Source organism: Acidovorax sp. sic0104 (assembly GCF_019219095.1).
Taxonomy (GTDB): Bacteria; Pseudomonadota; Gammaproteobacteria; order Burkholderiales; family Burkholderiaceae_C; genus Acidovorax.
In genome coordinates this window covers 1-56,084 of sequence record NZ_JAHUWH010000017.1, presented here as the reverse complement: position 1 = coordinate 56,084, position 56,084 = coordinate 1, and the positions used below count along the sequence as shown (strand labels likewise).

The 56,084-nt window shown below is 65.6% G+C and carries 51 protein-coding genes, 1 tRNA gene and 2 pseudogenes (1 of these 54 running past the window's edge); 29 read left to right on the top strand and 25 right to left on the bottom strand.

Translation table 11 applies throughout. From position 1 onward, the window contains the following. Positions 1-362: the 3' portion of a DUF47 domain-containing protein gene (locus KW835_RS21915; protein WP_218386361.1), read on the top strand. Its footprint begins 286 nt before the window's first position; the window shows 362 of its 648 coding nt (coding positions 287-648); the start codon falls outside the window, past its left edge; it ends in the stop codon at positions 360-362. Between the two features lie 19 nt (positions 363-381). After that, positions 382-1,392, top strand: a complete 1,011-nt coding sequence (locus tag KW835_RS21910) for an inorganic phosphate transporter (protein WP_218386359.1) — start codon at positions 382-384, stop codon at positions 1,390-1,392. Between the two features lie 144 nt (positions 1,393-1,536). Here KW835_RS21910 and KW835_RS21905 read toward each other — a convergent pair whose 3' ends face one another. Next, positions 1,537-1,983, bottom strand: a complete 447-nt coding sequence (locus KW835_RS21905; RefSeq protein ID WP_218386357.1) for a TM2 domain-containing protein — start codon at positions 1,981-1,983, stop codon at positions 1,537-1,539. A gap of 11 nt (positions 1,984-1,994) precedes the next feature. Beyond that, entirely contained in the window at positions 1,995-2,519 is a 525-nt protein-coding gene (locus tag KW835_RS21900; protein ID WP_218386356.1) for a GNAT family N-acetyltransferase, read from the bottom strand. Positions 2,520-2,663: 144 nt separating this feature from the next. Between KW835_RS21900 and rpsP the strand changes: the two genes are divergently transcribed. The 6 genes from rpsP (at position 2,664) to KW835_RS21870 (ending at position 6,874) form a co-directional block, all read left to right on the top strand. Continuing rightward, on the top strand, positions 2,664-2,915 hold the full coding sequence (gene rpsP / locus KW835_RS21895; protein WP_069105077.1) for a 30S ribosomal protein S16: 252 nt from the start codon (positions 2,664-2,666) through the stop codon (positions 2,913-2,915). 74 nt (positions 2,916-2,989) lie between these two features. Beyond that, complete coding sequence (rimM, locus tag KW835_RS21890; protein ID WP_218386355.1) at positions 2,990-3,559, top strand: ribosome maturation factor RimM; 570 nt, start codon at positions 2,990-2,992, stop codon at positions 3,557-3,559. A 31-nt stretch (positions 3,560-3,590) separates the two neighbouring features. Further along, entirely contained in the window at positions 3,591-4,349 is a 759-nt protein-coding gene (gene trmD, locus KW835_RS21885) for a tRNA (guanosine(37)-N1)-methyltransferase TrmD (RefSeq protein WP_218386353.1), read from the top strand. 129 nt (positions 4,350-4,478) lie between these two features. After that, complete coding sequence (gene rplS / locus KW835_RS21880) at positions 4,479-4,874, top strand: 50S ribosomal protein L19 (protein WP_056416077.1); 396 nt, start codon at positions 4,479-4,481, stop codon at positions 4,872-4,874. 104 nt (positions 4,875-4,978) lie between these two features. Beyond that, the gene (locus tag KW835_RS21875; protein ID WP_370633672.1) at positions 4,979-5,710 is read left to right on the top strand and encodes a CoA pyrophosphatase; all 732 of its coding nucleotides are present in this window, start codon (positions 4,979-4,981) and stop codon (positions 5,708-5,710) included. A gap of 177 nt (positions 5,711-5,887) precedes the next feature. Beyond that, a complete protein-coding gene (locus KW835_RS21870) occupies positions 5,888-6,874 on the top strand; it encodes a CobD/CbiB family protein (RefSeq protein ID WP_218386351.1) in 987 nt (328 codons plus the stop codon). Between the two features lie 174 nt (positions 6,875-7,048). Here the strand turns inward: KW835_RS21870 and rsgA are convergent, their stop codons facing one another. From rsgA to KW835_RS21855, 3 genes are read right to left on the bottom strand one after another with little or no spacing between them, the layout of a single operon-like run. After that, positions 7,049-7,993, bottom strand: a complete 945-nt coding sequence (gene rsgA / locus KW835_RS21865; protein ID WP_218386350.1) for a ribosome small subunit-dependent GTPase A — start codon at positions 7,991-7,993, stop codon at positions 7,049-7,051. Positions 7,994-8,031: 38 nt separating this feature from the next. Further along, positions 8,032-8,373, bottom strand: coding sequence for a 4a-hydroxytetrahydrobiopterin dehydratase (locus KW835_RS21860; RefSeq protein WP_218386348.1), 342 nt, complete (start codon positions 8,371-8,373; stop codon positions 8,032-8,034). Further along, positions 8,370-9,677, bottom strand: a complete 1,308-nt coding sequence (locus KW835_RS21855; RefSeq protein WP_218386347.1) for a M48 family metallopeptidase — start codon at positions 9,675-9,677, stop codon at positions 8,370-8,372. Before KW835_RS21855 ends, KW835_RS21860 begins: the two co-directional genes overlap by 4 nt. Before the next feature lie 80 nt (positions 9,678-9,757). Here KW835_RS21855 and orn point away from each other — a divergent pair, with 80 nt between their 5' ends. The 3 genes from orn (at position 9,758) to KW835_RS21840 (ending at position 14,216) form a co-directional block, all read left to right on the top strand. Further along, positions 9,758-10,351 (top strand): oligoribonuclease, encoded by a 594-nt coding sequence (gene orn, locus KW835_RS21850; RefSeq protein WP_218386345.1) that lies wholly within the window; start codon positions 9,758-9,760, stop codon positions 10,349-10,351. A gap of 310 nt (positions 10,352-10,661) precedes the next feature. Then, a complete protein-coding gene (locus KW835_RS21845) occupies positions 10,662-12,554 on the top strand; it encodes a DEAD/DEAH box helicase (RefSeq protein ID WP_218386344.1) in 1,893 nt (630 codons plus the stop codon). A 165-nt stretch (positions 12,555-12,719) separates the two neighbouring features. Continuing rightward, the gene (locus tag KW835_RS21840) at positions 12,720-14,216 is read left to right on the top strand and encodes a diguanylate cyclase domain-containing protein (RefSeq protein WP_218386342.1); all 1,497 of its coding nucleotides are present in this window, start codon (positions 12,720-12,722) and stop codon (positions 14,214-14,216) included. Between the two features lie 36 nt (positions 14,217-14,252). On the opposite strand, the gene KW835_RS21835 is transcribed toward KW835_RS21840, so the two are convergent. From KW835_RS21835 to KW835_RS21805, 7 genes are all read right to left on the bottom strand, one after another. Beyond that, entirely contained in the window at positions 14,253-15,485 is a 1,233-nt protein-coding gene (locus KW835_RS21835; protein WP_218386337.1) for a multidrug effflux MFS transporter, read from the bottom strand. A gap of 136 nt (positions 15,486-15,621) precedes the next feature. After that, positions 15,622-16,809, bottom strand: coding sequence for a cellulose synthase complex periplasmic endoglucanase BcsZ (gene bcsZ / locus KW835_RS21830; protein WP_218386336.1), 1,188 nt, complete (start codon positions 16,807-16,809; stop codon positions 15,622-15,624). A 312-nt stretch (positions 16,810-17,121) separates the two neighbouring features. Beyond that, complete coding sequence (locus KW835_RS21825; RefSeq protein ID WP_218386334.1) at positions 17,122-18,069, bottom strand: hypothetical protein; 948 nt, start codon at positions 18,067-18,069, stop codon at positions 17,122-17,124. Beyond that, positions 18,069-19,073, bottom strand: a complete 1,005-nt coding sequence (locus tag KW835_RS21820; protein ID WP_218386333.1) for a hypothetical protein — start codon at positions 19,071-19,073, stop codon at positions 18,069-18,071. Before KW835_RS21820 ends, KW835_RS21825 begins: the two co-directional genes overlap by 1 nt. A 1,208-nt stretch (positions 19,074-20,281) precedes the next feature. After that, positions 20,282-20,899, bottom strand: a complete 618-nt coding sequence (locus KW835_RS21815; protein ID WP_218386332.1) for a hypothetical protein — start codon at positions 20,897-20,899, stop codon at positions 20,282-20,284. Next, on the bottom strand, positions 20,896-21,366 hold the full coding sequence (locus KW835_RS21810) for a helix-turn-helix domain-containing protein (RefSeq protein ID WP_218386330.1): 471 nt from the start codon (positions 21,364-21,366) through the stop codon (positions 20,896-20,898). The genes KW835_RS21815 and KW835_RS21810 overlap by 4 nt, the downstream gene beginning before the upstream one ends. 3 nt (positions 21,367-21,369) lie before the next feature. Next, positions 21,370-21,888, bottom strand: a complete 519-nt coding sequence (locus tag KW835_RS21805) for a hypothetical protein (protein WP_218386328.1) — start codon at positions 21,886-21,888, stop codon at positions 21,370-21,372. 369 nt (positions 21,889-22,257) lie between these two features. On the opposite strand from KW835_RS21805, the pseudogene KW835_RS21800 reads away from it, so the two are divergent. From KW835_RS21800 to KW835_RS21790, 4 genes and pseudogenes are all read left to right on the top strand, one after another. Then, positions 22,258-22,659, top strand: a pseudogene (locus KW835_RS21800) (hypothetical protein); the annotation flags it as partial. Then, positions 22,656-23,291 (top strand): annotated as a pseudogene (locus KW835_RS27185) (phage portal protein); the annotation flags it as partial. The pseudogenes KW835_RS21800 and KW835_RS27185, both read left to right, overlap by 4 nt. Next, positions 23,287-23,721: a site-specific DNA-methyltransferase gene (locus KW835_RS27180; RefSeq protein WP_218386326.1), complete on the top strand. Its 435-nt coding sequence runs from the start codon at positions 23,287-23,289 to the stop codon at positions 23,719-23,721. The pseudogene KW835_RS27185 and the gene KW835_RS27180, both read left to right, overlap by 5 nt. A 388-nt stretch (positions 23,722-24,109) precedes the next feature. Continuing rightward, entirely contained in the window at positions 24,110-24,562 is a 453-nt protein-coding gene (locus KW835_RS21790; RefSeq protein ID WP_218386324.1) for a hypothetical protein, read from the top strand. Between the two features lie 139 nt (positions 24,563-24,701). Here KW835_RS21790 and KW835_RS21785 read toward each other — a convergent pair. Together KW835_RS21785 and KW835_RS21780 are read right to left on the bottom strand one after the other, a co-directional pair. Then, positions 24,702-24,777 (bottom strand) — tRNA-Lys (locus tag KW835_RS21785). Positions 24,778-24,862: 85 nt separating this feature from the next. Then, positions 24,863-25,750: an NAD(P)-dependent oxidoreductase gene (locus tag KW835_RS21780; RefSeq protein WP_218386322.1), complete on the bottom strand. Its 888-nt coding sequence runs from the start codon at positions 25,748-25,750 to the stop codon at positions 24,863-24,865. A 123-nt stretch (positions 25,751-25,873) separates the two neighbouring features. Here KW835_RS21780 and KW835_RS21775 point away from each other — a divergent pair, with 123 nt between their 5' ends. Further along, positions 25,874-26,755, top strand: a complete 882-nt coding sequence (locus tag KW835_RS21775; RefSeq protein WP_218386320.1) for an alpha/beta hydrolase — start codon at positions 25,874-25,876, stop codon at positions 26,753-26,755. 43 nt (positions 26,756-26,798) lie between these two features. Here KW835_RS21775 and KW835_RS21770 read toward each other — a convergent pair whose 3' ends face one another. Next, entirely contained in the window at positions 26,799-27,776 is a 978-nt protein-coding gene (locus KW835_RS21770) for a GMP reductase (protein ID WP_218386318.1), read from the bottom strand. A 257-nt stretch (positions 27,777-28,033) separates the two neighbouring features. Continuing rightward, the gene (locus KW835_RS21765; protein ID WP_218386316.1) at positions 28,034-28,756 is read right to left on the bottom strand and encodes a hypothetical protein; all 723 of its coding nucleotides are present in this window, start codon (positions 28,754-28,756) and stop codon (positions 28,034-28,036) included. Positions 28,757-28,798: 42 nt separating this feature from the next. On the opposite strand from KW835_RS21765, the gene KW835_RS21760 reads away from it, so the two are divergent. Beyond that, complete coding sequence (locus KW835_RS21760; RefSeq protein ID WP_218386314.1) at positions 28,799-31,255, top strand: UvrD-helicase domain-containing protein; 2,457 nt, start codon at positions 28,799-28,801, stop codon at positions 31,253-31,255. Next, a complete protein-coding gene (locus tag KW835_RS21755) occupies positions 31,256-31,798 on the top strand; it encodes an AAA family ATPase (RefSeq protein ID WP_255593798.1) in 543 nt (180 codons plus the stop codon). It begins immediately after the preceding gene. Positions 31,799-31,858: 60 nt separating this feature from the next. Here the strand turns inward: KW835_RS21755 and KW835_RS21750 are convergent, their stop codons facing one another. Next, positions 31,859-32,446 (bottom strand): hypothetical protein, encoded by a 588-nt coding sequence (locus KW835_RS21750; protein WP_255593797.1) that lies wholly within the window; start codon positions 32,444-32,446, stop codon positions 31,859-31,861. A 392-nt stretch (positions 32,447-32,838) separates the two neighbouring features. Between KW835_RS21750 and KW835_RS21745 the strand changes: the two genes are divergently transcribed. From KW835_RS21745 to KW835_RS21705, 9 genes are all read left to right on the top strand, one after another. Next, a complete protein-coding gene (locus KW835_RS21745; protein ID WP_218386312.1) occupies positions 32,839-33,198 on the top strand; it encodes a hypothetical protein in 360 nt (119 codons plus the stop codon). Between the two features lie 88 nt (positions 33,199-33,286). Next, positions 33,287-36,868 (top strand): hypothetical protein, encoded by a 3,582-nt coding sequence (locus KW835_RS21740; protein WP_339385464.1) that lies wholly within the window; start codon positions 33,287-33,289, stop codon positions 36,866-36,868. 58 nt (positions 36,869-36,926) lie between these two features. After that, positions 36,927-37,388 carry a hypothetical protein gene (locus tag KW835_RS21735; RefSeq protein WP_218386311.1) on the top strand — a complete coding sequence of 154 codons (462 nt, stop codon included), beginning with the start codon at positions 36,927-36,929 and terminating at the stop codon, positions 37,386-37,388. A gap of 69 nt (positions 37,389-37,457) precedes the next feature. Next, on the top strand, positions 37,458-38,627 hold the full coding sequence (locus KW835_RS21730) for a CsgG/HfaB family protein (protein ID WP_255593795.1): 1,170 nt from the start codon (positions 37,458-37,460) through the stop codon (positions 38,625-38,627). After that, the gene (locus tag KW835_RS21725; protein WP_255593794.1) at positions 38,624-39,457 is read left to right on the top strand and encodes a sel1 repeat family protein; all 834 of its coding nucleotides are present in this window, start codon (positions 38,624-38,626) and stop codon (positions 39,455-39,457) included. The genes KW835_RS21730 and KW835_RS21725 overlap by 4 nt, the downstream gene beginning before the upstream one ends. 274 nt (positions 39,458-39,731) lie before the next feature. Further along, positions 39,732-40,034, top strand: a complete 303-nt coding sequence (locus KW835_RS21720; RefSeq protein ID WP_218386498.1) for a hypothetical protein — start codon at positions 39,732-39,734, stop codon at positions 40,032-40,034. Between the two features lie 82 nt (positions 40,035-40,116). Beyond that, a complete protein-coding gene (locus tag KW835_RS21715) occupies positions 40,117-40,749 on the top strand; it encodes a hypothetical protein (protein WP_218386309.1) in 633 nt (210 codons plus the stop codon). A gap of 59 nt (positions 40,750-40,808) precedes the next feature. Beyond that, on the top strand, positions 40,809-41,462 hold the full coding sequence (locus KW835_RS21710) for an OmpA family protein (RefSeq protein WP_255593793.1): 654 nt from the start codon (positions 40,809-40,811) through the stop codon (positions 41,460-41,462). Between the two features lie 4 nt (positions 41,463-41,466). Then, complete coding sequence (locus tag KW835_RS21705; protein WP_218386305.1) at positions 41,467-41,721, top strand: zinc ribbon domain-containing protein; 255 nt, start codon at positions 41,467-41,469, stop codon at positions 41,719-41,721. A 154-nt stretch (positions 41,722-41,875) separates the two neighbouring features. On the opposite strand, the gene KW835_RS21700 is transcribed toward KW835_RS21705, so the two are convergent. The 4 genes from KW835_RS21700 to KW835_RS21685 all read right to left on the bottom strand — a co-directional run bounded on the left by KW835_RS21700 (position 41,876) and on the right by KW835_RS21685 (position 46,986). Then, the gene (locus KW835_RS21700; protein WP_218386482.1) at positions 41,876-43,012 is read right to left on the bottom strand and encodes a DUF1513 domain-containing protein; all 1,137 of its coding nucleotides are present in this window, start codon (positions 43,010-43,012) and stop codon (positions 41,876-41,878) included. Between the two features lie 109 nt (positions 43,013-43,121). Continuing rightward, positions 43,122-44,231, bottom strand: coding sequence for an imelysin family protein (locus KW835_RS21695; protein WP_218386303.1), 1,110 nt, complete (start codon positions 44,229-44,231; stop codon positions 43,122-43,124). 83 nt (positions 44,232-44,314) lie between these two features. Next, positions 44,315-45,796 (bottom strand): di-heme oxidoredictase family protein, encoded by a 1,482-nt coding sequence (locus KW835_RS21690; RefSeq protein WP_218386301.1) that lies wholly within the window; start codon positions 45,794-45,796, stop codon positions 44,315-44,317. Positions 45,797-45,798: 2 nt separating this feature from the next. Next, positions 45,799-46,986, bottom strand: coding sequence for an imelysin family protein (locus tag KW835_RS21685; RefSeq protein ID WP_370633674.1), 1,188 nt, complete (start codon positions 46,984-46,986; stop codon positions 45,799-45,801). Between the two features lie 382 nt (positions 46,987-47,368). Between KW835_RS21685 and KW835_RS21680 the strand changes: the two genes are divergently transcribed. After that, positions 47,369-49,552, top strand: a complete 2,184-nt coding sequence (locus tag KW835_RS21680) for a PhoX family phosphatase (RefSeq protein ID WP_218386298.1) — start codon at positions 47,369-47,371, stop codon at positions 49,550-49,552. 85 nt (positions 49,553-49,637) lie between these two features. Here KW835_RS21680 and KW835_RS21675 read toward each other — a convergent pair whose 3' ends face one another. The 4 genes from KW835_RS21675 to KW835_RS21660 form a co-directional block, all read right to left on the bottom strand. Further along, positions 49,638-50,489, bottom strand: a complete 852-nt coding sequence (locus KW835_RS21675; protein ID WP_255593792.1) for a FecR family protein — start codon at positions 50,487-50,489, stop codon at positions 49,638-49,640. Next, the gene (locus tag KW835_RS21670) at positions 50,440-51,288 is read right to left on the bottom strand and encodes a BPSS1780 family membrane protein (protein WP_218386296.1); all 849 of its coding nucleotides are present in this window, start codon (positions 51,286-51,288) and stop codon (positions 50,440-50,442) included. Before KW835_RS21670 ends, KW835_RS21675 begins: the two co-directional genes overlap by 50 nt. Before the next feature lie 218 nt (positions 51,289-51,506). Next, positions 51,507-52,457 (bottom strand): homoserine kinase, encoded by a 951-nt coding sequence (locus KW835_RS21665; RefSeq protein WP_218386294.1) that lies wholly within the window; start codon positions 52,455-52,457, stop codon positions 51,507-51,509. Positions 52,458-52,558: 101 nt separating this feature from the next. Continuing rightward, positions 52,559-52,918, bottom strand: a complete 360-nt coding sequence (locus KW835_RS21660; protein ID WP_218386292.1) for a hypothetical protein — start codon at positions 52,916-52,918, stop codon at positions 52,559-52,561. Positions 52,919-52,972: 54 nt separating this feature from the next. Here KW835_RS21660 and polA point away from each other — a divergent pair, with 54 nt between their 5' ends. After that, entirely contained in the window at positions 52,973-55,804 is a 2,832-nt protein-coding gene (polA, locus tag KW835_RS21655) for a DNA polymerase I (protein ID WP_218386290.1), read from the top strand. Positions 55,805-56,084: the final 280 nt, after the last annotated feature.

Sequence of the window (56,084 nt, the reverse complement as noted above, 5' to 3'; positions counted from 1 at the left end):
TCCAGGACTCCGCCGAGACCATGGCGCTGTATGACGTGCGCCACATGACCGAGGAAATCACGCGCCTCACGGACCTGAGCCTCAAGTGCTGCGAGCGCCTGCGCGATGCCGTGAAGCTCTTGGACAAGATCGCCGACCCGGCCGTGGCCGAGGCCGCGCTCAAGACCTGCGAGGAAATCGACAAGCTCGAATCCGACGCCGACCGCGTGATGCGCAGCGCCATGAGCAAGCTGTTCCGCGAGGAGCCCGATGTCCGCGAAGTGATCAAGCTCAAGGCCATCTACGAGCTGCTCGAGACCATCACCGACAAGTGCGAGGACGTGGCCAACTGCATCGAGGGCATCGTCCTCGAGAACTCCTGATCCGGGCAGGCTGACCAGCATGGAAACCGTACAGACGGCCCTGTGGGTTGTGGTTCTGCTCGTGGCGCTGGCGATCCTGTTCGACTTCATGAACGGGTTTCACGATGCCGCCAACTCGATTGCCACCGTGGTCTCCACGGGCGTGCTCAAGCCCGCGCAGGCGGTGCTGTTCGCGGCGTTCTTCAACTTCATCGCGATCTTCATCTTTCACCTGAGCGTGGCGGCTACCGTGGGCAAGGGCATCGTGCAGCCCGGCATCGTCGACACGCACGTGGTGTTCGGGGCCCTCGTGGGCGCCATCACCTGGAACGTGATCACCTGGTATTACGGCATCCCCAGCAGCTCGTCGCACGCGCTCATCGGCGGCATCGTGGGCGCGGTGATCGCCAAGGCGGGCGCCAGCGCGCTCATCTCCGCGGGCATCCTGAAGACGGTGGCGTTCATCTTCGTGTCGCCGCTTCTGGGTTTTGCGCTCGGCTCGCTCATGATGGTGGGGGTGGCCTGGATCTTCCGGCGCACGCGACCGAGCAAGGTGGACAAGTGGTTCCGCCGGCTGCAGCTCGTATCCGCCGGGGCCTACAGCCTGGGACACGGGGGCAACGACGCCCAAAAGACCATCGGCATCATCTGGCTGCTGTTGATCGCCACCGGGTACTCGTCGGCCAGCGATGCGTCGCCGCCCACCTGGACCATCGTGAGCTGCTACGTGGCCATCGGCCTGGGGACCATGTTCGGCGGCTGGCGCATCGTCAAGACCATGGGCCAGAAGATCACCAAGCTCAAGCCCGTGGGCGGCTTCTGCGCCGAGACGGGCGGGGCGCTCACGCTGTTCCTGGCCACTGCGCTGGGCATCCCCGTGTCCACCACCCACACCATCACCGGCGCCATCGTCGGCGTGGGCTCCACGCAGCGCGCCAGTGCCGTGCGCTGGGGTGTGGCGGGCAACATCATCTGGGCCTGGATCCTGACCATTCCGGCCAGTGCATTCGTGGCTGCCGTGGCGTACTGGATCAGCCTGCAGATATTCTGACCACTCGCGATGATTGCTCCTGAATTGGTAGCAATAGACCCTTGCTGATAAAGTGCAAACGCCCCGTGGGACCAGAGTTTCACGGGGCGTTTCGCGTGGTGCCTGCCTGCGGGCGAAGCGCCCCGCGGTGCCACGCCGGTCAGGTCATTGCGAGATCTTGCGGGCTTCCTCGATCTGGTACTCGAAGTACCGCTGGAAGCTGAACGCCAGGCTGGCCATCAGCACCGCAGTGCCCACCATCAGCGCCACGATGATGGCTCCTATGGTGATCCACTGCGTACGACCCGCCGGAGCGTCGGGTGCGGCGCTGGGGTTGTAGCGCGCGTTCCACACTTCAGGCGTCTTCAGCGCGAACAGGATGGCCTGCAGCGCGCAGCCCGCGATGGTGAAGCCCAGCAGCGGGATCAGCATCCAGCTGGTGTGATCGTCCTGCCCCATCTGCTGCACCCGCTGGATGCCGTAGATGCCCAGCGCGGTGGGGATGGGCAGCAGCCAGCCAATGAGGTCGCCCAGGCCGTGCAGGTAAAAGCGATGCAGGCCGAGGGGACCGCCCAGAAAGGCGAGCCAGGCCGCCGCTGTCTTGTTCTTCATGCGGGCCATTGTCATTCGGGCGACGTGGTGTCGCCCGCGCCCAGGGTCTTTTCCATCAGCACGATGTCCCGCCAGGCACCGAATTTCCAACCCACCGACTTCATGACCCCGACATCGGTGAAGCCCAGCGCCCGGTGCACGCCGATGGAGCCCGCGTTGGCCGAATCGCCGATCACGGCCAGCAATTTGCGCACGCCGGCCGCCTCGGCCTGCGCCGCCAGTTCGGACAGCAACTGCCGGCCCAGGCCCATACCCCGCGCGTCTTCGGCGATGTAGATCGAGTCCTCGGCAGAGAAGCGGTAGGCGGGGCGCGGCTTGAACCAGTTGGCGTAGGCAAAGCCCAGCACGCGGCCGTCGTCCTGCTCGGCCACCAGCCAGGGCAGGCCCTTGGCCAGCACGTCGGCGCGGCGGCCCGCCATGTCGGTTTCCGAGGGAGGATCGATCTCGAAGGTGCCCGTGCCGTGCAGTACGTGGTGCTTGTAGATGGAGGTGATCGCGGGCAGGTCGCCGTCGGTGCTGGGACGAATGATGGGCATTTGTGAGGAAATGGATATAATCGCGGGCTTTGCAGCGTGTCGCTGGCCGGGTGGCCATGTCGCGTGTCTCAAGCGTTGCGAATATGGTTGCGAACACTGTGGCTTGCGGCAGATGCCGGAAGTTCACCACCCGAAGGATAAATCATGGTCGTCATTCGACTCTCCCGCGGCGGCTCCAAGGGCCGTCCTTTCTTCAACATCGTCGTTGCTGACAAGCGCGTGCGCCGCGATGGCCGCTTCATCGAGCGCATCGGCTTCTACAACCCCACCGCCAAGGAATCCGAAGAAGGCCTGCGCATCGTGCAAGACCGTCTGACGTACTGGCAGAGCGTGGGCGCCCAGTCCTCGCCTACCGTGGACCGCCTGATCAAGCAAGCCGCCAAGAAGGCTGCTTAAAGCTCCCTGAAAAGGGCGGGTTCCGTTCGGCATGCCGGCGGGACCCGCCCTTTTCCTATTCTGGAATCACCGCCATGGCTGCCAACCTCACCCTTGAACCCGCACAGCTGCCCGCCGACGCCGTCGAGGTGGGGCGCATCGCCGACGCCTGGGGGGTCAAGGGCTGGTTCAAGGTGCTTTCCCACAGCAGCAGCCCCGAGGCGCTTTTCTCTGCCAAGCGCTGGTATCTGCAGCCCTCCGAGCGCGGCGCCAAGGCGTTTGCCGGTACCGTGCTGCTCTCCATCCGCCAGGCCAAGGATCATTCCGATACGGTAGTTGCGTGGGCCGAGGGCATCGACGACCGCGACGCGGCCGAGGCGCTGCGCGGTGCGCGCATCTTCGTGCCCCGGTCGAGTTTTCCGTCCACCACGCAGGACGAGTACTACTGGGTCGATTTGATCGGCCTGTCGGTCGTCAACCGCGAAGGCGTGGCCCTGGGCGAGGTGCGCGAGCTCATGGCCACCGGGCCGCAGACGGTGTTGGTGCTGGCCTACGAGCAGGACGGCAAGGCGCAGGAGCGCATGATCCCGTTTGTCTCGGCCTTCATCGACAAGGTGGAGCTGCCCGAAAAGCGCATCACTGTCGACTGGCAGCCCGACTACTGACCCGGTACCGCTTGCCGTAGCGCCGCGCACCATGCGCTTTGACGTCATCACCTTGTTCCCCGAGCTGTTCGCGCCGTTCCTGGCCAGCGGCGTGACCCGCCGCGCGTACGCCAGCGGGCAGGTGGATGTGCGGCTGTGGAACCCTCGCGACCATGCCGAAGGCAACTACCGCCGCGTGGACGACCGCCCCTTCGGTGGCGGCCCGGGCATGGTCATGCTGGCCGAGCCGCTGGCACGTTGCCTGGCCGCCATCCGGGCAGAGCGGGCGGAACCCGAGACGGGCCGTGCCCCGGTGGTGCTGTTTTCGCCGATTGGCGAACCGCTCAGCCATGCGGCGGTCGAGCGCTGGTCCGCGAGCAGCGGCGCCGTCCTTCTGTGCGGCCGGTACGAGGGTATCGACCAGCGTTTCATCGACACCCACGTCGATGTGCAGATCAGCCTGGGCGACTTCGTGCTGTCTGGCGGCGAGATTGCCGCCATGGCCCTGCTTGATGCCGTGGCGCGCCTGCAGCCCGGCGTGCTCAACGACGAAGGCAGCCACCAGCTCGACAGCTTCAACCCGGCGCTCGACGGCCTGCTCGATTGCCCGCACTACACCCGCCCCGAAGAATGGGCCGGGCAGCCGGTGCCGGCGGCGTTGATGTCCGGCCACCATGCGCAGATCGAGCGCTGGCGGCGTGACCAGCGCCTGGCCATCACGGCCCGGCACCGCCCGGACCTGATCGACGTCGCGCGAAAGGCAGGCCGTCTGGCGCCCGTGGACGAAGCGGTATTGGCCAAGCTCGCCTGACTTGCTATAATCAAAGGCTTTTCGATCCTCTGGCCGGCCGTTTCAACAGGGAGCTTTCCCTCTGACACACTGAGACGTCAATCCCGACGCAGCCATTTTTGGCGCGGACAAGATCACTAGGAAACTCACATGAACCTGATCCAGACCCTGGAAGCGGAAGAAATTGCCCGCTTGAACAAGACCATCCCCGAATTCGCCCCCGGTGACACCGTCATCGTGAGCGTGAATGTGGTGGAAGGTACCCGCAAGCGCGTGCAGGCCTACGAAGGTGTGGTGATTGCCAAGCGCAATCGCGGCCTGAACAGCGGCTTCACCGTGCGCAAGATCTCCAGCGGCGAAGGCGTGGAACGTACGTTCCAGACCTACAGCCCGCTGATCGCCGGCATCGAAGTCAAGCGCCGTGGCGATGTGCGCCGTGCCAAGCTGTACTACCTGCGCGACCGCAGCGGCAAGTCGGCACGTATCAAGGAAAAGCTGCCACAGCGCGTCAACAAGGCTGCTGCCGCAGCCGCTACTGCCGCCTGATCGGACCCATTGGGCGTGGCCCAGTCCCGACAAGCCGCTACAGCGACTGCCTGTAGCGGCTTTTTGCTTTTGAGGCCTTCCCCATCCCTTTCCAGTCGCCGACCGTGAACTCTTCGCCGCCGCCTCCTCCTGCTGCTGTCTCGTCGGTCATCGCGCCGCTGTCCAGCTTGCCCGATTTCGACCCGCGCCTGGTGCCGGTCGTGGGCGTGGACACGCACCTGCCTGCGGTACCACTGCAGGACCAGACGCCCGGTGCATTGCGCGCACGCTTTGCGCACCCGCCGCAGTGGGAGCCGGAGGTGGTGATGGAAAAGAGGTTCATGAACCGCGAGCCTGCCCACGCTTCAGTACTGCTGGCGATCATTCAGCGAGAGCAACCCATGGTGCTGCTGACCGAGCGCACGGCGCACCTGTCCACCCACTCGGGACAGGTCGCCTTCCCGGGAGGGCGCGCGGACCCCGAGGACGCCACGCCCGCCCGTACGGCGCTGCGCGAAGCGCAGGAAGAAGTGGGGCTTGCGCCAGAGTTTGTTGACGTGCTGGGTTCGCTGCCCACCTATGTGACGGGCTCGTCCTTCATCATCACCCCGGTGGTGGCGCTGGTGCGGCCCGACTGCGTGCTCACGCCCAACCCCTACGAAGTGGCGGATTTGTTCGAGGTGCCGCTGGCGTTTGTGCTCGACCCCGCGAATCACCGCCGCCATGTGTTCGACCGTGATGGCATCCACCGCGAATGGTTCTCCATGCCTTTTCAGGATGGGGAAAAGACCCACTACATCTGGGGCGCGACGGCGGGCATGCTGCGCAACTTCTACCGGTTCATGATGGCGGGTTGATCCACCCAGGCGGCTTCGGGCCATCCCGAAGAGAGGTGCGTTGCGTGCGCCGCCCCGCGGTCGGCGTGCAGGGGCTCTGGCCAGAGCAGTGCAGTGCAGCGCGCTTGGCGGCCGATGGGTCTGCCATCGCGCGCAAACCTGCTCTGTGCATGCGCAGCGCCAGTATCATTGGCGCCCATGAGTTTCTTCGCCATCCTGTTCGCTCTGCTGATCGAGCAGGCCCGCCCGCTGGCCCGCAGCAATCCCATCCACGCAGGCCTGCGTGCGTGGGCCTTGTCCGTGAGCCGCAACTTCGATGCAGGCAAGCCGCACCACGGCTGGGTGGCGTGGAGCCTCGCCGTGATCGTGCCCGCGCTGGTGACGCTGGCCATCCACTGGCTGCTGCTGTGGGGCCTGGGCTGGCCCTTCGCGGTCCTCTGGAGCGTGGCGGTGCTCTACATCACGCTGGGGTTTCGGCAGTTCAGCCATCACTTCACCGGCATCCGCGACGCGCTGGAGGAGGGCAACGAAGATGCCGCGCGCGAGCGTCTGGCCCATTGGCAGCAGGTGGATGTGGGCGCCCTGCCGCGCAGCGAGATCGTTCGCCACGTGATCGAGTATTCGGTGCTGGCGGCGCACCGCCATGTGTTCGGCGTGCTGGCCTGGTTCTCTGTGCTCGCCGCACTGGGCCTGGGGCCGACCGGCGCCGTGCTGTACCGCCTGGCCGAATTCGTATCGCGCTACTGGCACTACAGGCAGCGCACCGGCACGCAGCCGGCCAGCGCCTCGCTGCAACAGGCGTCGGCGCAGGCATGGACGGTGATCGACTGGCTCCCGGCCCGCTTCACGGCACTGAGCTTCGCGGTGGTGGGCAGTTTCGAGGAAGCCATTGAGGGCTGGCGCTTCCATGCGCAGCGGTTTCCCAATGACAACGATGGCGTCGTGTTGGCCGCCACAGCCGGTGCCATCAACGTGCGACTCGGTGGCGAGGCGCTGAAAGCCCGTACCGAACTGCATGCACCGCCGGGCCTGGAGATCGATGCAGACCTGGGCGACAGCGATTCCACCCCCGGCCGCGAGCCGGAGGTGGGTCACTTGCGCAGTGTGGTGGGACTGGTGTGGCGCTCGGTGGTGGTGTGGATGCTGCTGCTGGCGCTTCTGACCCTTGCGCGGCTGCTGGGGTAGTGGAAAAAAGCCCCCCTGAGCCGCTGCGCGGCTTCCCCCGGAGGGGGACGCACCCGGTGGCCTGGCAAAGCCAGCTCCACGGGTGCGCTGGTGTGGGGTGTGCCTGTGCGAAGTGCGGCGCGCTTCACTGCCCGTGTCTATTCGTCTCCTGCGCCTTGCAATTACCCATGCCGGTCAATACCGGGTGTGGCTCAGCTCTTCAAACAGATCGCTATAAATTTTGTAGCGCGTTGCGCTTATTCCACCTGCGTCAGGGCCGTTTTTGACTGCATCCAACACGCCGCAGCCCGGTTCGTGCAGGTGGGTGCAGTTGTAGAACTTGCAGTCGGTGGCGTGCTCCGCGATGTCGGGCATGCAGGCGGCAAGCTGCATGGGGGCGATGTGGTGCAGGCCGAATTCCTGGAAGCCCGGTGAGTCGATGAGCGCGGTCGTGCGCTCCTTGTCCATCCAGTACCAGTGCGTGCTGGTGGTCGTGTGCTTGCCGGAGTTGAGCGCCTGCGAGATTTCTCCCGTCAGCACCGTGGCGCCCGGCACCAGCAGGTTGATCAGTGTGCTCTTGCCCGAGCCCGAAGGGCCCAGCACCAGCGTGGTCTTGCCCTTCAGGTGCTCCATCAGCAAGGCGCGGTCCACCTCGCTGGACAGGGCCAGCGACAGCGGCAGCACGCCGTAGTGCCTGCCCAAGCCCATGTGGCGGTAGGGCACCAGGCGCTCCCAGGCGCGGGCAAACGGCTCGACCAGGTCGCTCTTGTTCAGGCCGATGAGGGGCTTGATGCCCTCGGCCTCGGCGGCAATCAGCGCGCGTGCAAGCTGGCTTTCGGAGAAAACAGGTTCCGCCGCGATCAGGATCAGGACTTGGTCGAGGTTGGCGGCAAAGGACTTGGTGCGGATCTCGTCCTGGCGGTAGAAGAGGTTGCGGCGCTGCTGCACCTTCTCGATGGTGCCTTCGTCGCCCTGGCCGGGTGGGGGGGCCTGCCACAGCACCCGGTCTCCCACCACGGACTGGTTCTTCTTGCCGCGTGGGTGGCAGATGCGGCGCTCGCCGTCTGGCGTCTCGACCATGCAGTGGCGCCCGTGGCTGGCGACCACCGTGCCTTCCATGAGGGCGCTGCGCTCAGCCATGGTGGTGCGGGTGACGGGTCATGGTGGGGCGACAGCGATCAGGCCACGAGCGCATCGAACTGGGCTGCGCACTCGAAGTCGGTGGAAGAGATGCCGTGCACATCGTGCGTGTTCAGACGCACCACACAGCGGTTGTAGTGCACCGACAGGTCGGGGTGGTGGTCCTGCGCATTGGCAACGAAGGCCAGCGCGTTCACGAAGGAGATCGTTTCGTAGTAGTTGGCGAAGTGGTAGGTCTTCTCGATGGCCACGTCAGCACCGTCGCCGCTCAGGCTCCAGCCTTCGAGCTTGGCCAGGTTTGCTACTACTTCCGTAGCGGTCAGCGCGCGCCGGGTCTGTGTGGACCAGTCTTTTTTCTTGAGCATGGAGTTCGTCGTCATGAATGGGCAGGTGTTTGCATGCGCGCCAGCCGCTCGGTGGCAGGAGGGTGCGAGTAGTAGAACTTCACGTACACCGGATCGGGCGTGAGTGTGGAGGCATTGTCCTCGTACAGCTTGAGCAGCGCAGACGACAGGTCGGCACCGCTGGCCTGGGCCACGGCGTAGGCATCGGCCTGGAACTCGTGGCGGCGGGACTGCTGAGAAAACAGCGGCGAGATGAAGAAGGTGAACACCGGCACCACCAGCATGAACAGCAACAATGCCAGGGCATCGTTGGGCGCGGCTGCGGCAGCAGGGTCCAGCGAGATGTTGGGGCGCACGCCCAGGCCGGTGTAGAACCACACCTGGTTGGACAGCCAACCCAGCAGGGCAAAGCCCGCCAGGCTCAGCGCGAACATGACGACAATGCGCTGCACGATGTGGCGGTGCTTGAAGTGGCCCAGTTCATGGGCCAGCACAGCCTCGACTTCGCCTGGCGCGAGCTGGCGCAAAAGCGTGTCGTAGAACACCACCCGCTTGGCCGCGCCGAACCCGGTGAAGTAGGCGTTGGCATGCGCGCTGCGGCGGCTGCCGTCCATCACGAAGAGGCCTTTGGCCGAGAAGCCGCAGCGCTGCATCAGCGCCGTCACCCGGGCCTTGAGCGACTCGTCTTCGAGGGGCTGGAACTTGTTGAACAGCGGCGCGATGAAGGTGGGGTAGACCACCATCAACAGCAGGTTGAAGCCCATCCAGAAGCACCAGGCCCACAGCCACCACAGCGGGCCTGCAGCGCCCATCAGCCAGAGGATCAACGCGGCGATGGGCAGACCGATGATGGCCCCCACCAGCAGGCCCTTGACCGCGTCGCCCAGCCACAGGCGCCAAGTCATCTTGTTGAAGCCGAAACGTTCTTCCACCACGAAGGTCTGGTACAGCGACAGGGGCAGGTCGATGAGTCCGCTGATGGCCACGAAGGCCACCAGCAGTGCGATCTGCTGCCACATGCCGCCGCCCAGAAGCGCCAGCAGCGCCTGGTTCAGTGCGTCCAGTCCGCCGAGCAGCGTCCAGCCCAGAAGCACGGCAGCGCCCAGCGCCATCTCCAGCAGGCCCAGGCGCGACTTGGTGATGGTGTAGTCGGCGGCTTTCTGGTGCGCCGGGAGCGCAATGCGCTCCGAAAAAGGCGCGGGCACTGCGCCGCGATGGCGTGCCACGTGGCGGATCTGACGCGTGGAGAGCCAGAACTTCAGCACGAGGCCCAGCGACAGCGCCACGGCGAACGCCAAAGTCAGTATCAGGGAGGGGGAGAGGACGTCGGTCGATGGCATGTGGGCGGAGTTTACCGGGGGACGCCTGCTGGGAGCCGCTGCACCTGCTGACGGCGTGGGCATCGGCGACAATGCGCGCCATGTCCGAAGCCCATCCCACCCCGACACCCGTGCTTGCCAAGTCCGACCAGAACCTCGTCTGGCTCGATTGCGAAATGACCGGTCTGGAGCCCGATACCGACCGCCTGCTGGAAATCGCTGTCGTCGTGACCGGCCCCCACCTGGAGCCCCGCGTCGAAGGGCCCGTGTTTGCCATCCACCAGTCCGACGAGTTGCTCAACGGCATGGATGCATGGAACAAGGGCACGCACGGCAGGAGCGGCCTCATCGACAAGGTGAAAGCCTCCACCGTGACAGAGGAAGCCGCCGAGCAGGAGATCATTACCTTCCTGTCCAAGTATGTGCCCAAGGGCGTGGCGCCGATGTGCGGCAACAGCATCGGCCAGGACAGGCGCTTCCTGGTGCGCTACATGCCCAAGCTCGAACGCTTCTTCCACTACCGCAATGTCGATGTGAGCACCCTCAAGGAATTGGCCAAGCGCTGGAAACCCGAGGCCTACACCAGTTTCAAGAAAGCCCAGAAGCACACCGCGCTGGCCGACGTGCACGAATCCATCGAAGAGCTGGCCCACTACCGCAAACACTTGCTGTCGGTGGATGCGAAGGAGTCCTGAGCGTTCTGGCGGGTCTGCCGCCGCGAGATCGGCGCCCGCCCCGCGCAGTGAACCAGAGGGGTATTGCGGGGAAACCCTTAAACGTGCCATAATCGCTGGCTGCGCAGGAATCCCTCGCAGTTTGTGCATCTCCCCTCACACACCGGGCTTGCCAGCCGACTGTCCCAGACAGTGCAGGACTGGCGAATAACGCCCACCCGCTCAGGCCCTTGGCGCCGGCGCAGGTTTCGTTTGATGGTTGATGTTTTTTAACCATTTGACGAAGCCAATCGCGGGCTGCGCCCGCGACCGTCTTCGTGAGAGAAAAATCATGACCGACACCTCCTTGGTGCAGGGCGAATTCGCGCCTGCCGATACTTCCTTTGCTGCCGACGTTTCCGTGCAGTCTTCTCCCCTTGATGCGGCAGTGGCCGTCGCCGCCGAAGGCAGCGCTGCCGTGACGCCCGAGCCCAATGGCTTCGTCGAGCTGGGCCTGGCCTCTGAACTCGTGCAGGCCGTGGCAGACCTGGGCTACACCCAGCCCACGGCTGTACAGCTCAAGGCCATCCCACTGGCCATGGGTGGCGGCAACGATGCCACCAAGTTCATCGACCTGATGGTCTCCAGCCAGACAGGCAGCGGCAAGACCGCCGCCTTCCTGCTGCCCGTGCTGCACACGCTGATCAATCAGCAAGCGGCTGCAGAAGCCGAAGAGCGTGCTGCGTTCGAGCGCGCCGTGGCCGAGGCTGCAGCCCGTGGTGAACCCGCTCCCAAGCGTGCCAAGCGCAAGGACCCCACCAGCTCGCGCAACTTCAAGGCAGCCACCCCTGGCGCCCTGATCCTGTGCCCCACGCGTGAACTGGCGCAGCAGGTGGCGCACGACGCCATCGACCTCGTCAAGCACTGCCGAGGCCTGCGTGTTGCCAACGTGGTGGGCGGCATGCCTTACCAACTCCAGATCGCCAAGCTGCAGAACGCCGACCTGGTGGTGGCCACTCCCGGCCGTCTGCTGGACCTGCAGCGCTCGATGCAGATCAAGCTCGACAAGGTGCAGTTCCTCGTGGTCGACGAAGCCGACCGCATGCTCGACCTGGGCTTCTCGGACGATTTGGCCGAACTGAACCAGCTGACCAGCCAGCGCAAGCAGACCATGATGTTCAGCGCCACTTTCGCGCCGCGCATCCAGCAACTGGCAATGCGCGTGATGCACGATGGCGGTTCGTCCGTACAGAAGGTCACCATCGACACGCCGCAGGCCAAGCACGCCAACATCAAGCAGATCCTGCATTGGGCCGACAACGCACAGCACAAGCGCAAGCTGCTCGACCACTGGCTGCGTGACACGTCGATCAACCAGGCCATCGTGTTTGCGAGCACCCAGGTGGAATGCGACGGCCTGGCCAACGACCTGCAGCAGGAGGGCTTCTCGGCCGTGGCGCTGCACGGTGCGCTGAGCCAGGGCTTGCGCAATCGTCGCCTGATGGCGCTGCGCAACGGCCAGGTGCAGATCCTCGTGGCAACCGACGTGGCCGCACGCGGTATCGACGTGCCCACGATCACCCACGTGTTCAACTTCGGCCTGCCCATGAAGGCCGAGGACTACACCCACCGCATCGGCCGTACGGGCCGTGCCGGACGCGACGGCCTGGCCGTCACGTTTGCGGAGTTCCGCGATCGCCGCAAGATCTACGACATTGAGTCGTACAGTCGGCAGCAGTTCAAGGCGGAAGTGGTCCCGGGCATGGAGCCTGCACAGCGTGCACCCCAGGCGCCCCGTGCCGACTTCGGCGGCCGTGGTCGCTCCGGTGGCGGTTTCGAAGGGCGTGAAGGCGGTGGCTACGGCCGTGAGCGCCGCTTCGGCGGCCCGGCACGCGGCAACAGCAGCGACCGTGGCGGCTTCGGTGGCAACGACCGCGGTGGTTTCGGTGGCGGTAACAACAACAATGACCGGGGCGGTTTCGGCGGTGGTTTTGCCGGCCGTGACGGCGGCGGCTACCGTGGTGCCTCGAGCGCCCCGCGCCGCGACGGCGAAGGCTACGGCCGCAAGCCTGGCTTCGGCGATGCCGGTCGTGGCGGTTTTGCTCCGCGCGGCGAAGGTGCTGGCGCACCCCGTGGCGATTTCGCGCCCCGCAGGCCTGATTTCGCAAAGCCGGCCGGTGCGGGCGGTGGCAAGCCGTTCGTGCCCCACGACGCACGTAAGCGTCCGGCGCGTCCCGCGCGCTGAGCGGGTCGTCCGTCGGGACCTCACTGCAGGTTCTGGCCGCAAGGTCAGGCGATGCAGGCAAGAAGGCTGGCGCCGAAGGGCGCCGGCCTTTTTTGTGCGCGATGAAGCCACATCAGTGTCGATCCTCCGGCGGCTCGACAATAATTGGTGCCGGAGGAATCAGCCGTGTCGTCTTCTTTTTCATCGGGTGCAGACTTTGAGCACATGTTCGAGCTGGCGCCCGTGTCGCTCTGGCTTGAAGACTACAGCGCGCTCAAGCAGATATTCGACCACTGGCGCGCCGACGGCGTGACCGACATCCGGGCCCATCTGGCCGCAGACCCTGCACGGGTGCGCCAGTGCAGCCGCTCGCTCAAGGTCCTGAAGGTCAACCAACGCACGCTGGAGCTGTTTGCCGCCGAAAGCCAGCAGGTTCTGGAGGCCAACCTGGACAAGGTCTTTCGCGACGACATGCACGACGCGGTGTCGCATGAGCTGGCACAGCTGTGGGCGGGGCACCAGGAATTCTCGAACCAGACCGTCAACTATGCCCTGGACGGACGCCGCTTGGATGTGAAGATCCGCGCCCGCATCTTGCCGGGCTACGAAGACAACTGGAGCCGCGTACTCGTCTCGCTGGAAGACACGACCCCCGAGGTGCACGGCGCTCGCCAACTGCGCCGCAGCGAACAATATGCGCGTGACCTGTTCGAGCATTCGCCCGTATCTCTGTGGGTGGAGGATTTCAGCGCTGTCAAAAGCCTGCTGGATGGCGCGCGTGCGCAGGGCATCACCGACTTCAAGACCTTCATCACGGTGCACCCGGAGTTCGTCTCGCGCTGCATGCAGGAGATTCGCGTCATCGACGTGAACCAGCAAACGCTGCGCATGTTCGGTGCGAGCAGCAAGGAGATGCTGCTCAACAACATCAGCCGGGTGTTCCGCGGCGAGATGCACGAGTCTTTCGCGGAGCAACTGCTGGACCTCTGGGAGGGCAAGACATTCCAGCAGCGTGAAGTGGTGAACTACGCGCTCTCGGGCGATGCCGTGCACATCCACATGCAGTTCTCGGTGCTGGCGGACCATCTGGCCGACTGGGGGCTCGTGCTGCTCTCGCTCGTGGACATCACGGCCCGCAAGAAAGCAGAGGCCTACCTCGAATACCTGGGCAAGCACGACGTGCTCACCCAGTTGCGCAACCGTGCGTTCTACGCCGAGGAGCTCAACCGCATCACCCGCAAAGGCCCGTGGCCGCTGTCGGTCATCGCCATCGACCTCAACGGCCTGAAGGTGGTGAACGACGAGCAGGGCCATGCGGCGGGCGACTCCATGCTGCGCCGCGTGGGCGAGGTGCTGGCCAAGGCGGTAGACCTGCCCGCCTGCGCAGCGCGCATCGGCGGCGACGAATTCACCGTGCTGCTGCCGGGCATGGACGAGCGCAGCGCCTACGCACTGCAGGAACGCATCCTGTCGATGGTGGACCTGAACAACCAGTTCTACCCGGGGCAGCCGCTCAGTCTGGCCATGGGGGTTGCATCGTGCCGTTCGGGCGATGCCGTGGAGGCCGCCATCCACCGCGCGGACCAGGCCATGTACGCCGAGAAGCTGCGCTATTACCAGGACAAGAGCGTGGACCGGCGCCAGCCGGGCAGGGACGGGCTCGGCCCGGCCGGTGCCCCGTAGCCGAGGGTCTGTGGCGAGCCCTGCATGCGGTGGCGGCTAGCCGGCAGCTGCCGTGCGGCCGATCTCGGGCCAGCGATGGTGCAGGTACATCCAGGCGCCAAGGCCTACGCACATCATCAGCAGCGAGGCCAGGGCCAGCAGCACCGTGGAGTGCATCACCAGCGGCACGATGACCCCGGCCACCAGCCCGTTGGCGGTGGACCCCACGAACGCCTGCATCGACGATGCCATCCCGCGCCGCTCCGGATGCAGGTCCAGCACCAGCAAGGTCACCACAGGCACCATCAAGGCCCAGCCGAATGAAAACACGGCGATGGGTGCCAGCGCCCAGGCCACGTGGACCGGAAACAGAAGATTGGCAGCGAGGTTCAGCACGGCCACCGTGAACATGATCACGAACCCGTGCCGGATCTGGCGCTTGGGTGCGATCTTGCCCGCCAGGCGCCCGCTGAGCCATGCCCCGCCCATGATCCCCGAGATGGTCAGCACGAAGAACCAGAAAAACTGGGTGGGAGGCAAGGCCAGGTGTTCGCCCAGGAAGGCCGGCGCTGCCAGCACATAGAGGAACATGCCGTTGAACGGCACGCCGCTGGCCAGGGCCAGCAGCACGAAGCGCGGGCTCGAGCCCAGTTGCCAATAGCCGCGCATCAGGTGCGGCACGTTGAAGGGCTGGCGCAGGTCGGCGTGCAGGGTTTCGGGCAGCAGCTTGAAGTTGGCGATCCACAGCGCGACGCCCACGAAGGTCAGAAACCAGAAGATGCTGTGCCAGCCCGTGTGCACGAACAGCCAGCCGCCGACGATGGGCGCGATAGCGGGCGCCACGCCGAAATAGATCGTGACCTGGCTCATCACCTGCTGCGCGCGCGCCGGCGGAAACATGTCGCGGATCACCGCGCGCGACACCACGATGCCGGCGCCGGTGGACAAGCCCTGCAGCGCCCGGAAGGCGATGAGCTGTCCGATGCTCTGCGACAGCGCGCAACCCGCCGAAGCGATGGTGAACATGGCAATCCCGCACAGCACCACCGGGCGCCGGCCGAAGCTGTCGGCCAAGGCGCCATGGAACAAATTCATGAATGCAAAGCCGAAGAGGTAGGCCGACAGGGTCTGCTGCATTTCCACCGGCGTGGCGCCCAGCGCGGAGGCGATGCCGGTGAAAGCGGGAATGTAGGTGTCGATGGAAAACGGCCCCAGCATGCCCAGGACGGCGAGCAGGGCCGCCAGGGCCCATTGGGGGGCGCGCCAGAGCGTGTGGGCGTTGGGATTCATGGGCAGGCAGGGCGGGTGGGTGGTGCCACGGCAAAGGCATGGTGCTTTGCGGGCAACGTGGATGCGCGTGCGGAATGCGCGATGTTAAGGCGTGCGGAGCGTCGGCGACCTGGCTTTTTGGCGGGGTGCTGGTTGTTCAGCGCGCCTTGCGCTTGTGAGGGTCGAGCTGGCCTGACGGAGAAAAGCGGTACCAGCCGTCCATCCACCCCTGGCCGAACAGGGAGAGCGTCTGTTCGTAGTAGGCAGTGGGCCTAATGGGGGTGGCAGCCAGCCGGCTGCGCTGTGCATCCAGGGCCGCAACGTCCCCTTGCGCCTGCAGGAATGGCAGCAGGGCTGCAGAAAACCCTGCAGGGCCGGCGCCGGAGGCTTGGCCCGTGAGTACATCGATGGATTCGGGTGGCTGGCCCTGCGCGCGCACGTGGTTGGCCATGGGCGCCAGCGCGACCAGCAGAGCTTTGCGGCCAGGCGCCCCGGGCGCCAGCATGCCGGCCCACAGGTAGACGCGGATGGCGTTGTAGCCGCCCTGGCCTTTTTCCTTGCCTTTCGCGTCAATGAGGAAGCCCTGCTGCGCGTCGTACAGTGTCCAGTCCGGAGAGAAACCTTTGGGTGCCGACCCCACGATGATTTTCTGGGAGCTTTGCGCCAACTGCTTCCAGCCGGCCTGCGGATAGAGCGTGGACAGCCGCTGCATGACCTGCAGCGGCATATAGCTGGGGTTGAGCTTCCAGCGGCTGTCGCCCTCGGCGAAGCCGCGCGGGCCGGGCAACAAGGTCAGGCCGAGCTGCGGGATGTCAGCCGTCTCTTCGGCAAGAATGCGCTGCGCCAGGCGCGCGCCCAGCGCCTGGTAGCGAGGTTCTTTCCACAGCCGCGCAGCCTCTCCCAGGATGTAGGCGATCCAGATGTCGGCGTCGGATGCAGCGTTGCTGTCGAGGACCCCCCAGCTGCCATCGGGCAGCTTGCCCCAAAGCCATGCGGGCAGCCGCGCACCCAGGTCGCCGCCGCACAAATTGTTCTGGGTCCAGCGCAGCAACGTATCGAAGCCCTTGCGGTCGTTGGCCACGAGTGCGAAGAAGAGCCCGTACGACTGGCCTTCGGAGTAGGTGCGCCCGCCTTCACCGTCGTCCGAGATCACGCGCCCTTCGCTGCTCACGAACTGCGCCTTGAAGGCGTCCCATTGTGGCCAGTGCCCACCGGGGGGCAGGGCGGATGCGGGGGCAACGGGGACGACGGCAGGCTGCTGCGAGCGAGCGGGCGACCACAATGCCGGCGTCAGCGCGCTGGCCCCGATCAGCAAAGCCTTTCGTCGGTGCAGCGGTGGTGGCATGGCGAAATCTCCTTGGGACATGGGCTCGGGGCATGGAGGCGGCACACCGCGCGGGCCGGATTGCGCGCGTGGCATTGTGGTGGTGGCGCGCTCCGCCACCGTCGGGATGGGGAGTGTGCGGCCTTGCGCGAGGTGCAGGTTGTAGGACGCCGGGCTATGGTACTGCGGCATCAGAATGAGAAAGCCGCCACAACCTCCGCCGTAGTGGCTTCGCAATCTGGTTGGGGGCTGAGTGAATTGAAAACTCGACCTGCGGGTTGGGAGGCCTTGTCCCCACTGCCTTGAAAGTCGCATGTGTGGTTGCTGCCGATATCACTTGCTGTTCAAGACGATTTGTTGACCCGCCAACTGCAGGCTTGGATTGGCAGGATTTTTATTGATGAAATCCTGGGCCTTTGACTGTATGAGTGCCCAAGATCCAGAGTTGCGCTGCTCGGGGGGAAGCGAATTCATGAAAGGTGATGTGGCAATCGCTACCAAAGCTCGGGGGTCTGTTTTTGAATCCAGAAGCTTGTCTACCATGAATTGCTCGGCGCTTGTTGATCCTGTACTTTTTGCCAAGTTTGCCCCTGCAAGAATCCATTGTTCATACCTGATGGCTTCAAACTGGCCATAAGCGTCTGCGGTACCGGAAAAAATTGGCTCGTTTGTTCTCAAGAATTTTTGAAGCTCTGTTGTTTCGTATTCCGAAAGAACCATCTTGTTGTCGCCATTTATATTGCTTGCAACAATATCTACTGCATATCTGTTATGGCTGGCTGCAATATCACGGATGATACCCTCGCGGACTTCCGGTGGTGCACCTGGAAAAACGTGCGCCAACTCTCCATAGTAGTCGTCAAATGACAAGACCTTTCGTTCGTAGGCATCTTTTAGATTTGCTAGGGTATTGTCGTCAAAGTATAGCCTGGAATGGCTCATCGCTATTGCTCGCGCCACGCTCGTATCAGCTTCGGATTTCAGCAGCCGTGTTAGTGTGTTCGATATTTTTCTTCTAAGATCCACGGACTTGGTTTTGAAATATGCCTCGTTCAATGTCCTTGCCAGTTGTTTCCTGTGTTCCAGAGTGCCTCCGGAGAATGACTTGTCGATCTCGAAAAGCATTGATTGAATTTCTGGTTCGCTCAATGCCCTGGCCCGAGATTCGATGGGCTGGGTTGGCATGGCCTGTGGATTTGTATCCCTGTTCGGAAGGGAATAGGCACCTATCCCGATCATGAGTAATATAAGTATGACAGCAAAGATGGGTGCCTTTTTCATCAAAATCCCCGGATTTTTTCCAAGATATTGGAAGGGAGAATTACGCCGCTTGTAAGGCTGCTAACCTTATCCCTCCAGCTCGAAGGCTGGTTGTATACATCGCGATACGGGAAAACTCCGCTTAGAAGGATGTCGGTGCTTGCACGGAACGCGTCATACACGAAGGTGTCGCAACGGTATTGCCCTCGGATAGCTGGTCGCCGCCAGCCTGGTGACGTGTAATCAGTCATCGATGGCTCAGCGTTGGTGTAGAAGGATGTCAGCGTATAGTCCGATCCAATCAAATAGACTTGAAATGCTCGTCTCACCACGGCTTGCTGTGCGGCAACTTGCTGCTGGTCTGGGCGATTTGAATTGATATCGCAGCTTGCAATCCAGCAGGACTTAATCGTATGGCCTGGGAAATTTGGATAGGCGGTATTCCATGTCACTGCATCCCGGGATTTGAAATTTTCCCAGGTGTTGGCGAAAACACGGTTCCCTGAGCCTTCGTTCAGCATCTCAATAATTTGAGAGCCGTCCCATATGCCTATGTGGCCCGTCCATCCAAGACCGGTTTGTGCAAGTTCTCGTCCAACAACATCGCCGGGCGCTCTTGGAGCTGCTGCATTGTTGGAGGAGCCGGGAAACTGCACTCTCACCGGGCCGCCTGGAAATGGCGCTGGATTGCCCGCTTGGTCGATTGTGTAAAGCGTGACGTTGTGGATTTTTCCATCCATGAATTCGGGCTTTTGCTCGATATTGAGGCTAAAGCCGTGGGCGCTATGCGGGCTTCCACATGCGGCTCCGACAGCCGCTTCTCGTGGAATGACGGCCCCTACGCCACCAAGGAATTTTCCATCGTCTCGCCAGGCATGTACAGGTACCTGATAACCAGGGGCCGCCAAATCACATGCCCAGCCGTTATATGTCCACGCCGATGCACTATCAATATACCCAGTTCCGGCAGCAAGCGCGCCGTGAGAACTAACCAAAACAGCTATCGCTAGCATGAATTTATTCATTTCACCTCCGATCAAAGGGAGGTTCAGTCTATCTTTGCACTTTGGGGTAATTTGAAACTGCTTGTTAGAGATGTATCATTTGAGGGATTATATGGGGAATGATCGGTATAAGATTTGATAGTTGCTTTTTGCAAGGCCGTCATTAATAAATGGCTTGATAATATTCTGCATAACCCGGGGAGTCGTGGTAGTGCGGATCGGGACAGGCCGCAAGGCGTCATTTTTGCGGCCAACAAAGCACGCAGCGGACTGCCCGAGTCCGCAGATGCGCACGGAGTGATGAGTCGTGCAGAGGATCCCTGCGCCCTGGCTACGGCCAACGCGCGGCGCGGGCGAAATCGAGGGCCTGCGGCGCACTGACCAGCGCTGCATCGACTCCGCTCGGAGCTGCGCGGAGACGTTTTGACAGGACAACGGGCATACTGCATGGCTCACGCTGATGCACCAGCCCGATCCGATGCGGGCGGGCCACATGCAGGACAAGCGCACCTTGGTGGCGCTGGAAAGAGGCGACTGGCATGGCGGGCTCTGGGGACCAGCGAGCAAGCGCCAGCGCCTGTCAAGCTGCCGCCGATAGAACTGGTTGTGCATGGTCGGTCCGAAAGACGCCAGCGGGCACCGCGGTCGGGTGGCTTGCGCGCGCTATTTATCTCACGCGCAAGAGGCGGTGGGGGCGGCGGGTACTGCGTATATGACGCGGCACATAAAACGTCGCATCTCCACGCCAAAGAAAAAAGCCGCTGCTATCGGTTTGATAGCTGCGGCTTCTCTGCCCGTAAGGGCTAAGTTTGGTGGGTCCTGAGTGACTCGAACACTCGACCTACGGATTAAGAGGCCCCCGGGCATTCAGGCCTCTATACCGCGCCGTTCCTAGCTTTCTGACTCTGTAGTGTCACATACTTTTCAATCAGGAGTCGGTGATTTATGTTTGGTAATCTACCGGTACAGTACTGTATATGTGAGGTTACAACTCTAGCCGCCGACTGTGCTCGGCCAGGAGCAGCCTGGGGTAGAAGATGAAAGCGGACGCTCAACTTTTGAGCTGAGCGGGCACCACCAGCAGAGCACCCGGGCCGCGAAGCGGATGATAGAAATGGACGCTTCGCGACCCGAGTGCTCTGTAGCTTTGGGGGAATTCGTCCGCGAACTGGGCCAAATTGAGCAATGTATAGCGCCCCCGCCACGAAGGACAGGAGCCGCAGAACAACTCAACTGTCAGTCGAGGGCTTTCGTTTTGCTGTGGGAGGCTTCTTCTTTGGCGGTGCCTCAGTGGTGATACGCCGGCCCCTCTTCGGCAAAACGTCCGCCGTAATCAGATCAGCTTTCACTCCGTCTTTCAGGCGAGCCAAGTGCGCGACCCTCTCCGCTTCATCCTCATTGGCTTCCCGCTTTGCGAGGCCATTGAAATTGCGTGACGGAATTTGTAAGAGCCCGTGCCGACTGCGCGCCGTGACATTAGCTACCATCTCTCGAATAGCTCCGTGCAGCATTTGATAGCCCGAAAAGCGCACCGCTCTAAATCGATCCGCCCCTGTGAGATCGTCGCCCATGTAGTTCAACAGCGCCATTGCTTCTACTTCAATCTCGTAGGGCATGAGTTCACCTGCTTTACTCTCCAGTTTGACACCATAGGTAACTGCGAAGTGACGCGGATCCTCTACTTCTGAGTCGGGGAAAGCAATTTTCGACCGGTGGTAAAGGTTGTATTTCTCAAAGTCGATCTGCAGCTGCGGAACATGGCTCTCCAAGGCGGATTTCGCCTTTTGGTTTGCCCTAATCTTTATCTCATGAAATTCCAGCCTGTCAAGGCCGAGTTCAGATGTCATGCTCTCTGCTCCAGAAAGGATGATTCACAAAATCCTAACCATTGGAAGTCGGGTAGTGTGTCCTCATTTGCTGCTTCAATATTAATGCCCTTGTAATATCGCAAATTGGTAGACGGGTGTCTGTCACTCGGACACCACTTATCCTCATTTCTGAAAAATTCGCTTTCAACTCTCGCCTTGATGTCCTCTTGCCAATTGCATTCGAGTGAAAAAATGATTCGCTCTTGCAGGGCGTCGGCAATCGCATAGATGTTGTCCAGCGTAAGATTTTGCCTGCCATTCAGCATCCGAGAAATATTTGCCGTAGAAACCTCAAGACGCTCGGCGATATCGGAAATTCTCAATCCCTTTTTAATCATGCAACCTTTAAGGTGATGCGCAAGCTCACTTCTACGAATGGAGCAGAACAAATCGGAATTTTCCTTGATTTCGTTCTTGATCTTAATGTTGAGTGTGGACTTGGTCATGATTTATCGGCCTTGCGTATGTTTGAGAAATTCTTTAACTTGATCTTCGCAGTAGGTCTTCACATTTTCTGGCGTGGTCTCATCTTTTTTATGAATCGCAAGAAGCAATACACATCGCTTTTTGCCGGCAAGCTCACCGCAGTAAATGTAGAGTCGCTCCTTTTTTCTGAGATTTTTCACTTCGTGGATTTTTATTTTTCTTCCCCCGTAATCAAAGGCATGAGCTTCTTTGAATTGCGTGGTAGTTGATTCGCTGTAGTATTCTCTAAAATTATCAATATTGGATGCTTCAAAAACGCCGTTGACGAGATCAAAGAAATTTTTCTTTTTGCCGACATCGTCTGAAATATCTGCAGTGATTGACTTAAAAAATTTTGACTTCGACAAATCCACATCGGTGCCCGCAGGCGTGCAGACATCCCACACCTTCCCATAGCTGCGTCCCGGGGTGAGAGCCCGTTCTGCGCCTTTCTGGGTATGGCTGTAGATAGCGTCAATGGTGACCTGCTTCAAGAGCATCATAGGCTGCAGGTTAACACAGATGTTAAATTCTGGCGTGAATCGCGGCCTTGTCCTACCGGGGAGTGACGTCTCGTAACAACGCGCAACGTGTTGCTGCAAACTCAGATGTGGAGCTGGTTGGGCTGCGCTAGAGCGTTCCATCGCGCCTTGATGTACTTCTCCGTGGTCGACTTGTCTGAATGCCCACAAAGCAGCTGAATCTGCTCAATTGGGGTGCCCGCAAGCCACATGCCCGTGCAGTGGCAAGACATCCCATGTCCTTTGGTGCCGAAGAATCACCTCGAAGAGCTGCGTCCCTTCTGCATCAAAAACGGCCCTTTGAACGAGAAGGGCAACGGCAAGGAATCCGTGTACCTTGCAGAGATCCCATTCGAGATGGGGTGCCTTGTTTTGAAGCTCACGGGATCCTCCGTGCGTGTGAAGCCCATGGGGCGCGGTGTGTATGAGCTGGTGAGCAAGTTCTTCCCTGCGGCCAAGGCCATCAATTACTCGGTCGAAGTCAAAACGATGCTGGTGCTGAAAGCCAAAAGCATCATCAGCAAAGGCCGGCTGGAGTTCGACAACGGCGCCGTTGGCATCGACCTGGCGCAAGCGTTCATGTCCATCAAACGCACCCTCACGGCCAGCGGTAGCCAGGCCACCTACACCGCCGGCCGCACCGAACAAACCGGACATGCGGACCTGGCCTGGGCTTGCATGCACGCCCTCGATAACGAGCCGCTGGAAGGCAGTTCCAGCGCCAACCAATCAATTATGGAGATTTTTGGATGACCGTCGCAGAAACCCCGGCCGATGGCGCCGCCGCCGTGGCCGCCGGCCCGGCCTCACGTTTCGAGGCCTTCACCTTCGGGGAGCCCACACCCGTAATGCAGGGCGAGATGCTGGACTACGTGGAAAGCTGGCTCAACGGCAAATGGTACGAGCCGCCTTTGAGCTGGGACGGCCTGGCCAAGTCTTTCCGCGCGAGCCCTCACCACGCGAGCGCGCTTTACGTGAAGCGCAATGTGCTGGCCAGCACCTTCATTCCGCACAAGCTGCTGGACCGCGCGACCTTCAGCAAGTTCGCGTTGGACTTCCTCACGTTCGGCAATGCTTATCTGGAAATGCCCCGCAACCGGCTGGGCGGCTCGATGCAGTTGCGGCACTCGCTGTCCAAGTTCATGCGGCGCGGCGCCGAGCTGGACCGCTATTTCTTCATCCAGGGCTACCGGCAGGAGCACGAATTCCGCCGCGGGGCGGTGTTCCACCTGATGGAGCCAGACGTGAATCAGGAGGTGTACGGCCTGCCCGAGTACCTGGCAGCGCTGCAGTCGGCGTGGCTCAACGAGTCCGCAACCCTGTTCCGCCGCAAGTACTACAACAACGGCTCCCACGCCGGTTTCATCTTGTACCTGTCAGATGCCCACCCTCACGGATGCGTTCCAGTCGGGCGGCTTGGTCTGGCGTGGTCTGGTGCCATGGGACAAAACCGAAGCCTCGCGCGCACCACACAAGGGCTACTTCCGTCACCAGGCGGAATACGTGGTGTGGGGGTCGAATGGTCCCCTGGCGCCGGCCGTCCATGGCGGCCCGTGGCCGGGCGTGGTGCGCGAACGGGTAGACCACCGCAAAAAATTCCACATGACTGGCAAGCCCGTGGACCTGATGCGCCAGCTGTGCCAGGCAGTGCCCCCAGGCGGGATCATCTTGGACCCGTTCATGGGGTCTGGCTCCACTGGGGTAGCGGCGCTCGAGCTGGGCTATCAGTTCATCGGAATTGAACAGGACGGGCACTACTTCGACATTGCCGCCCAGCGGCTCGCGGATGCCGAGGCGCCACACACCGCAGCGTAGATATCCCGCGACATGACCAGGCCACCCACGAGGTGGCCTTTTTTACGCCCGTGCAGCGCACCGCCCTCCAGCGTCTCCCCACCCCTTGGCCGAACCTGCTGCGCCCCTTCACGGCCCTGACCGCACGCCGCAGAGGGCAGGGTGGGCGCCCGGCCGCTCTCGGACCCCACCCAGGGGCGGCGGCGCGCAGTCGAGACCCCGCCGCGCCTACCCTCTTGATAGGCCGTTTCTGCCGACCCTGCCGACCCCGGGCAGCGCAAGGCCCGGTGCGGGCTCGCGCCCGGTTTTGGTGCGGTTCCACATGACGGGATTTGACGGCTTTTATCGCTGGCCGGGAGAACCGGTCGGGCGGTGAGTGCTGTATATTTATACAGTATCAAGGACGGCAATGGACTTACCAGGCATCACCCCATCCTCCTGCGCCTCGGTGGGAAGCGCGGCGCACAAAGAGAACCGGCGGGCGCATGGGCTCCAATCATGCGTCGTTCAACTGCGCTTTGCCGGTGTATTCCTGCCGGCCCCGTTGCTTCGCACTCGGCCCGTGCTGGCCGGGCTGCTGGTCAGCACCTCATACGACAGGGTTTGGCGCTCGGACTTGTGCGACCAAGCCGGCGACCGGTATCTGTTGTTGGGTCTGGCCAGCCCGCGCATTGCGAAGAAGCGCAACGCGCAAACCTTTGTGTTGTCCGGATTGCAATGGGACGAGGGCTATCTGCAGCGTTGGCCCCAGTCGTGGCTGTGCGCCCCCTCGGCCGAAGTCGCGCAACTGGTGCTGAATGACCTTTCGTCCTGGCTCATGAAACGCTATCGAGAGGGCGGCGGGCAGCTGCATGTCTCATAGCGAACGGCCCCGGCATAGGGTGCCGCCGAACTACTGGATATGAGATGCATCACATAAAACATCACATATCCGCGCCAAAGAAAAAAGCCGCTGCTATCGGTTTGATAGCTGCGGCTTCTCTGCCCGTGAGGGCTAAGTTTGGTGGGTCCTGAGTGACTCGAACACTCGACCTACGGATTAAGAGTCCGCTGCTCTACCAACTGAGCTAAGAACCCAAACTTTTGTAAATCTGTCTGCATTGCTGCAGAGCCTCGAATTATGCACTAATTTTTCGGCACTGCGCAAGTCGGGGCGTGAAATTTATTGCTGCGCGTTGCGGCTGGCAAGCTCGATGAAGAGGCCGCTGTGGTCCAGCTCTCCCAGGCCGTGTTCCACGCCTTCGGCGTAGAGCTGCTCGAACAAGGCCGTGATGGGCGCATCGAAGCCGATCTCTCCGGCGGTGGCCAGCGCATTGCGCATGTCCTTGAGCTGCACTGCCATGCGGCCGCGGGGCGCGAAATCTCGCTCGACCATGCGTTGGCCGTGCAACTGCAGGATGCGGCTGTCGGCAAAGCCGCCGCTGATGGCTTCGCGCACCTTGGCCATGTCGGCCCCGCCCTTGGCGGCGAACAGCAGCGCTTCTGCCACGGCGCCGATGGTGATGCCCACGATCATCTGGTTGGCCAGCTTGGTCAATTGACCGGCGCCGTGCGGGCCCACATGGGTTGCTCGGCCCAGTGCGGCAAACATGGGCTGGGCCCTCGCGAAGTCTTCATGGCGGCCGCCCACCAGGATGGCGAGCGTGCCGTTCTCGGCCCCCACGGTGCCACCGGAGACTGGGGCGTCCAGATGCGAGACACCCAGTTCGTCCAACCGGGCCGCATGGTCGCGCGCCTCGCGGGGCTGGATCGACGCCATGTCGATGAAGAGCGCTCCCTTGCGCATGGCGGCAGCGGTCCCACTGGCGAAAAGCACGTGCCCGACCACGGGGCCGTTCTCGAGCAAGCTGACCACGATGTCGGCATGCTGCACTGCGCTGGAGGGGGTGTCGTGCACGGTGATGCCGAACGCCGCCAGCGGCTCTGCCTTGGCGCGGGTTCGGTTCCACGCGTGGATCTGGTGCCCTGCTTCGCGCAGGCGGCGCGCCATCGGGCGGCCCATCATGCCAATGCCGAGGACTGCGATGCGAAGCGGTGGGGGAGGCGTCATGGCGTGTCCGTTGTGTGGATTGTCTCGTCGGACATCATGTTCCTTTTTGGTGCATATCCCTGTCACGGAGCTTGCAGCCCAGCGCGATTGGCCAGATGATTCTGCAGCGAAGGAGACAACACCATGAGCCTGCCCCTGAACGACCCCGCGTGGCTGGAGCGCATGTACAACAACCGCGCCCTGGTTCCTGACCACATGGACTACCTGCAGCGCTGGGCCCGGGTATCTGCCGAGGTGCGTGCCAGCCAGCCCTGTGTGCTCGATGTGGCCTACGGAACCGGGGCCCGCGAGACGCTGGACATCTTCCCGTCAGCCCGAGCGGCGTCCGGTGGTGTCCCGGTGCTGGTCTTCATCCATGGCGGCTATTGGCGTGCGCTCGACAAGTCCGACCATTCCTTCGTTGCGCCACCGTTCACGCAGGCGGGCTTTTGCGTGGTGGTGGTCAACTACGCGCTGTGCCCCGGCACGCCCGATGCACCCGTCACCATCCCGCACATCGTGCGCCAGATGGAAAAGGCGCTGGCCTGGGTGGCGCGCAACATCGAGGGCCATGGCGGCGATCCGCGGCGCATCACGGTGGCCGGGCATTCCGCGGGCGGGCATCTGGCGGCCATGCTGCTGACCAGCGTGTGGCCATTGATCGGCTCGGGCTTGCCCGACGGCCTGGTGCGCAATGCGCTGTCGATCTCGGGCGTGCATGACCTGGAGCCGCTCCAGCACACGCCCTTCCTGCAGGAGACCCTGCGCCTGACCGACCAGCACGTGCTGCAGGACAGCCCGGCGCGCCTGCTGGCGCCCGAGCATGGCATCCTCTACTGCGTGGCGGGCGGGGACGAGAGCGATGAGTTCCGCCGCCAGAACGGCCTGGTGCAGCAGGCCTGGGGCGAGCACTCGGTGCCGCGCTGCCAGGTGCTGCCGGGGCTGCACCACTTCAGCATCCTCGACACCCTGGCGCAGCCCGGCAAGGACCTGCACCACATGGCGCAGAACCTTCTGCGGATGTAGCGGGAGCGGGCCGCAGGGGTATGGAGACGCGTGGCGTGCGCCGCTACATCAGCAGGTGCTCGCCCGCGTTGTCGCCGCCCAGGATCACGTAATTCACCTTGCGGATGTCCATCAGCTTCTTGCCACCCGCGTAGCTGATGGAGCTTTGCACGTCCTGCTCCATTTCGATGAGCGTGTTGGCGAGCTTGCCCTTGACGGGCTCCAGGATGCGCTTGCCTTCGACGTGCTTGTACTCGCCCTTGTTGAAGTCGCTGGCCGAGCCGTAGTACTCCTTGAACAGCGCGCCATCCACCTCGACGGTCTGGCCGGGCGATTCCTCGTGGCCCGCGAACAGCGAGCCGATCATCACCATGCTCGCGCCAAAGCGGATGCTCTTGGCGATGTCGCCATGGCTGCGGATACCACCGTCGGCAATGATGGGCTTGGTGGCCACGCGGGCGCACCACTTGAGCGCCGACAGCTGCCAGCCGCCCGTGCCAAAGCCGGTCTTGAGCTTGGTGATGCACACCTTGCCCGGCCCCACGCCGACCTTGGTCGCGTCTGCGCCCCAGTTTTCCAGGTCGATCACCGCTTCGGGCGTGGCCACGTTGCCGGCAATCACGAAGGCGCCGGGCAGGTGCTGCTTGAGGTAGCCGATCATGTTCTTCACGCTGTCGGCATGGCCATGGGCAATGTCGATGGTGATGTATTCGGGCGTGAGGCCCAGGGCCACCAGCTGGTCCACGGTGTCGTAGTCAGGCTGCTTCACGCCCAGCGAGATGGAGGCGTAGCAACCCTGCGCATGCATGTCCTTCACGAACTGGACATTGTCCAGGTCGAAGCGGTGCATCACGTAGAAGTAGCCGTTTTTCGCCATCCAGGTGCAGATCTTTTCGTCCACCACTGTCTTCATGTTGGACGGCACCACCGGCAGCCGGAACGAGCGCCCGCCCAGCTCCACGCCGGCGTCGCATTCCGAGCGGCTTTCGACGCGGCACTTGCGCGGCAGCAGCAGGACGTTGTCGTAATCGAAGATTTCCATGAGATTCCAAGCTCCATCAAAGGACGCAGCAAAACGATTTCTGCTGCGGTGGGCGCTTGGCCTGGCCCCGGCTTGGTTTGTGGGCGGGGCCGTGGTGGCCGCTCCGAACCCCGCACTGCGCGGGCACAAAAAACCGGGCGTCAAGAAACTTGGGCCCGGTGATTGATTCTACCCGCCTGTCTGGCAGACCCTATAACGATGGGGGTATGACCGGTATGGGCTTTGGCCCGAGCGCTCGCAGGGCATGCGTGACGGCTTCAGCGGCAGGCGGATTGTGCAGCCGCCACCACGCGCCCTTGCGTGTCCTGCACCCAGCCCACCATGCGCAGGCGCTCGGGCCTGGAGCCTTCGGGGATGCGCATGGGGCGAATCTCCTTCCAGCCGAACAGCTCTCTTTTTGATAGCTGATTGCGCTGGTCCCACGTGCCCTGGAGCATGTTTCGCACGAGATTTCTCGGCACGGCGGTGCCGTCGGTGCCAGCAGGGACGGATTCCACCAGCAGAAGATAGAAGCTCCATGGCCCCTCCGCTGCGCTGCGCTGCGCGGTGCCGCGCGGCGGACTGAGCGAAATCGCCGTGCCCAGGTAGTCGTTGAACGGCTGGCCGTGCGCCACGCGCAGCATGCCGGGCGCGGGGGCGTCCGTGGTGGTGGCGGCGTACACATCGGTGCGGGTGGGCACGGGCCTGCGCAGTGCCTGCAAGCGCGCGAGTGCGTCGTTCGTGGCCGCTGCCGACAGCGGGGCGTCTTCTCCCGCCGCGCCGGGCACGATCCAGTCGAGCACCACGGTGCCTGACTGCGCAGACGGCGCTGGCGTGGCCTGATCACCCCAGCATGCCTCGCAGTCGGCACTGATGAAGCGTTCGAGCACTGCCGCCGGGCGCGCCTGGCGATCGCTGCTGCAGGTGGCCTGGGCGTGCGCCTGCGCGGCGCCAAAAAGGGCCAGCAGCAAGCCGGCAGATGCAGGAACAATGTTTTTCATGGTCGGGGGTGAGGCGCCGGGGGCGCTTTCTACAATGGGCACATGTTCCCACAAGACCCGTTTTCGACTGCCCCGGACTCTCTGGTGCCCCCCCAGGCCGGCACGCCAGCCACCATGCCGCCTCTGCTTCAGAACCTCAACGACGAGCAACTGGCCGCCGTCACGCTGCCGGCGGGCCACGCACTCATCCTGGCGGGAGCGGGGTCCGGCAAGACGCGCGTGCTCACCACCCGCATCGCCTGGCTGCTGCAAAACGGCTACGCCACGCCCGGCGGCATCCTGGCCGTGACCTTCACCAACAAGGCCGCCAAGGAGATGGTGGCACGCCTGTCCGCCATGCTGCCGGTGAACGTGCGCGGCATGTGGATCGGAACCTTCCACGGCCTGTGCAACCGCCTGCTGCGCGCGCACCACAAGGCTGCGGGCCTGCCGCAGTCCTTCCAGATCCTCGACACGCAAGACCAACTCTCTGCCATCAAGCGCTTGTGCAAGCAGTACAACGTGGACGAGGAGCGGTTTCCGCCCAAGCAGCTGTCGTACTTCATCGCCAGCTGCAAGGAAGAGGGCATGCGCCCCGGCGACGTGCCCACGCACGACAGCGACAGCCGCAAGAAGGTCGAGGTCTACCAGCTGTACGAAGAGCAATGCCAGCGAGAAGGCGTGGTCGACTTCGGCGAGCTGATGCTGCGCAGCTACGAGCTGCTGCGCGACAACGAACCCATCCGCGAGCACTACCAGCGCCGCTTCGCGCACATCCTGGTGGACGAGTTCCAGGACACCAACAAGCTGCAGTACGCCTGGCTCAAGCAACTGGCGGGCAATGAGGTGGGCGGGCGCTTCGAGGCGCGCGGCAGCGTGATCGCCGTCGGCGACGATGACCAGAGCATCTACGCCTTTCGCGGTGCGCGCGTGGGCAACATGGCCGACTTTGTGCGCGAGTTCGACGTGCAGCGGCAGATCAAGCTGGAGCAGAACTACCGCAGCTACAGCAACATCCTCGACTCGGCCAACCACCTCATCAGCCACAACAGCAAGCGCCTGGGCAAGAACCTGCGCACCACGCAGGGCCCGGGCGAGCCTGTGCGGGTGTACGAGGCCAGCACCGACCTGGCCGAGGCGCAGTGGATGGTCGATGAGATCAAGCAACTGGTGCGCAGCGATGGCTTCGAGCGCAAGGAGATCGCCGTGCTCTACCGCAGCAATGCCCAAAGCCGGGTGATCGAATCGGCGCTGTTCAACGCCAGCGTGCCCTACCGCGTGTACGGCGGCCTGCGGTTTTTCGAGCGCGCCGAAATCAAGCACGCGCTGGCCTACCTGCGCCTGCTGGAGAACCAGCACGACGACACCAGCTTCCTGCGCGTGGTCAACTTCCCGCCGCGCGGCATCGGTGCGCGCAGCATCGAGGTGCTGCAGGACGCCGCCAAGACCGCCGGCTGCTCGCTGCACGATGCCGTGAGCGCCGTGCCCGGCAAGGCGGGGGCCAACCTGGGCGCGTTCGTCGCCATGGTGGATGTGCTGCGCGAGCAGACCCAGGGCCTGAACCTGCGCGGCATCATCGAGCAGATGCTGCAATCCTCGGGCCTGGTGGAGCACTACCGCACCGAAAAGGAAGGCGCCGACCGCATCGAGAACCTGGAAGAGCTCGTGAACGCGGCCGAGAGCTTCGTCACGCAGGAGGGCTTTGGCCGCGACGCAGTGGCCCTGCCGCTCGATGAGCACGGCAGCGCGCTCACGCAGAGCGCGGTCAGCCAGGGCCTGGACCCCAATGCACCCGTGCTGGACGAGGCCCTGCAGCAGCAGCCCACGCCCGGCATCGTCGACGCAGACACCGGCGAGACGCTGTCGCCGCTGGCCGCCTTCCTGACCCACGCCGCGCTGGAAGCCGGCGACAACCAGGCCCAGGCGGGGCAGGACGCGGTGCAACTGATGACCGTGCATGCCAGCAAGGGCCTGGAGTTCGACGGGGTGTTCATCGGCGGCATGGAAGAGGGCCTCTTCCCGCACGAGAACTCCGCCAACGAGCGCGACGGGCTGGAAGAAGAGCGCCGCCTGATGTACGTGGCCATCACCCGCGCCCGCAAGCGCCTGTACCTGAGCCATTCACAGACGCGCATGCTGCACGGCCAGACGCGCTACAACATCAAGAGCCGCTTCTTCGACGAACTGCCTGAAGCTGCCCTCAAGTGGATCACGCCCAAGCAGCAGGGCTTCGGTACGTATGCTCCTAATTCAGGAGCTGGTAGTGCTTATGGGGCGGGCGGTAGAGGCACTTTCGGCTTCAAATCAGAGACCTTTGCAAGCCCCCCGGTGCCCGTGCAGAAGGCCGCACCGTCGCACGGGCTGCGGGCGGGCATTGCGGTGTTCCACACCAAGTTCGGCGAAGGCAAGGTTCTGGCCATCGAAGGCGCGGGCGACGATGCGCGCGCGCAGGTCAGCTTTCCGCGCCACGGCACCAAGTGGCTGGCGCTGTCGGTGGCCAAGCTCACGGTGGTGGACTGATTGGACGACGCACCCGCGCTCAGGGCCCCCGTGCTGGTGGTGCTGGCGGGCCTGCCCGGCGTGGGCAAGAGCACCATCGCCCGCGCGCTGCTAGCGCGGTGGCCGGCGGTCTACCTGCGCATCGACACCATCGAGCAGGCGCTGCGGGACAGCGATGCCCTGCAAGGTGGCGATGTGGGACCGGCGGGTTACATGGTGGCCTACGCCCTGGCAGGAGCCCAGTTGGCGCTGGGCTTGCCCGTGCTGGTGGACTGCGTGAACCCGCTGCCTGTCACCCGCAAGGCCTGGCACGGCGTGGCGCACGATGCACAGGCGCGGTGCCTGGATGTGGAAGTGGTCTGCTCGGATGTGCCGGAGCATCGAAGGCGCGTAGAGCAAAGGACGAGCGACGTGCCGGGCCATGTGCCGCCTGCCTGGGCGGCGGTATGCCAGCACGCCTATGCACCGTGGCCCGCAGCGGCCGGCCTGCTGGCGATAGACAGTGCCCGCTGTAGCGCCGAGGCCGCGGCAACGCTCATCCTTTCGAGGGTTGCCGCGCCATAGGCATCTCCGGCCCGGCGCGGCCGTGAGCAGTGGCAGCGCTGGCCCTGCGCGGGAGCCTCATCACGCGGGCAGGCAGCGCGCCGTGGTGTCCGGCAGGGCGAGCTTTTCCGCGTACAAGCCGTTGCGCTCGGGCGATATCAGCGCACCCAGGCCCAGCATGACTGGGACCTCGGCGCCCGCTTGCAGGTCGCGGTAGCACTTGCCCAGCATCTCCAGCGTGTTGTTCAACGCCGCAGCCTGGGGCGCGGATGTTTTCTTGAGCGCCTCTGCCTGCTGCTTGAGCCAGGTCTCGTAGGCCAACACGCTGGCCTCGGGCAGCTTGGTGCGCTCTGCCTCCGGAATCATGCTGGCGTACAACGCCTGCAGGCTTTGTGCTCCCGATTGCCCCATCACCAGCACCGCGTCGTAGCGCGCCTCGTACGCACCCTGGCGATAGATCACATGGTGGATCTGAAAGCGCAGCTTGCCTTTGTCTCCCCCCAGGGTGCGGATCAGCTCCCGCGCAGCCGCACTGTTGCGGTCGCTCGCAAACTGCGTTTCCAGGGCCGCGGAAATCTGTGCGTCGCTGGGGTAGGCGACAGGCGGAGGTGCCGAAGGCGAGCAGCCCGCCATCAACAGTGCGGCGGCCACGAATGCAATACGAGGCATGGTATTTGATTTCATATTTATGACAATAATCCGAGGCATTAACAATTATTTTCCTTGGAGAACAGATTTCAAGATGTTGGTTTGAGATTCATAGTTATACGAAGTGTGAAGACTTGTTAGTTTTTTGGATCTTGAAACTGGTTTCATTGGGCCGCCGCGCATGTCGGTGCACACGGATGTTCTTCGTAAGTCCTTGTCCTACAAAACGAAATGCCATGCGCCCTGCGAGGGTGCTGCAGTGCGTGAGGGGCTGCGCGCAGGGGCTCTTTTCTCTTGGTATTTGAGCGGCAACATTTATTTACTGTCGCGGCAAACGTGCTCATCAAGAATCCGCTGGCAGGCCGCAAAGGGGCTGCTCATCGATTATTTCCAATTTCACAAGGATTATTGATATGCGCAAAATTGCCATTACCGCCGCTGCTGCACTCACCCTCACGTGCGGCGCAGCCTTTGCCCAGAGCGGCAACGTCACCATTCCCGGCCTGTTCTCGGGCAAGGGGTCGGCGGGATCGGAAGTGACCAACAGCCGGATCATGGTGACCAACAACAAGGCGACCAACGTCATCGCCGGTGGCGGCAAGGCTGGCATCAAGGTGGGCGAGATCTCCATGGAAGGCGTGGCCAACGTCAACAGCATCAACATCACGGGCTCCAAGATCCGCAATTCGGACATCACCGTGAGCGGCAACGAGGCCACCGACATCAAGGCCATCGGCGGCACGGCCAACGTCAACAGCGTCAACATCAATTGAGCCCATGGGCCCAGTGACCAACTGCAGGCAGGCCGGGCGCGCGCCCGGCAGCCTGGCCATCATCCTTTCACGTCGACAGGGGCTCTGAGTGCACATCAAGCGCAAGACGCAACCGCATGAAAAGGCCGCGCTGTGGCTGCTGGGCATCTCGGTGGCCGTGGCGCCTGCCGGTGCCGGCGCCCAGGAATCCATGCTGGGCGGCCTGGGTTGGCACAAGAACAGCCCCGGCACGCAGGTGGATGGCAACAGCCAGCTCCAGGTGCTGGACAACAAGTCCACGGGCCCGGTGGTCTCCACAGGCGGCAAGGGCTCTGCCCTGGCCAATGCCGGCATGCGGGTGGACCTGGCCGGCACGGCGCAGGCCAACGGCATTGGCCTGGCGGCCATGGATGTGCGCCAGTCGCGGGTGTACGTTCTGGGCAATCAGGTCAACGGCTTCATACACGCGCTGGGCGGTGCGGCCACGGCCAACATGGTGCTGGCTGCGAGTTCGGAGGGCGTCAAGCCGCTCACGGCAAGCCGCCTGCTGGTGCAGGGCAACCGCGCAGCCGACGTCGCGGCCTTCGGTGCCAAGGCCGAGGTGCTGCTGGGCACCGGCTCTTTGCAGATGCCGGGTCGCGCCACGGCCAACAGCGTGCTGCTGGACGCGACAGAAGTGCGCAATTCCGACATCGCACTGACGGACAACGATGCACGGCGCGTCACCTCCATCGGTGGCTCGGCGCTGGCCAATGCCTTGACCGCAGCGCGCTCCGTGCTGGTGGACACGCGGGTGCTGCACACCGGCAACCGCGCGCAGGACGTGCGTGCGGGTGGCGGAGGCGGCGCGGTGGGGCGCGGCACCATCGCGCAAGTGAACCTGACCGGCGTGGCCGCGGCCAACGCCGTCACGCTGGCCACCAGCGAGCTCAAGGGCGCGCAGCTGGTGCTTGCAGACAATGAGGCCGCCGAAGTCATCGCCACCGGCGGCAGCGCTCTGGCCAACAGCATCAGCTTCACCGACCACAAGCTCGCGGGCTCGGCCGGCTACCAGGCGGGCGTGTCCGGCAACAAGGCGCGCAACGTGCAGGCGTGGGGCGGAGAAGGCTCGATCCTGGGCGGTGCGCTGGCCGATGTGAGGGTGTCGGCATCGGCCCTGGCCAACACCATTTCCGTCACGCGCGGCGAACTGGCTGAAGGTCCGGTGCACCGGCTCGCCGGCAATGAGGCCCGCGACGTGGTCGCCACGGGCGGCGGCGCCGCCGCCAACAGCCTGTGGCTGGACAACGCGACGGTGCGCGGGGGATCGGTGCTGCTGTCCGGCAACGTGGCCGACAAGGTGCGCACTGCGGGCGGTGCGGGCAGTATCGGCGGCGGCGCGGTGGGTGCGCTGGAGCGCAACGGCCGAGCGCTGGCCAACACTGTGGTGGCCGACCACCAGTCCACGCTGGAGCGGGCAGCAGTCACCGTGTCGGGCAACCGGGGCGAGTCCGTGACCGGATCGGGCGGCCTGGCCGCCGCCAACGCTCTGATGGTGAGCGAAGGCCGCGTGCAGAACACGGCCGTCACGCTGGCGGGCAATCGTGCCGACGGCGTGCAGTCCACCGGCTACGCCGCGCAGGCAGGTGGCGGGCTGCTGTTTTCAGCGAGCCAGCAGTCCGCCGCGCTGGCGAACACGCTGTCCGTCACGGGTTCGCAGCTTGATGCTGCCACGCTGACGATGGCGGCCAACACGGCCTCGCGCCTGGCAGCGCGCGGCGGCGCGCTGCAGGCCAACAGCATTGCGATCGAAAACGGGGCGGGTGCGCCGTCCAGGCTGTCGGCTGATGGCGTGCTGAGCAACAACACCGCCACGGACATGACCACCACGGCCGATTCGGTCTCAGGCGCCGGCGGGCTGGTCGGGCGCGAAACCCGCGCACGCGCGGCCGCCAACGCCCTGGTGCTGCACGACGGCGCGCGGGTGGATGCCTCTTCGCCCTGGCTTATCGCGGCCAATACTGCGCGCGGCGTGCACGCCACGGGGGGCACGGCACTGGTCAATGCACTGGCTGGCTACCGCAGTGCCTCCGTGCAAGGCAGTCCCGTCACCATCGTGGGCAACACCGGCGAGGACATCCGTGCAGCCGGCAGCGGTGCGCAGGCGCTCGGTGTAGGCAGCAAGTCCAACGGCGTGCTGGCTGCCAACGGCCTGTACATGGATGGGTCGGGCGCGACGGCGCTGTCGCAGACCGGCCTGCTGGTGGCGGGCAATACCGCGCGGCAGCTCAATGCCGATGGCGGCCGCATCAACGCCAACGCGCTGTCGATCAATGCGCAGGGCCGTGTGCAGGGCAGCAACCTCACCCTGGCGGGCAACACCGCGTCCGACGTGCGCAGCGAGGGCCGCGAAGGCACCGTGGCCGGCTTTGCCGCTTTCGGCAAGGGCATCGGGCAAGCCAACGCGAACGCGGTCCAGGTGCTGGGCGACATGCGCGCGGCGAGCCTGCAGCTCATGGGCAACGCGGCAGGCCGGGTGCAGGCCACCGAGGGCCTGGCCGCCGCCAACAGCTTCTCGCAAGGCGCGGGCGGCCGCGTGGATGGCGTGCAGGCCTTGATCGCGGCCAACACCGCGGTGTCCACGCAGGCCGAGCAGGGCAGCACTGCGCTGGCCAACAGCGTGCAGGTGGACGGCACGCTGCAGGGCAGCTCGGTGCAGGTGGTGGGTAACCAGGGCGGTGCGCGGGCCGCAGGGCGCGACGGCGTGGCCAACAGCGTGCGGGCGCAAAGCCGTGGACGCATCACAGGCTCGAACGTCACTGTGACGGCCAACCAGGGCACGGCGCAGCAGGGCGCGGCCAACAGCGTGGACGTGGCGGGCACGCTGCAGGGCGGCAGCATCACCATCCTGGGGAACCAGGGTTCGGCACGCGATGGCGGCGCCATCAACAGCGTGGTGGGCAACGGCCGCGTCACCGGCAGCCAGATCACCATCATCGGCAACGCGGGTTCGGCAAACTCCGGCGCGCTGGCCAACAGCGTGCGCGCCGAAGGCAGCATCACGGGCTCGAACATCACCATCCTGGGCAACCAGGCCAGCGCCCAGGGGGGCAGCAGCAAGGTCAGCAGCGTCTCCGGCTCCGGCTCCATCAAGGGCAGCCAGGTGCTGATCGCGGGCAACACGGGCCGCGCCAGCGGCGGTGGCCTGGTCAACGGGCTGCACAACAGCGGCAGCGTCGCAGGCGCGCAGATCGTCGTGACCGGCAACCAGGGCAACGCCACGGGCGGCGGCACGGTCAACAGCGTGGACAACCGCGGCCAACTGTCAGGCCGGGTGCTGATCGCCGGCAACCGGGGCAGCGCCACGATGGGTGGCACCGTCAACTCGCTGGTGAACCACGGGGTCATGGCGGGCACTGTCGTGATCGCGGGCAACCAGGGCAACGCGGCCGTGGGCGGCGTGTCCAACTCCGTGATCAACCAGGGCGTGATCACCGGCGCGGTGACCATCGTCGGGAACATGACCGCCGCAGCGGCGGGCATGACATCGGGCAGCGTGCGCAACCTGGGCGGCGCCGTCACGGGGGTCGTCGGCGTGGCGGGCAACACACCGTTCGCGGCCAACCCTGGCTACACCTACACGATCCCTTCGACCGGCGTGGTGAACCAGTCGGTCACGGTGCTGCCGGCGGTCAACCTGCTGAGCATGTAGGCCCCGCAACGGCCCGCCGCGCAGCGGATTCTCGATTTCAGTGGATGAAGGAGCAGCAATGGAAAACAGAGAAACAAGGAAATTTCCCGGGCGTGCCGCGCGGGCATGGTGGCTGTCTTGCGCAGCCGGTGTGCTGGCGCTGACGGCAACCGGCGCGCAGGCGCAGCTGGTGAACTACGGCGAGCAGCTGGGCGCCTACAAGGACATGGCGCAAAGCGGTGTGCGGCTGAACGACGGCGTCTACCCATCCGTCAGCGCCAAGGCCCGCGTGAACCGCGCCATCTCGCAGAACACGCTGGTGGACCAGAGCGCGCTGGTGCAGCCGGACGGCACGCTCAAGCTGCCTGAAGGGCAGAAGAACATCGTGATCCGCTCCACCTATTCGGACGTGCAGCGCGGCGCCGACGGCACGCTGCGCATCGCCAGCCCGGTGATCCAGGGCAACGTCAACGGCAACGTGACGCTCTATGTGGAAGGCAAGGGGGTGGAGAACATCACAGTCCTCAATTCAGGCCGCTGACGCAGCGGCCCAAGCGCCTTGCAGCCCCGAGAGAGCGGGGCTTTCACAACACCACGAAAACAAAGAACCATGAAGACGACAACGAAGAAGAAAACATTGCGCTGGGGGGCAATGGCCCTGGCCCTGGCTGCCCTCGCGGGCTGCGCAACCACCGAGAACGCGCTCAAGGACGCGAATACCCTGCTGCAGGAGCGCGAGGCCGACAAACTCCTGCCCGTGACCAACCTGAGCCCCTATTCACTGGCGCTGGGCCGCTTCGGGCGCATGCTGGACGTCTACAAGGAGGGCGACCCGGTCATCTACATGCAGACCCGCAGCATCCTGGATGCCACCAACCTGTCGAGTCCGCTGGTGGGGGCGGAGATCCCCGGGGACATCACCGAGATGGTGCGCACCGCCGTCAACCGCATCGGCGCGCGCGTGGTGTACGTGCCCTACCACCCCGACTACCTGGTGTCGCAGGCGCAGCTGGGCGCCAAGTTCGGCGTGACGATGCCCGACTTTCTCATCACCGGCGCGCTCACGGAGTTCGACCGTGCCATCGCCGGCGCCGGCCGCGTGAACTCGGCGGGCATCGAGTTCGGCAAGGGCAACGGCAAGACCACACTGGGCGGCGACGTCAAGCGCACGGCCATCTATTCCGCCCTGGCGCTGGACCTGAATCTGGTGAGCTTCTCCACCCAGCAGATGGTGCCGCAGGTGCAGGCATCGAACGTGGTCAAGGTGCTCAACTTCAGTTCCGAAGACAACGCCAGCCTGGGCTTCTATGGCGACGCCTTCGGCTTCAAGCTCGAAGGCAAATACCTGCAGGGGCGCCACTCGGCGATCCGCACGCTGGTGGACCTGAGCGTGCTCGAGCTGGTCGGCAAGGCCACCAACACCCCGTACTGGCGCTGCATCCCGAACGGCACGCCCGACCCCGTGGTGATCGAGAACATGCGCGCGGCCTACAACGGCCTCACGCCAGAGCTCAAGCTCGGCCTCGTGCAGGTCACGCTGCGCAAGTACGGCGAGCCGGTGCAGGTCACGCAGCAGTACGACGACCAGACGCGCCAGGCGCTCGAGAAGGTCTACGCCCAACGCTTTGCGTCGCTGGGCGCCGTGGACGTGATGACCTGGCAGGGCTTCGAGCCGCTGTTCTTCGGGGTGCCCATGTCCTGGGATACCGCACAGGCGCAGATTCCCGGTGCGGCACCGGCCGGCGCCGCAGCGCCCGCAGGCGCCAAGGCGGGCACATGATGCGTGTTGCCAGCCCCCTGCGCCGGGGTGCACCCTGGATGCTGTATGCCGCGCTGACAGTGCCGGCGTTCGCGCAACTGCCACCCGCCAGCCCAGCGCCCGCCAGTCCCGGTGCGGCTGCGGCAGCCACGTCGGGCACCCCAACGCCTGCCCCCGCGCAACAGACCACTGCGCCCGGGGCCACCGTGGGTGCGCGTTTCATCGAATCGTGCAACGAGGCCCTGGAGCGCGGCGTGCCCGAGCTGGGCTGCCAGGGTCCCATCTACCGCAACGAGCTGGAGCGTCTCAAGCGCGAGGCCTTGAACACGCAGAACCCGCAGTTGCTCTCCTTCGTGGGCGATGCCTACCAGAACCCGCGCTCTGGCCTGGGTGACATGGGGCAGGCCTACCGCTGGTACCTGCTGGCCGCCGTGCGTGGCGACCCGCGCGCCATGCAGCGCCTGTCCGAGATGAACCGCAAGGGCCAGGGCGTTCCCAAGGACAACGTGCGCGCCCTGGGCTATGCCCGCCTGCTGGAGCGCATGGCCCAGCCCGACACCGGCACGCACCGCAATGTGCTGTCGGTCATCAACGAGCTGGGTGCGGAGATGGCCGTGGAGGAAGTCGCGCTGGCCGAGCGCTTTGCGTCCGAGCTGGAGGCGCGCGTGCAGCGGCAGGCTGCGGGGGATGGCACGGACCGCGGCGGCGACGCCCGGCCCGCCGCTGCCGCGGCCACGCGGCCGGGGTCGGGGCTGCCAGGCATGACGGCCGTGCCCCGGCCGGCGGCTGCCGCCTCCGCAGCGGCGCCCGGCAGCACGTTGCCGGGCGTTCCGGGCAAGGCGCCGCCCTGATGCGGAGGATCTGATGATGAAGAGAGCGATGTCGCCATACCCAGGGTGGGCAAGACTCCACGGTCTGGCATGCCGCGCGACGCTGCGGTGCGTGGCGGTCGCGTTGTGCGGGGTGCTGACAGCAGGCTCGGCGGCGTTGGCTGCCGGTCCGAGCGGCCCAGTGGGTCCTGTCGGGCCGACGGGGCCGACGGGGCCGGTGGGACCGACAGGGGCTACAGGCACCACCGGCACAGAGCCTGCAAGCCCGCCGCCCCCCACCCACCGCGCGAGCCCCGTGGCCCGGCCTGGCACGCCTGCCGGCGCTGCAGGCCATCCCGGCCGTGCGCCCAGAGCTTCCGTAGAAGGCAATCGCATCGAGGTGTCAGGCAACACGGCTGCGGGCACGCGCTGCGCCGAGGATGGGTCCGCGTCCGTCAACAGCGTGGACGTGTCGGGCGCGCGGCTGGAGGGCCGCACCGTCATCGTGCAGGGGCGCAATGCCAACGATGTGCGCACGCGCGACTGCTCGCGGGGCGCGCAGCCAGCGGCCCCCGGGCAAGGCGCCACTGGCCAGACCAACAGCATCCGCATCCGTTGACGGCGCGACCCTGGCACCCATCGCTCGCGAGCCTTCAACCACCGTCACACAAAACCAATCACCAGTGATCTCCAAGTACACCATGCACACTCCATCCGACGCCTTGCACACCGTGGTTTCGATCCGCCGGACCCGGGTGGCCGTGCGCAAGGCCACCGCCTTGGGCCTTGCCACGGCGGCCCTGCTCCTGGCCGCGTGCAAGGACCGGGCGCCCGAGGCGCCCGCCGTGGGCGCCGCGCCCGCTGCGGCTCCTGCCGTGGCAACGCCGCCGGCCGCGTCAACGACGTCTGCGGTGGCTGCCGCGCCGCCGGCCGCACCCGTGGCAGCGGCGTCACCCAAGCGCGTCCCGCTGGCCGTGCAGGGCGTTGCCGCTGCCGGCGTCACGGTGCGCATCAAGGCCGTGGAGATCGGCGCGGACGCCACGGTGCTCGATGTGAGCATTTCCTTCGCCAACCGCATCACCAATACCACCATGCTGGCGCTGGCCGATACCTACCTGCAGGACGAGACCGGCGCGCGCCTGCACATCAAGCGCCCGGACAACAACCGCGACATCACCATCCGCGAAGGCGAGACGCTGGACGGCCAACTGGTCTTCATGGGCGCGGTGTCACCGTCGGCGCGCAAGCTCAAGCTGGTCTTCAACGACGGCAACCAGGACGACAACATCGTGGCGCCGGGGCTGGTGGTCGACCTGCCCCTGCAAGGCGGCTGATGCGGCACCGGACGCTGCAGGGCCGGCTTTGGCTTGGGCTGAGCCTGTCGTGCCTGGCAATGGCAATCACGGCCCCTGCGGCAGCGCAGGAGGTGGTGCGCAGCGGCAGGGCGCTGGCGGGCGTTCCCACCCGGCTGGAGCCGGCGTCGGGGGCCCCGTCCACCACGCTGCGCTTGCAGGAGCAGGGGGGCGGCCTGGCCGCTCGCTCGCAGGACACCACGCTGCAGCGCAGCGGTGGGCCGCAGACCATCCTGCGCGAAGCCGAGGTACCCAGGGAGCGGCTGCAGGCGACCCGCGCCCTGCTGGCTGAACTCAAGGCCCGCTCCACCCCCGAGCAGGCGATCTCCATCGACCTGCCCGCCGACGTGCTCTTCGATTTCGACAAGGCCGAGTTGCGGGCCGATGCGGCGCCCTCGATCGCGAAGGCGGCCGAGCTCATCAAGAGCTACGCCAGCGCGCCGCTCACGGTGCTGGGCCACACCGACGGCAAGGGCACGGACGCCTACAACGACCCGCTGTCCCTGCGCCGTGCCGAGGCCGTGGCGCGGGCGCTGCAGCAGCAGACCGGCCGGCAGGCACGCACCGATGGCCGGGGCAAGCGAGAGCCGGTGGCGCCGAACACCTTGCCAGACGGCCGGGACGACCCGCAGGGGCGCCAACTGAACCGCCGCGTGCAGATACTGATCGGCGTTCCGAGCAAGGACGGGAGATAGACCCATGGCCCTGATCCGCTGCCCCGAATGCGGGCGTGACATCTCATCGCACGCACCGTCCTGCCCGTCCTGCGGTTATCCGCTGCAGGACCGGGGGCCTTCGCCGCCAGCGCAGCCGCACAACGCGCTGCAATCCCCGCATGTGTGGGGCCGCGTGGCCGTGGCGCTGGGCGGGTGGCTGGTGACGCCATGGATTGCCAAGCTCATCGTGGCACTGGCGGTGTGCGTGCTGGCGTACTTCATGTTCACGGGGCGTTGACAACCCGGGCCACGCGGCGACCAGGGCCTCCGGGTTCGTTCTGGACGGGCTGCCATGCGTCGGCAATCCAATGCCCGAACGCTCTACTTTTAGTAGCTAACGGCGCTTTGCTGGAGAGCGCCAGGGCCTTGTTTGATCAAAAAAAAGCGGGCGTTCATGCAGTCACCCAATGGTTGTCCAGCCGCACGCCTTGCAGCTGGCTTCCGTGCGGGTGATTCAACGGGTCCGGCGCCAGTGCGTCCTGCAGGCTGGCGGCCAGGCCGCCGGCCCACAGCGCGCCGCTGCGCACGGCCAGAGGGCACACCTCGGGCAGTGGCACCAGGCCCTGCCACTCGCCCTGGAGCGAAAACGTGGCGATGCCGTGGGCGCGCGGGCAGCTCACGGCCCAGCCTGCGGGCGTGGCGGCGGTGCTGCCACCGTAGCCGTTCAGGCTGGGGGCGATGTGCGGGGGCGCCGACACCACGCGCAGCGCGATGCCGTCGAACAGGGCCAGCACGGGGGCGGCAACCTTTGCCGCGGCATCGTCGTGCTCCGCCTGCAGGGCAATGCCCAGCACTTGGCCGTCGGGGCTCCAGGCCAGGTGGCGCAGGCTCAGGCGCTTGTCCTGCAGGCGCCATTGGCCCAGCAGCCGGCCCGTGCGGGCATCCAGCCGCACGAGCGATGAATCCATGGTGCCCAGGTCGCGCTTGACGCGGCCAGTTTCGGGGGCCGTGGGCACGCCGCCGTTGGCGACGATGAGCGTGGGGGCGTTGCCCTGGCCGCCGCCACCGCGTGTGTCCCAGATCAGTTCGTGCGCATCAATGCCGTGGGTGGGCCACTCGGCGGCGGGTGCGAGCGTGCCCGCATCGCGCGCCACGATCCAGCTCGCGCCGGTCTCGGCATCGGTCTCGGTGGTGTAAAGCCGCTGGCCATCGGCGCTGGCCAGCACGTGGCCGTTGAAGGAGCGCTCGCCGTCCTGCCAAAACCAATGCGGTTCGCTGCCCGCGCCGGGCCGCCAGCGCACCAGCCAGTCGCCGGGCCGGCGGGCCGTGGCCAGCACCGACCCATCGGGCAGCATGCACAGGCCGTGGGCGCGTGTGGGTACTTCCAGCGATGCGTGGACCTGCAGCGCCTGCCCGGCGCCTTCCTGCGTGGACAGCACACCGATGTGGAAACTGCCCTGGTGTTCCCAGGCGGCGGCGAGACGGATGGCGCGGCCCTGTGCTTTGGCTTGCGCCGCGCCAGGGGCCAGCACCCATGCGCCGAGGCCTGCCAGGGCGAGCAGCGCATCGCGGCGACCGCCGCGCGGCATGCCGAGGGCCGGGGCCAAGGCGAGCGCCGCCGCAGAACCGGCCTGGGCGATCTGCGGGTGGCGTCCCCCCGGGGGGACGGCGCGCATCGCCTCAGCGGGGCTGCCTGGCCTAGTCCCCATCGGCATCCGAGAACCCGATGCTCACCTGCAGCGCAGGCGCCACTTCGGACTCGGCCAGGAACTTGAGCGCGGCCAGGTCCCTGGCCGTCTGCTGGACGGCCGCCTTGTTCTGAAGGCCGGACTTCTGCACCTGCGCCATCGACGTGTCGACCTTGTCGGTGGCCTCTCGCAGCTTGTCGGCCAGCGGGTTCAGGCCCTTGCCGCGCAGGTACATCTCGAGCGGCACCAAGGCCTCGCCGGCGGCGGGGATGTCGGCGCTGGCGGCCAGGGTGGTCACGCTGCGCAGGCCGCCCCAGGTCGCGGCCCAGGCGGCCAGCGTGTTGCCGCTGGCGGTGCGGGGGTAGTCCGGCGTGCGCGTTCCCTGGGCCGCGCGCAGGGGTTTGTCCATCTGCGCCCAGCGCAGGCGCTCGATGCCGCCCACCCACTGGTTCACGAATTCGCTGATGGCCTGTGTGGAGCCTTCCTGTTCGTCTTCGGCGCCCCAATCGGTCGCGGCGGCGTCGGTAAAGGCCTTGGTGAGCGCCGCCGATTCACGCGCCACGTCCTGCGCCACCTCGTGGGCGTAGCTGCAGGCGGGGCTGCCGGGCTGGGCCGGGCGTGTCCACAGCAGCCATTCCAGCGCGGGCAGGCCCTTGGCGGGCGTGCCGATGCGCTCGAAGGCCTTGGCGCCCTGGGGTTGGGCGGCGATGGCTTTTTCTATCAGCGCCGGGCGCGTGGGCGTGAAGTCGATCGCGCGCTGGCTGCGGCGGGCGATGACGGGGCCCACGGACACGGCGGCCAGCTGCTCCCACGCGCGGGCCGTGGCCTGCCAGGCGGTGCGGGCGGATTCGAGCGCTGCCTTGCCGTCCGCCGCCGGCGCCTGGCACAAGGCCGCCACAGCGGGCACCAGCGCGCGCGCGTTGCGGTCGAAGTCCTGTGCGCGGGGCAGGGCCCAGTGGCCGTAGATGCCTTGCAGGGCGTGCACCGTGTCGTAGAACGGCACGGCATTGCGCTGCCAGGCAGGGACGGTGGATGCCGCGGATGCAGAAGGCTGAGCCTGCGCAGCGAGGGGGAGCAGGGCGGCCAGCAGCAGGGCGGCTGCGATGAGGGATGTTTTCATCGCCGGGCCGCCCCAAGATGAAAACGCGACCCCCTCGGGGGGCAGCGCCCCGCGCAGCGGCGGAGCGTGGGGGCTAGTTCTGTTCATAGAGACTCCACGAATTTCACGAGCGCATCCCGGTCGGCCTTTTTCATCTTGAGCACCTGGTCCTTGGCCGCTTCGGCTTCGCCGCCATGCCACAGCACGGCTTCGAGCACGCCGCGCGCGCGCCCGTCGTGCAGCAGGCGCGTGTGGCCGTTCACGTCCTTGATCAGGCCCGTGCCCCACAGCGGCGGGGTCTTCCATTGCCGGCCGCTGGCGCCGAAGTCGGGCCGGCCGTCGGCCAGCCGCTCGCCCATGTCGTGCAGCAGCAGGTCGGTGTAGGGGAAGATGCGCTGCCCGCTCAGCGCCTTGCTGGTCAGGTGCGGGAAGGGGCCTTCCTTGGTGACGTAGCTCGGACGGTGGCAGGTGGCGCACTGGGCTTGGCTGAACAGCGCCTGGCCGCGCAGCACCTGCGCATCGTTGATGTTGCGGCGTGCGGGGGGGGCGAGCGTGGCCTGGTAGAAGATCACGTCGGCCAGGGTCTTGTCGTCGATCTCGACGCCGGGCTGGCCTTGTTCTCCACCGCTCTTGCCGCTGGGGGCCGCCAGGCAGTCCTTCTGCGTGGGCGTGCAGGCCTCCTGCGCGAAGTGGCGCGAGGTGATGCCCATGTCGCCCAGGAAGGCCCCGCCCGTCTGGTGCGCGATGGTGGCCACATTGGCCTTCCATCCGAAGCGGCCCGTCATCATGCGGCCCGCCTGTGCGTCCCATACCTTGTTGGGCACGCCCTTGATGGGGCCGGGGGCGGCGGCCTGATCGGCGGCGTTGGCCAGGATGTCGGCCTCCGCAATGGCTTCGAGCAGGCCCACGCCGATGATCTGCGGCGCAATGCGCGGGCTGGTCATGACTTGGGGGTGCATGGGTCCGTAGCCCAGGTCGGCAAAGCCGTAGGTGGGCTTTTGCAGTGTGTAGGGCGTACCGTCGGCGAACTTGCCCTTGATGGTGTCGTAGCGCAGGGTCACGCGGCCTTCGGGCTTGACGCCCTGGATGGCTGCATTGTTGAACTGGTCGCCGTACACGGGGTCGTGCACCGGCCCGCCATGCGCGTCGGTGCCGGGGATGGACAGGCGGATCAGCAGGGCCACCGTGGGGTCCTTGGTCTCGCCCAGGCGGTTGAAGATTTCCGGCGGTTCGCCCCGGCCGTCCTGCACATGGCAGCCGCCGCACGAGCGCGCGATGAAGTGCGGGCCCAGCCCGTCGCGCGCCTTGGTGGAGGCGGGCGCCTCCACCCAGTTGCGCCGGAAGAACGAGTTGCCGATGACGAAGCGCGTGCGCTCCTCGTCGGTGAGGTTGGCGGCCGGGAACGAGAAGGCGTTGCGCCCGGTGGCGAAAACGGTGGTCTCGCCGCCGGTCTTCTCCCCCTGCGGGTCGGGCTGTGGCGCAGCCGTCAGGGCGCCAAATCCGAGGCCTCCCACGGCGGCGATGCCGATGCTGGCTGCCGCCAGGCGCAGGGCGCGCCGGGGGCGATTGGCTTGCGGTCTCTGCATGCTCAAGGCTGGACCAGGGTGAGCTTGGTGATTCCTATGGCGTTGGCCGCGGCCACCAGGTCCTTGCTTTGCTGCGTGAGGCTGTCGATGGTCTTCTGGATGCGCTGGCGGCCCGGGGCGTCCTTGCCGCCGATGATCTCGCGGTCGAACGGCGCCTGGATGCCTTCGGCGGCAGCCACCGAAGCGGCGATCTGCTTGGTGGTCTTCTCGGCCAGCGCCGCGTCCTTGGCGGCCACCAGGTCGCGCAGCGACGCGCCCTTGACCATGCTGCCGTCTGCACGCTTGTATTCGCCCAGCCACACGTTCAGGATGCCCTGGGCGTTGGTCACCGCGTCGCGGTGGGTGTTGTCCGAGAAGCACGAGTGCTCGTCTTCCTGGTCCTGGCTGTTCAGGGCCACTTCCAGGCGTTCGCCGGCCAGCTCGCCGCGCGAGAGCGAACCCAGGCCCACGAGCATCTTGCGCACGGATTCCTGGCCGCCGCGCGCGAAGCGGGTTCGGTAGTTGTTCTTGGCATCGGGCGCCCAGGCTTTCACGAGCGACGTGAGGTCGTCGATGAGCAGGTCGGTCACCACGTTCAGGTACTGGCGGCGGCGGTCGGCGTTCTTGGCCTTGCCGTCCACGAAGTCCTCGAAGTTGCGCTCGCCCGGGCCGGTCTCGGACAGATCCTGGCCCCACAGGAAGAACTCGATGGCGTGCCAGCCTGTGGCGATGTTTTCTTCGCCGCCGCGCTCGTTTTGAGCGGACAGATTCTTCTTGTTGATGACGAACTTGCGGTTGTTCACCAGGCCCGCGTTGGGCTTGCCCTGCACGCTGTCGACGAACGATTCGTCCATGGGCCAGGCGTTGATGCGGCCTTCAGGGCCGTTGTCGTTGTCGATGGGGCCGCCGTAGAAGCGGAAGGCCTCGGTCTGGCCGTAGAACTCGCGCGCGGCCAGCCACTTCTTGCGGGCTTCGGCCAGGGTCTCGGCCGAAGGCTTGGCCGTGAAGGCCGCCACGGCTTCGCGCAGCGCCTGGGCGCTGGCGAGGGTGTCCGCATAGTTGGCGTGCACGAGCACGGCGTAGTGGGCCGCCACGGCGTTCGCGTTGATGGCCTGCGCGGGCTGCTGGTCCGCGGCGCCCTGCTGTTGCGGCTGCTGCGCCTGCGCGATGGCCAGGGGGGCCAGGGTGCTGGCGGCCAGTGCTGCGCCGATGGCGGCGGCCTTGAGGAAGTGGGTTTTCACTGCGCTTTCTCCTGAAACGAACGATGACGGCCGCCCTGCGCTGGCGCAAGGCGGGTGGCAGGCCCGAAGGCCGTTGGGTCTGGATGGGAAGTTGTGGGCTGGCGGGCATCACGCCCCTTGCTCAGAGAGGGGGCGCCGGGCCAGGCAGCCGGTCAATCCAAAGAACGATTGATTATATGAATGAGATTAATTCGCATCCTTATTGGCCGGGCGAATCTCAGGGGATAGCGCGGGTGCGGCGGGTGGACGTGTCCGGCAGCGTTGTCGTCAACCCGTCACGAAACCTTCATGCCGGCGTCACGCAGCGTTTCTACGCTCCCGTGGTTTGCACAACAACCCCATGAGGACATCCATGACCGACCCCGATGACATCGGCTACAACACCACCAGCAACCCATCGTTCTCGACGATGGTCGAAGCCCGCCTGAGCCGCCGCAACCTGCTGCGCGGTACCGTGGCGACCGCTGGTGGCGCGATGCTGGGCAGCATCTCGCTGGCCGCCTGCGGCGGCAGCGACGATCCGGCCAATCCGGCGGCCGGCCTGAAGCTGGGCTTCAACGCTGTTGCCAAGAGCCTGAGCGACGCCGTTGTCGTGCCCGCCGGCTACACCGCCAGCGTGCTGTACCGTCTGGGCGACCCGATCGCCGCTGGCGTGCCTGCGTACAAGAACGATGGCACGGACGACCCTGCCACCTACGACCGCCGCGCTGGCGACCACCACGACGGCATGACCTGGTTCGGTGCCAATGGCAGCGGCAAGTGGGACGCCAAGGCCGGCAGCCGCGGTCTGCTGGTGATGAACCACGAATCGCTGACCCCCGTGTTCCTGCACCCCACGGGCCGCACCGTGGTGGGCGGCAAGCGCACCGTGCCCAGCGAAGTCAAGCGCGAGTTCTACCTGCACGGCGTGAGCATCATCGAGACGACCAAGGGCGCCGACGGCAAGTGGAGCTACAAGCAGGACTCGAGCTTCAACCGCCGCGTGCACACCCTCACGCCGATGGAGCTGTCCGGCCCCGTGCGCGGCACGGACTTCGTCAAGAGCAAGTACTCGCCGGCCGGCACCGCCACGCGCGGCACCGTGAACAACTGCGCCAACGGCACCACGCCGTGGGGCACCTACCTGACCTGCGAAGAGAACTGGTACGGCTATTTCTCGCGCACTGCGGCCACCGACGATGCCAAGCGCACGGCCAAGGAACTGGCCGCCATCAAGCGCTACGGCGTCGGCCCGCAGGACTTCTACGGCCTGTGGGGCACCACGCAGGGCGCCGCAGATGCCGCCGAGCAGGACACCTTCGACCGCTGGGTGCTCGACGTCAAGGGCGCCGACGCCTCGGCCGACTACCGCAACGCCCACAACACCTATGGCTGGGTGGTCGAGATCGATCCGTTCAACCCCACCAGCACGCCGCGCAAGCGCACCGCCCTGGGCCGTGCCGGCCATGAAGGCGCCTGCCTGGGCCGCGTCGAGGCCGGCAAGCCGCTCGTGTGGTACATGGGCGACGACGCACGCAACGAGTACGTGTACAAGTTCGTCTCCAACAAGAACTGGGACGCTGCAGACGCCACCGGCGGCCTGGCCGCCGGCGACAAGTACATGGACGACGGCAAGCTGTACGTGGCCAAGTTCAAGGCCGACGGAACGGGCGAGTGGGTGGAGCTGTCCTTCGGCAAGAACGGCATCGGCGAAACCTCGGCCAACTATGCGTTCTCCAGCCAGGCCGACGTGCTGATCCATGCCCGCCTGGCGGCCGACGTGGTGGGCGCGACCAAGATGGACCGCCCCGAGTGGACGGCCGTCAACCCCAAGACCGGCGACGTGTACGTGACGCTGACCAACACCAATGCGTCTTCGCGCCCCATCGACAAGACCGATGCGGCCAACCCGCGCTTCTACAACGACCCCAAGGGCACGGCACAGACGGCGCAGAACGGCAACCCCAACGGCCACATCGTGCGGTTTGCCGAGAAGGCCGGCAATGCGGGCGCGAGCTTTGCCTGGGACGTGTACCTGTTCGGTGCGCGCTCCACGGCAGCGGCCGACATCAACATCTCGGGCCTGGGCGCCGACAACGACTTCTCCAGCCCCGACGGCCTGTGGTTCAGCCAGGCCACGCAGGGACTGGCGTGGCTCGAGACGGACGATGGTGCCTACACCGATGTGACCAACTGCATGCTGCTGGCCGCCGTGCCCGGCCAGGTGGGCGATGGTGGCAAGAAGACCATCACCAACAAGAGCGGCGACACGACCCGCACGCAAGAGACCATCGTCGGTGCCAAGCCCGGCGAGAAGGATACGCAGCTCAAGCGCTTCCTGGTCGGCCCCAAGGGCTGCGAGATCACGGGCATCGCCGAGTCGGGTGACGGCCGTGCGCTGTTCATCAACATCCAGCATCCGGGCGAGAACACCGCCGACGCCAACATCGGCGACGCGACGAAGTTTGAGAGCCACTGGCCCGATGGCGGCAACGCCCGTCCCCGCTCGGCCACCGTGGTCATCACGCGCAGCGACGGCGGCCTGATCGGCGTCTGAGTTCCGGATTGCCCGCAGGGCAATGTATGAAGCCGGGGGCGTGTCCCCCGGTTTTTTTCATGGGGATGGCCCGTCCAGCGTGGCGTCAGCCGCCATAGCCGTAGGGCTGCTCGCCGTAGCCCCCGCCCGGGCGGGGCGCCGTGCTGCCCGGCGCGGCGGGGAATGGCGCGGGTGCCGAGGCCGGCGCGCCAGGCGTGCTCGGGGTGTTGTAGAGCTGGCCCTGTCCGTCCTTCGTGCCCTTGCGGCCCGCGATCTGCCAGGCGGTGCGCTGCTGGATCAGGCTGGCCAGGAACTCCATCTCCTCGTCCGTATGGTTGATGGCCCCAGCGGGCGTGAGCAGGCGGCCGTTGCGCGGCGCGTTCTCTATCCAGAACGACTGGTGGTACGAGGCTTCGCTCACCACGCTCTCGCCGCCGGTGGCCAGGTCCACCGTGCCATAGCAGTTGCAGAAGTAGCCCCGGTCGCCCTGGTCTGAAAAGATCTCGGCATACACCCCGGTGCCTCGGATGCCGGCGGTGGCCGTGGGCAGAATGACCTTGCGGTCCGCGCCCCGGCCCCAGACGCTGGCCACCGCGCCGCTGATGAGGCGCAGCACCTTGACCGCGCTGGGCGTGTCGCCCTCCAGCGCCACGTTGGAGTTCTGGCGCACCATGAAGGCGCCGTCGCCCACCGCAAACACCACCGTGGCGCCCGGGCCGGTCTCGATGCGGTCGCCTGCGGCGATGCTGTGCTGCGCTGTGAGGGCCTCGCCATTGCGCAGCACGTCGCCACGCAGCTCCACGATGTTGCTGCGCGACTGGGCATGGGCGGCCGTCCAGCCGCCGCCGGCCACCCACAGCGCCGCCGCCTGCAGCAGGCTGCGGCGCCGGTGCCAGTTCAACTCGTCTTCAGTGCGGCCCAGCAGTTGGGCCGGAGGGTGAGGGGGGCGCGGCATCATGGGGTGCTTCGTCAGAGGGATGGTAGGGCGGCTCGAAGCAATCTCGGAAGGTGAACACCACAGAGGTCAGGAACATGGCGGCGAGCATCATCGCCGAGCCCACCACCATGCCGCCGGAGGCAGCGCCGCCCAGCCCCAGGGCCGCGAGCAGCGCCGCGGCGAGCGTGACGACCACGGCGCCCAGCAGGAACACGCCCAGCCAGCCCAGTCCGTAGACGAAGAACGCACCGAAGTTGCGCATGCAGGCCACGATGGAGAAGAACAATGCCTTGACCGGAGGTACGCCGTGCCAGTGCACCAGCCCCGGCGCGTGCCAGAACAGCAGTGACAGCGGCAGGTACAGCATCATGCACAGCCACATGGCGCTCTGGAAGGCCGGCTGCTCGGCCATTTCCTTGGTCAGTGGCGCGCCGCCGAAGTAGACCTTGGCGAACTGCCCGCCGTCCACCAGGGCCGACAGCCCGATGACGGCGAGGAACCCGACCGCATACAGCGCCCCCAGCGTCAGCATGTCGCGCAGGCGCTGCTGGCCCGTGCGAAACGCCACCAGCAGCAGCGCCGGTGTGGGAAAGCGTCCTTGTGTGGCTTCGGCAGCCGCCACCATCATCGCCAGCGTGGCTGACGGCAGCAGCGCCAGCGCGACCGCCGGGCCCACCAGCGGGATCATTGCCGCCAGCGACATGGCCGCCATGGACATGAAGAACAGCGCCGCCAGCGCCAGGGGCTGCCGCCAGAACGCGCGGATGCCTTGCTTGACCCAGGTCATGCCGGTACTGGCGGGAACGATGTGGAGTTTCATGAATGGATGACTCGGGAAGAAAAGTGTGCCTGCGCCCGGGGTGTTCCACCCCACGGTCCCTGGCCGGGCCCCGTGGCGGCACGGCGGTGATGGACGGGCCACAGTGCTGAATTTACCCCAGTGCCCCATTCCAGGCGCCGCGCAGGGTGTCAGCGGAGGGGGACGGTGCCCGGTGGCTGCGGGGGGGCGTGCGCTGGCCTTGCCCGCGCGGCCCGTCCTCAGGGATGCAAGGGGTGCGCTATGCGGTCCTGCAGAACGCGCTCGAAGTGCGTGGGATCGTGGGGCTTGAGCATGGAGGCTTCGCGCGGCAGGTAGAAGTCCCACAGCCGCGATATCCAGAACCGCAGGGCGCCTGCGCGCGCCATGGCGGGCAGCAGTTCGCGCTCGGCGGCCGTGAGCGGGCGCACGGCCTGGTAGGCGTCGAGCATGCGCGCGGCGCGCGCGGCATCGTGGCGGCCTGTTGGCAGGTCGATGCACCAGTCGTTCAGGCACACGGCCAGGTCGAACAGCCAGGTGTCCACGCCGGCGAAGTAGAAGTCGAAGAAGCCGGTGAGTTCGTCGCCCTCGAACATCACGTTGTCGCGGAACAGGTCGGCGTGCACGGGCCCAGAGGGCAGGGCCGCATAGGCTGCGCTGGCGGCCACATGGTTCTGATAGGCCAGCTCGGAGCGCAGCAGGGCCGCCTGCGCATCGCCGATGTGCGGCAGCACCACGGGCACGGTCTCGTTCCACCAGGGCAGGCCGCGCAGGTTGGGCTGGCGGCGCTCGAAGTCGCGCCCGGCTAGGTGCATGCGCGCCAGCATCGTGCCCACGGCCGCGCAGTGCGCGCCCTGCGGCGCCAGCTGGCTCTTGCCGCGCAGCTTGTTCACTACCGCGGCGGGCTTGCCGCACACGGACAGCAGGATGTCGCCGTCCTTGTCGGCGCGCGGGTCGGGCACCGGCACGCCACCGTGCGCCAGGTGCTTCATCAGGTGCAGGTAGAACGGCAACTGCTCGGCGGTGAGGCGCTCGAACAGCGTGAGCACGAACTCGCCCTGCTCGCTGGTGAGAAAGTAGTTGGTGTTCTCGATGCCGCCCTCGATGCCGCGCAGCTCCACCAGCTCACCCAGTTGCAGACGGCGCAGCAGATCTTGCGCCTCGGTATTGGAGACTTCGGTAAAAACGGCCATCGCTCAGGGGTGCGTAAGGGGAAAGGACTGACGAGAAAGAAGGCAACTGCGGGGCGCGCAGGCCCTCACGGGACGCAGCGGCGCAGCCGGTGCGGCCGGGATTAGAACTTCAGCACGTTCCAGACGCGCGGGCCGGTGGTTGTCTCTGCGCCGCTGTTGCTGCCAGCGCGGCTGCGGGCGCCATCGGGCGATTGCACTTCGTAGCCGGGCAGGTTGCCTGTCTTGGGCTGCACGGAAATCGTCTGGGTCTGCCCGCCCACGCGCAGCTCGTCCACCCGGCTGCCCGCGTCCTCGATCTGGATGCGCTGGGTGCGCTGGTTGCCACGGCCACCCAGTTGCTCTGGTTCTGATAGCGCCTCGCGCTTTTCTGCCGTGCCTTGCGGGGCATTTTGACTGGGTGTTTGGGCCAGGACGGTGCTGGAGGCCATGCCCAGCAGCAAAAGGAGGTGTACAGCGCGCATGGGCGGGATTGTAGAGCGCCGGCCGTTGCGGGGCCGCGCGTGCACAATCCGCCCATGACCGAAGAATCCTCCTCTGTGACCCCCGGCTCCACCGCGCAGCAGCCCGGCGACAAAAAGACCCTGGTGCTGGTGGACGGCTCCAGCTATCTCTACCGCGCATTCCATGCGATGCCCGACCTGCGTGCCGTGCCTGGCGACCCCACGAGCCCGGCCACCGGCGCCATCCGCGGCATGATCAACATGCTGCAGGCGTTGAAGAAGGAGTTTCCGGCGGGCTATGCCGCGTGCGTGTTCGATGCGAGCGGCCCGACCTTTCGTGACGCCCTCTACCCAGAATACAAGGCGCAGCGCTCGCCCATGCCGGACGACCTGCGCGCGCAGATCGAGCCCATCCACGAGGTGGTGCGCCTTCTGGGCTGGCCCGTGGTCTGCGTGCCGGGCGTCGAAGCGGACGACGTGATCGGCACGCTGGCCGCCGTGGCGGCGGCGCAGGGCGTGGAGGTGATCGTCTCCAGCGGCGACAAGGACCTGTCGCAACTGGTGAACGAGCACATCACCATCATCGACACCATGAATGGCAAGAAACGCGACGTGGCCGGCGTGACCGCCGAGTTCGGCGTGCCTCCCGCGCTCATGGTGGACTACCAGACCCTGGTGGGCGACACGGTGGACAACGTGCCCGGCGTGCCCAAGGTCGGGCCCAAGACGGCGGCCAAGTGGCTCGGCGAATACGGCTCGCTCGACGCGCTGATCGCCCGGGCTGGCGAGATCAAGGGCGTGGCGGGCGAGAACCTGCGCGGTGCGCTGCAATGGCTGCCCACTGGGCGGCAACTGGTCACCATCAAGACCGACTGCGACCTGGCGGGGCATGTTGACGGCCTGCCCGCCATGGATGCAATCGCCATGAAGCAGGAAGAAGCGGTCGCCCTGCGGGATTTCTATCAAAAGTTTGGCTTCAAGGGCCTGGCCCGCGCGCTGGAACCCTCGGCCCCTGCCAACACCACGGCTGCGCTGCCCGGCGCCAGCGGTGATCTGTTCGCATCGCCCGAGGCGACCTTCGTCGCGGAAGCCGCGCAGGGCCGCGAGGTGGCCTATGAAACCATTCTCACCTGGAGCGACTTCGACCGCTGGCTTGCCAAGCTGCAGGTGGCCGAGCTGGCAGCCATCGACACAGAGACCACGTCGCTGGACGAGCTGCGTGCCGAGATCGTCGGCATCAGCTTCAGCACCGAGCCCGGTTCCGCCGCCTACATCCCTCTGCGCCACGCCGGGCCCGATGCGCCCGAGCAACTGCCTTTCGACGAGGTACTCGCCAGACTCAAGCCCTGGCTCGAAGACGCGAGCCGCGCCAAGCTGGGCCAGCACATCAAGTACGACCGCCATGTTTTCAAGAACCATGGCATCGACGTGCGTGGCTATGCGCACGACACCATGCTGCAAAGCTACGTGCTCGAGGTGCACAAGCCCCACGGCCTGGCCAGCCTGGCCGAGCGCCACACCGGCCGCAGCGGCATCAGCTATGAAGACCTGTGCGGCAAGGGCGCCAAGCAGATTCCGTTTGCCCAGGTGGAAGTGGACAAGGCGGCGGCCTATTCGTGCGAGGACTCCGACCAGACGCTGGACGTGCACCGCGTCCTCTGGCCACTGCTCGAAGCCGAGGACAAGCTGCGCGGCATCTACGAGCTGGAGATGGCCAGCAGCGAGGCGCTGTTCCGCATCGAGCGCAACGGCGTGCTGATCGATGCCGCCACGCTGGCCAGCCAGAGCCACGAGCTGGGCCAGCGCATCCTGAAGCTGGAACAGGACGCGTACGAGATCGCGGGCCAGCCCTTCAACCTCGGCTCCCCCAAGCAGCTCGGTGAAATCTTCTTCGACAAGCTGGGCATGCCCGTGGTCAAGAAGACCGCCACCGGCGCCCGCAGCACCGACGAAGAGGTGCTGGAAAAACTGGCCGAGGACTACCCTCTGCCCGCCAAGCTGCTGGAGCACCGCAGCCTGTCCAAGCTCAAGGGCACCTACACCGACAAGCTGGCGCAACTGGCCGACCCGCGCACCGGCCGCGTGCACACCCACTACGCCCAGGCCGTGGCCATCACGGGCCGCCTGTCCAGCAACGACCCCAACCTGCAGAACATCCCCATCCGCACGGCGGAAGGCCGCCGCGTGCGCGAAGCCTTCGTGGCGCCGCCGGGCAGCGTGATCGCGAGCGCCGACTACAGCCAGATCGAGCTGCGCATCATGGCCCACATCAGCGGCGACGAATCGCTGCTGCACGCGTTTCGTAACGGCCTGGACGTCCACCGCGCCACCGCCGCCGAAGTGTTCGGCGTCGAGGTCGACCAGGTGAGCAGCGAACAGCGCCGCTACGCCAAGGTCATCAACTTCGGCCTCATCTACGGCATGAGCAGCTTCGGCCTGGCCAAGAACCTGGGGATCGAGACCAAGGCCGCAGCCGCCTACATCGACCGGTACTTTCAGCGCTACCCTGGCGTGAAGCAGTACATGGACGAAACCAAGGCGTCCGCCAAGGCGCGGGGCTATGTGGAGACCGTCTTCGGCCGCCGCCTGTACCTGCCCGAGATCAACTCCCCCAACGGCCCCCGCCGCAGCGGCGCGGAGCGCGCGGCCATCAACGCGCCGATGCAGGGCACGGCGGCGGACCTGATCAAGAAGGCGATGGTGGCGGTGCAGCAGGAGCTGGACGCGAACAAGCCGGGCATCAAGATGATCATGCAGGTGCACGACGAACTGGTGTTCGAGCTGCCCGAAGGGGAGGTGGAGTGGCTTCGCACGCACATTCCGCGTTTGATGGCGGAGGTGGCAGAGCTCAAGGTGCCGCTGCTGGCCGAAGTGGGCGTGGGGCCGAACTGGGACAAGGCGCATTGAGCGGTGAATGGCTGGCAGGTACCTCAGGATTCGGATGGGCCAGCCTGCGGCCGCTTTGACGCAGCGGACGCTCAACTGCGGGGATCTGCGGTATCTGACACCCGCCGATCAGGCGGACGGTCTGACACTACCCGCTTCCATCGAGCTAGCCAGCTAGTTGTCGCATCCCGGATGATTGCATAGACTCTAAACGCTATCCACTCTTCATGGCGCGAGCCGTTCTGCAAGAGTTGATAGAGTCGTTTCAATCCACCCAGGGAGTGAAGCCATGTTGATAGCC

Excerpts from the sequence above, each read along its gene's own strand:
- KW835_RS21680 (WP_218386298.1), top strand. The coding sequence starts at position 47,369 with ATGACCGACCCCGATGACATCGGCTACAACACCACCAGCAACCCATCG.
- KW835_RS21860 (WP_218386348.1), bottom strand. The coding sequence starts at position 8,373 with ATGACGACGAACTCCATGCTCAAGAAAAAAGACTGGTCCACACAGACC.
- KW835_RS21735 (WP_218386311.1), top strand. The coding sequence starts at position 36,927 with ATGGAAAACAGAGAAACAAGGAAATTTCCCGGGCGTGCCGCGCGGGCA.
- KW835_RS21810 (WP_218386330.1), bottom strand. The coding sequence starts at position 21,366 with ATGACCAAGTCCACACTCAACATTAAGATCAAGAACGAAATCAAGGAA.
- KW835_RS21675 (WP_255593792.1), bottom strand. The coding sequence starts at position 50,489 with ATGATGCCGCGCCCCCCTCACCCTCCGGCCCAACTGCTGGGCCGCACT.
- KW835_RS21775 (WP_218386320.1), top strand. The coding sequence starts at position 25,874 with ATGAGCCTGCCCCTGAACGACCCCGCGTGGCTGGAGCGCATGTACAAC.
- bcsZ (WP_218386336.1), bottom strand. The coding sequence starts at position 16,809 with ATGCCACCACCGCTGCACCGACGAAAGGCTTTGCTGATCGGGGCCAGC.
- trmD (WP_218386353.1), top strand. The coding sequence starts at position 3,591 with ATGCGCTTTGACGTCATCACCTTGTTCCCCGAGCTGTTCGCGCCGTTC.
- KW835_RS21730 (WP_255593795.1), top strand. The coding sequence starts at position 37,458 with ATGAAGACGACAACGAAGAAGAAAACATTGCGCTGGGGGGCAATGGCC.
- KW835_RS21815 (WP_218386332.1), bottom strand. The coding sequence starts at position 20,899 with ATGACATCTGAACTCGGCCTTGACAGGCTGGAATTTCATGAGATAAAG.
- KW835_RS21700 (WP_218386482.1), bottom strand. The coding sequence starts at position 43,012 with ATGCCGCGCGGCGGTCGCCGCGATGCGCTGCTCGCCCTGGCAGGCCTC.
- KW835_RS21805 (WP_218386328.1), bottom strand. The coding sequence starts at position 21,888 with ATGATGCTCTTGAAGCAGGTCACCATTGACGCTATCTACAGCCATACC.
- KW835_RS21725 (WP_255593794.1), top strand. The coding sequence starts at position 38,624 with ATGATGCGTGTTGCCAGCCCCCTGCGCCGGGGTGCACCCTGGATGCTG.
- KW835_RS21835 (WP_218386337.1), bottom strand. The coding sequence starts at position 15,485 with ATGAATCCCAACGCCCACACGCTCTGGCGCGCCCCCCAATGGGCCCTG.
- KW835_RS21760 (WP_218386314.1), top strand. The coding sequence starts at position 28,799 with ATGTTCCCACAAGACCCGTTTTCGACTGCCCCGGACTCTCTGGTGCCC.
- KW835_RS21665 (WP_218386294.1), bottom strand. The coding sequence starts at position 52,457 with ATGGCCGTTTTTACCGAAGTCTCCAATACCGAGGCGCAAGATCTGCTG.
- KW835_RS21845 (WP_218386344.1), top strand. The coding sequence starts at position 10,662 with ATGACCGACACCTCCTTGGTGCAGGGCGAATTCGCGCCTGCCGATACT.
- KW835_RS21855 (WP_218386347.1), bottom strand. The coding sequence starts at position 9,677 with ATGCCATCGACCGACGTCCTCTCCCCCTCCCTGATACTGACTTTGGCG.
- KW835_RS21910 (WP_218386359.1), top strand. The coding sequence starts at position 382 with ATGGAAACCGTACAGACGGCCCTGTGGGTTGTGGTTCTGCTCGTGGCG.
- KW835_RS21695 (WP_218386303.1), bottom strand. The coding sequence starts at position 44,231 with ATGAAAACATCCCTCATCGCAGCCGCCCTGCTGCTGGCCGCCCTGCTC.
- rimM (WP_218386355.1), top strand. The coding sequence starts at position 2,990 with ATGGCTGCCAACCTCACCCTTGAACCCGCACAGCTGCCCGCCGACGCC.
- KW835_RS21905 (WP_218386357.1), bottom strand. The coding sequence starts at position 1,983 with ATGAAGAACAAGACAGCGGCGGCCTGGCTCGCCTTTCTGGGCGGTCCC.
- orn (WP_218386345.1), top strand. The coding sequence starts at position 9,758 with ATGTCCGAAGCCCATCCCACCCCGACACCCGTGCTTGCCAAGTCCGAC.
- KW835_RS21900 (WP_218386356.1), bottom strand. The coding sequence starts at position 2,519 with ATGCCCATCATTCGTCCCAGCACCGACGGCGACCTGCCCGCGATCACC.
- KW835_RS21660 (WP_218386292.1), bottom strand. The coding sequence starts at position 52,918 with ATGCGCGCTGTACACCTCCTTTTGCTGCTGGGCATGGCCTCCAGCACC.
- KW835_RS21670 (WP_218386296.1), bottom strand. The coding sequence starts at position 51,288 with ATGAAACTCCACATCGTTCCCGCCAGTACCGGCATGACCTGGGTCAAG.
- KW835_RS21705 (WP_218386305.1), top strand. The coding sequence starts at position 41,467 with ATGGCCCTGATCCGCTGCCCCGAATGCGGGCGTGACATCTCATCGCAC.
- KW835_RS21820 (WP_218386333.1), bottom strand. The coding sequence starts at position 19,073 with ATGAATAAATTCATGCTAGCGATAGCTGTTTTGGTTAGTTCTCACGGC.
- KW835_RS21825 (WP_218386334.1), bottom strand. The coding sequence starts at position 18,069 with ATGAAAAAGGCACCCATCTTTGCTGTCATACTTATATTACTCATGATC.
- KW835_RS21780 (WP_218386322.1), bottom strand. The coding sequence starts at position 25,750 with ATGACGCCTCCCCCACCGCTTCGCATCGCAGTCCTCGGCATTGGCATG.
- rsgA (WP_218386350.1), bottom strand. The coding sequence starts at position 7,993 with ATGGCTGAGCGCAGCGCCCTCATGGAAGGCACGGTGGTCGCCAGCCAC.
- polA (WP_218386290.1), top strand. The coding sequence starts at position 52,973 with ATGACCGAAGAATCCTCCTCTGTGACCCCCGGCTCCACCGCGCAGCAG.
- KW835_RS21870 (WP_218386351.1), top strand. The coding sequence starts at position 5,888 with ATGAGTTTCTTCGCCATCCTGTTCGCTCTGCTGATCGAGCAGGCCCGC.
- KW835_RS21765 (WP_218386316.1), bottom strand. The coding sequence starts at position 28,756 with ATGAAAAACATTGTTCCTGCATCTGCCGGCTTGCTGCTGGCCCTTTTT.
- KW835_RS21710 (WP_255593793.1), top strand. The coding sequence starts at position 40,809 with ATGGCAATCACGGCCCCTGCGGCAGCGCAGGAGGTGGTGCGCAGCGGC.
- KW835_RS21690 (WP_218386301.1), bottom strand. The coding sequence starts at position 45,796 with ATGCAGAGACCGCAAGCCAATCGCCCCCGGCGCGCCCTGCGCCTGGCG.
- KW835_RS21745 (WP_218386312.1), top strand. The coding sequence starts at position 32,839 with ATGCGCAAAATTGCCATTACCGCCGCTGCTGCACTCACCCTCACGTGC.
- KW835_RS21790 (WP_218386324.1), top strand. The coding sequence starts at position 24,110 with ATGGACTTACCAGGCATCACCCCATCCTCCTGCGCCTCGGTGGGAAGC.
- KW835_RS21750 (WP_255593797.1), bottom strand. The coding sequence starts at position 32,446 with ATGCCTCGTATTGCATTCGTGGCCGCCGCACTGTTGATGGCGGGCTGC.
- KW835_RS27180 (WP_218386326.1), top strand. The coding sequence starts at position 23,287 with ATGCCCACCCTCACGGATGCGTTCCAGTCGGGCGGCTTGGTCTGGCGT.
- KW835_RS21770 (WP_218386318.1), bottom strand. The coding sequence starts at position 27,776 with ATGGAAATCTTCGATTACGACAACGTCCTGCTGCTGCCGCGCAAGTGC.
- KW835_RS21715 (WP_218386309.1), top strand. The coding sequence starts at position 40,117 with ATGCACACTCCATCCGACGCCTTGCACACCGTGGTTTCGATCCGCCGG.
- rplS (WP_056416077.1), top strand. The coding sequence starts at position 4,479 with ATGAACCTGATCCAGACCCTGGAAGCGGAAGAAATTGCCCGCTTGAAC.
- rpsP (WP_069105077.1), top strand. The coding sequence starts at position 2,664 with ATGGTCGTCATTCGACTCTCCCGCGGCGGCTCCAAGGGCCGTCCTTTC.